Raw genomic sequence first — 55919 nt, 5'->3', positions numbered from 1 at the left:
TGGCCATTGGCGTAGGTCGGGTTGTTGTAGCTGTCGAGTACCTGCAACTCATAGAGTCCCTGCAGGAAGATCCCGCTGTTGCCCCGGTTCTGGCCGTCGAAGCCCTTCGTTTCGGTGGGCGTACGCCATTCGACATGCAGCTGGACATCGCAGAAGGGTTGCCGGGTACGGATGCCCTTGCTGCCCGGAACGACCGTCATGGCGCCTCCGGCAACCTTCCAGGGCACGCGGCCACCCCGCTCCGACTCCCACGCGGAGACATCCTTGCCATCGAACAGCACGATCGCATCGGACGGTGCCTTGCCGGGCGGCGTTGCCACGGTCGCGGGCACAGGGGCCCACACTTCGGTGTTCTTCGGGTCAAGCACAGCGTCGGCACTGTCCTGTGCGAACGCCGATGCAGCGGCCAGCAGGCCGGCGGTGATCAACGCAGGGCGGATCATCAGGGTGGTGTCCATCAGCTGGTCCCCCACGCGGGCGTACCGGGGACATAGGCGAGGTCACCGTCGTAGCGCCCCGGCACGGCGACGTACTGCAGCACCCCGGTCGCACCGACCCTGGAGGTGAAGAAGCCGAAGATGGCCAGCTGCTTGATCATCGTGAAGTAATGCGGCATGGCTTCGCCCTCTTCGGGCGTTCCGGTCTCGGTCACGTCCGCATTGCGCGCCTTGGCCTCGGCATCCAGTGTACGCAGCAACCCGGTGCGCGCCTCCGGCGTGAGCGACACGAAGCGGCCACCGGCGCGCTTGTCGATGTCCGCCAGCCCGGCGCGGAACACCGCCTGCTGCCTGGCGGTGTAGCAGTCGCTGACGAAGGTTGCCATGAACAGACCGGCGCCCGCGTCTTTCGCCCCGGGTGTCCGGGTCCGCGGCAGGATGGTCTCGGCGATCTCGTCCAGCGTGCCGATATCGGCATCGGAGAACGCGGCCATCGCCCCGGCCGCTGGCGCTTTGCCATGCACCAGCGCAGGCAGGCCGACCATGGCCGCACCGGTGGCGGCGACGATCATCTTCAGCAGTTCGCGGCGATCCATCACAGGTTCCCCGCTTTCAGTTCGCGTACCGCGTGGTCGGCCGCGCGCGCGGTCAGCGCCATGTAGGTCAGCGACGGATTCACGCAGGCGCTGGAGGTCATGCAGGCACCGTCGGTGACGTACACATTGGGGGCATCCCAGACCTGGTTGTGTGCGTTCAATACCGAGCTCTTCCGGTCACGTCCCATACGCGCAGTCCCCATCTCATGGATGCCCTTGCCCGGGGCGTAGTCGTTGTCGTGCATCTTCACGTCCTTGACCCCGGCCGCCTCCAGCATCTCGGCGGCGTCAGCAGCCATGTCCTTGCGCATCGCCAGTTCGTTGGCACGCATGGACACGTCCATCGCCAGCACCGGCAGCCCCCACTTGTCCTTGCGCGCCCGGTCCAGACGGATCGCGTTGTCGTGGTGCGGCAGCATTTCGCCGAACCCGGTCATGCCGATGCGCCAGTCACCCGGCACGGTCAGGGCCTCCTTCAGATCCGCACCGATGTTCAGCTCGGCGATCTCGCGCGACCAGCCGGTGCGGCTGGCACCGCCCTGGTAGCCGAACCCGCGCAGGTAGCCGCGCTTGTCGGCGGCCACGTTGCGGAACCGCGGAATGTAGAAGCCGCAGGGACGACGACCGAAGTAGTACTTGTCTTCGTAGCCCTCGACCCGGCCCGAAGCGCCCGCACCGAAATGGTGGTCCATCACGTTGTGCCCGAGCTCACCCGACGAAGAGCCCAGCCCCCCGTCCCAGACGTCGGTCGCCGAATTCATCAGCAGCCAGGTCGAGTTGAAGGACGATGCATTGAGGAAGATGACCTTGGCCGTGTACTGGTAGGTCTGGCCGGTTTCGGCGTCGATGACCTCCACGCCGCGCGCACGCTTGCGGTCCTTGTCGTAGAGCACTTCCTTGACGATCGAGAACGGCCGCAAGGTCAGGTTGCCGGTCTTCATCGCCGCCGGCAGCGTCGCCGACTGGGTCGAGAAGTAGGCACCGAAGGGACAGCCCAGAATGCACTTGTTGCGATACTGGCAGTTGACGCGCCCCTGCTCGGGCATCGGCTGGGTGATGTTGGCGGTGCGCGAGTGGATCATGTGGCGGGTGCCGCCAAAGGCCTTCTTGATCCGCGCGGCCACATCCTTCTCGACGATGTTCAACGGGATCGGCGGCAGGAACTCGCCGTCCGGCAACACGTCCAGTCCCTCGCGCGTGCCGGCGATGCCGGCGAACTTCTCCACGTGGTCGTACCACGGCGCGATGTCGGCGTAGCGGATCGGCCAGTCGGTGGCGATGCCGTCCTTGAGATTCGCCTCGAAGTCCAGGTCGGAGAAGCGATAGCTCTGCCGGCCCCACAACAACGAGCGGCCACCGACGTGGTAGCCGCGGAACCAGTCGAAACGCTTGGTTTCGATGTAGGGTGAGTCCTGCTCGTTGGCCCACATTCCTTCCAGGTTCTCGGCCAGGCCGTAGTCGCGCATCAGCACCGGAAAAGCGGCCTTCATCGCCTGCGTCGGACGGTTGCGATGCGGGAAGTCCCACGCTTCCTTCATCGCATTGACGTAGTCCTTGACGTGCTCGATGTTGCGCCCGCGTTCCAGCATCAGGACCTTCAGGCCCTTCTCGGTCAGCTCCTTCGCTGCCCAGCCGCCACTGATTCCCGAGCCAACAACAATGGCGTCGTAGTGATTATCTGCCATGGGTCTCTCACCTGGGTGGATATCGTTTCAGACGTCGCAGAGGCGGATCGCCTCGCGCAATGAAGCAACGGGATCGGGCGCGGCAGGCATGAACTCCTGCGCCAGATACCCCTTGAAACCGGTGTCGCGGATCGCGCGGCAGATGGCCGGATAGTTCAGCTCCTGCCGGTCTCCGATCTCGTTCCGGCCGGGCACGCCTGCGGTGTGGTAATGCTTGAAGCAGGCGTGGTGTTTGCCGATGGTGGCGATGATGTCGCCTTCCATGATCTGCATGTGGTAGATGTCGTAGAGCAGGCCGAAATTGTCCGAGCCCAGCCGCTGGCACAGCTCCACGCCCCAGGCCGAGTGGTCGCACAGGTAGTCGCGATGATCGACCCTGGAGTTGAGCAGCTCCATCACCAGCACCACGCCGCGCTTCTCGGCATGCCCGAGGATGCGCTTGAGGCCGGCTTCGGCATTGGCCAAGCCGTCGTGGGGGTCCATGCCATTGCGGTTGCCGGAGAAGCAGATGAGATTTCGGTAACCGGCATCGGCCACCAGATCGATGTGCCGCGTGTAGCGCTCTACCAGCTGGTCGTGGAACTCACGGCCGGCAAAGCCCTTGGTCAGGCCCAGCTCCGCGCCATTGCACATCGAGCTGTACACGCCATGGGCCTTCAGCGTGGGCCAGTCTTCCGGGCCGACCAGGTCGATGGCGGCGAAGCCGGTGTCCCTCACCGTCGTGCAGAGCTGGGCGACCGACAGCTGCGGGAAGGTCCAACGGGCGACGGAGTGCTTCAGGTTTCCTTTGAGTGGCGCAGCGGCGAATGCAGGCAACGCTCCCGCGGTCGTCACGGCCCCCAGGCCAATGCTGCCGGCAACTGCGAGGCGCAGCGCATCGCGCCGCGTGATCCCCGTCGCCGGGGCCGGTCTGATCGAATGGATGGACATCCATCTGCCGGCCTCCCAACCGGTATCAAACGCAACGATTCACAGCAATGCAATCGATTGCACCATAGGGGAGGAAATTGGATGCTTGCAAGTTGCGGTGCACGAAAATTGATGCTGCGGGGCACAACTCCGCAGGAATCGCGGACAAAGAAAAGCCCCGCATGTGCGGGGCTTTCTTTTCTGCTGCAGGCGAGCGTCCGATCAGAACGGAATATCGTCGTCAGCGAAGTCGTCCATCGGCGGCGCCTGCTGCGGCTGCGGGCGCTGGTTGCCGCCCTGGTTGCCGTAGCCGCCACCCTGGTTGCCGCCCTGGTTGCCATAGCCACCGCCCTGGCCACCACGCTGGCCGCCGCCACCGCCGCCGTACTCCTGGCGCGGTGCCTGCTGGCGCTGCGGACGATCGCCGCCGTAGTTGCCGCCACCACCGCCGCCGCCTTCACCGCGGCCGCCCAGCATCTGCATTTCATCGGCGATGATGTCCGTGGAGTACTTCTCCACGCCGTCCTGGCCGGTGTACTTGTCGTAGCGCAGGCTGCCTTCGACGTAGACCGAGCTGCCCTTGCGCAGGTACTCGCCGGCGATCTCGCCGAGCTTGCCGAAGAACACCACGCGGTGCCATTCGGTGCGCTCCTGCTGGTTGCCATCCTTGTCCTTGCGGACGCTGGTGGTGGCCAGGCTGATGCGGGTGATCGCCATGCCGCCCTGGGTGTACTTCACGTCCGGGTCGTTGCCGAGATTGCCGACCAGGATGACTTTATTGATGCCGCGCGCCATAGGTACCTTCGTCCGTTGTCCAGGGGCAGACCGCCAGTGATAGCACAGCCCCGGGCGGGGTGCAGTACGCTGGGCCGCCCCTGGTGAAATTTGGGGGAATGCGAGAACGACGCATCTTACCATTGCCGCCGCCATCCGCCCGGTCAGGAGACCCCGACCGCACCGAAGGATCAGGCTGATTTCCTTGTCCGGCAATGACTTACCTGCGCCCCGACCGACGTTCAGAGGGGCATTCGCGTCTGCGCATGGCATCATGCCCGGGCACCTTCCACCTGCCCGCTCCGCCCGCACATGACGATCAAAGGCAAAGCCACCTCCCTCGACATCGCCCACCTGGCCGGGGTCTCCCAGCCGACCGTGTCGCGGGCCCTGCGTGGCAGTCCGATGGTCAACGCCGAGACCCGCGAGCGCATCCTGCGCATCGCCCGCGAGCTGAACTACAAGGTCGACAAGAACGCCTCCAGCCTGCGCCTGCGCAATGCCGGCACGCTGGCCCTGCTGTTCTTCGAGGACCCGACCAACGACGATTCGCTGATCAACCCGTTCTTCCATTCGATGCTGGGCTCGATCACCCGCGCCTGCGCCCTGCACGGGCAGGACCTGCTGGTGTCGTTCCAGCAGCTGTCCACCGACTGGCAGGCGGATTACGAAGACAGCAACAAGGCCGATGGCATCATCCTGCTCGGTTATGGCGACTACCACGAATCGCGCGACCGCCTGCAGCGGCTGGTTGAACAGGGCACGCACTTCGTGCGCTGGGGCGCCGCCCTGCCCGGCCAGCCCGGTGTCTCGATCGGCAGCGACAACTTCCAGGGCGGGCATGACATCACCACCCATCTGCTGCAGCAGGGCTGCCGCCGCATCGCCTTCCTCGGCCATGCCTCCAGCCATTACCCCGAATTCCAGGAGCGCTACCGCGGCCATGTCGCGGCGCTGCACGACCACGGTCTGGCCGCCGAACCGGTGCTGCAGCACGATGCGATCACCACTGAGGCCTCCGGCCAGGAAGCCTGCCAGGCGCTGCTGGCGCGCGGTGAACCGATCGATGCGATCTGCGCCGCCAGCGACCTGATCGCCATCGGTGCGATGCGCGCCCTGCGCGAGGCCGGGCTGCGCGTACCGCAGGACGTGGCGGTCACCGGCTTCGACGACATCCCGCTGGCGGCTTCGGTGTCCCCGGCGCTGACCACCGTACAGCAGGACACCAAGCAGGCCGGGCAGCTGCTGGTGGAACGCCTGCTGGCGCTGATCGGCCGGCAGCCGGTGGACAGCCAGAGCATCCCGGTGAAGCTGGTGGTGCGGGAATCGTCGCTGCGCGGGTAGGCGGCGCTGGGCCAGCATCGCTCTTGGCCTCGCCCGTGTTGTTTGGCTTGGTCGTACCCTGGTGCCAGTGCCGAGCCGTACTCGGCAAACTACCGCGACAGCCGCGAAGGTTCAGCGTGCCCCGGCCTTCGGCCCCAGCAATGCCAACAGCACATAGACCACGATCGAAGCGACGGTACCGAGCGCCGCCGGCAACCCGAATGCCCACGCCGAGCGTCCCTGCTGGCGCGCCCACTGGGCCAGATGCCAAGCCGCGCCCAGGTTGATCAGCCAGGCAATGACGAATGCCGGCCACTGCACCATGCCCACCGCGCGCAGCAGGGGCACGGACACCAGCGCGGCAACGATGGCTGCGATCAGGAAGATCAGTGCGGAGCGGGAATGGCGTGATCGTGCCGGTGAGCCGGCAGGTAATTCCCTCAATTCCATGGCAGAGCCTCGATCCTGGTGTCATCCAAAGGGGATCACGTACGGCACCCGAAGGGAAGCGTTCTGTAGCTTCGAGCCGTGCTCGACCGATCCGGCATTGCGCGAACGGCAGCCGAGCATGGGCTCGGCTCTACAGGACAATCAGCCCTGCGCAAAGTCCTTCAGGATCTCGCCGACGCCGCTGGACGAGATCTCGAAGCCCAGCGCGGTGCCCGGATTGATCACCACGCCGTAGCCACCCGGCACGCGGCGCAGCACGTCCAGCATCCGCCAGCGGATCTGGTGTTCGGCCTGCTGGCTGTAGATACCCACGCGCGATGGATCGGTGAACACGGCCACGTGCAGGGTGCCCTGCTTGTCGAACAGCAGCGGGTCGAAGCCGCTGCCGTCGGGGGTCACCAGGCTGCCGGTCAGCAGGACCACGTCGGAGGCGACGAAGGCCTCCATGAAGGCGCGGATCGGCACCGCCCCGTCCATCGCCGCCTTCAGCAGGGTTTCGATCGGGGTATGCGGGGCGAGGTCGGTCATGGCGATACGGCGGGGCGTGAGGGGTGCCTATTGTGCCGGATGTGGTCCCCCCGGTAGTGCCGGCCGCTGGCCGGCACCTGAAGGGACCATGGATTCACGAGTTGCCGGCCAGCGGCCGGCACTACCGCCCCAGACGCACGTCCCGCGCCTTCTGGTCGGCCATCGCCTTGTCCAGTTCGGCCTGCAGTGCCGGCTGCTGCACGGGCGCATCCAGTACGTAGACCTTCACCCCATGCGCTGGCACGTCAGCCTTCAGCTGGCGCTTGACCTGCACCGTGCCGCCACCCAGCGCGTCACGCCAGGTGCCGGCTTGCAGGTAGCGATCCACCTCGAAGGTGCGCGCCACATCGCCCTTGTTCAGCAGCACCAGCACGGTCTGCGCCACGTCGCCCTGTTGCAGCACGCGGAAGAACACCGCCTCGTCGCCCTGCAGACGCTCGTTCACCTGCACGCCGCGCTGCAGCGCCGGGGTGGCTGCGCGCAGCCTGGCGATGCGCTGCAGCGGCGCGAAGATCGGGCTCTGCGGCGCAGCGTCCACACGCGGCTGGCCGAAGTAGGCACGATTGCCGGCATGCTCGGCGCGACCACGCATGAAGCCGGTTTCCGAGCCGTAGTAGACCACCGGAATGCCGCGCGCGGTGAACAGCCAGTTGTGCGCGTCGATGAAGCCGTTGTCGCTGGCCTGCAGACGCGGCATGTCGTGGTTGTCGTAGAAGCTCATCAGCTCGTACGGATTGGCATACGGGCCACCGCTCAGGTGCAGCGGCTCGGCCAGGGTCTCGAAGCCCTTGCCGGCGGTGCCGAAGGTCTGTTCCAGTGCACCGCGCAGCGGGAAATCGAGCACGCTGACATTGGCATTGGCCGGCCAGGTATGCTCGGCGATGGTCGCCGCGTTGTAGTCGAAGGCTTCGCCGAACATGAACATGTCCGGGTGCTCGGCGCGGATGCGCTTGACGAATTCATGCCACCACGGGTGCGGCAGCCAGCCGATGGTGTCGATGCGCAGCGCGTCCACGCCCTGCGCGGTCCACTGCAGGTAGGCGCCGACCAGGTAATCCATCACCGCCGGATTGTCCTGGTTGAAGTCGGACAGTTCGGCCAGGTTGCCGTCGAAGATCGAACCGTCCTTGCTGTCGACCGGACCGATGTTGTTGTAGAACGCGTGCAGCGGATTGTGCTTCGGATCCAGCTTCTGCGGCGGTAGGTTCTGGTGGTCGGCAATCAGCGTTCCGTCCTTGTCGAAGATCTGGCCGAACTGCGGCTGCCGCGTCGGCATGGTCCAGGCCGGCGAGCCGTGGTTGCCGACGATATCCAGCACCACCTTCAAGCCGGCGCCGTGCAGGCCCTTGGTCAGCCCGGCGAAGTCCAGGTCCCTGCTGGGCAGGTGCTCATCGAGCTTGTAGAAATTGATGCCCCAGTAGCCGTGGTAGCCGGTCTTGCCGCGATCGGTCAGCGTGCTGGTGCAGCTGATCGGCTTGCTGCCGGTAAAGGCCTGGTCCGGGTTGTCGACGATCGGCGTGATCCACACCGCGCCGAAACCCAGGTTGCGGATGTACTGCGCATTGTCGAGCACGCCGCGGAAGTCGCCGCCGAGGTAGCCGATGTTGCCGTCCACCCTGTCCGGGCACGGCACCGGAATATCGAAGGTGCGATGCGTGCCGCCCTGGTCGCGGTGATCGTTGGACGGATCGCCGTTGACGAAGCGGTCGGTGACCACGAAGTACACCGCATCGCTGGCGAATGGCTCGGTGGTGCCGACGTAGTCCGGGCGCGGCGTGGCCACGGCCTGGCCGGCGAACAGGGCAAGGGAAACAGCAACAGCCAGGACACCACGCATCACACCACCTCCGGACGGGACGGAACCCGCAGCACGCACAGGCCGGCGACGAACAGGCTGCAGCCGCCCAGCACCAGCACCTGCATCGGCTGGCCACCCAGCCATGCGCGCAGGGCAAAGCCGAGCGCACTGGCCGCCACCAGCTGCGGGATCACGATGAAGAAATTGAAGATGCCCATGTACACGCCCATCTTCGACGCCGGCACGCTGTCGGACAGCAGTGCATACGGCAGCGAGAGAATCGATGCCCAGGCGAAGCCGACGCCGACCATCGACAGCAGCAGCCAGTGCGGGTCGCGGATGAACATCAGCGAGACCAGGCCGGCAGCGCCCAGCCACAGGTTGACCAGGTGGCTCCAGCGCAGGCCGATCGCACGCACCATCGGCGGAATCAGCACCGCCGCCAGCGCAGCGAAGCCGTTGTAGGCGCCAAACAGCACGCCCACCCAGTTGGCACCTTCGTTGTAGGCCGCCGACTGTGGATCGGTCGAACCGAAGTGGGCACCGGCGACCGCAGCAGTGGTGTAGATCCACATGGCGAAAAGCGCGAACCACGAGAAGAACTGCACCCACGCCAGGCGGCGCATGGTCACCGGCATCGCGCGCAGGTCGCCGACGATGGCGGCCAGCATGTGCGTGGCCGGCAACGCGCGCGCGGCCGCCAGCAGCAGGCCGTAGCCGGCGCACAGGCCTGCCAGCACGTACAGCATCCTGTCGCCTTGTCGCCAAGTGATCAGCAGCGCCAACAGCACACCCAGCCCTAGCCACAGGGTGACCCGCGTCCATGGAGCCGGGCCGTTGATCACCGCTCCCGCATGATGCGCCGGCGGCTCGGCATCATCGAAGGCAGCCAGTTCTGCTGGTGAATATTCTCGGGTGCTGAGCACCGTCCAGGTGATCGCCGCCAGCAGCACCACCGCGCCGAAGTAGAACGCATAGCGCACGGTGTCCGGCACCTCACCTGCGGCGGCCGTATTGGCGACCCCGAAGTGGGCCAGGATGAACGGCAGGAAGCTGGCGACGATGGCGCCCACGCCGATGAAGAAGCTCTGCATCGCGTAGCCGGCCGGACGCTGGCGTGGCGCCAGCTGATCGCCGACAAAGGCACGGAAAGGCTCCATCGATACGTTGATCGAGGCATCGAGCACCCACAGCGTGCCGGCCGCGATCCACAGCGTCGGCGAATTCGGCATCACCAGCAGGGCCAGCGTGGTCAGCACCGCACCGATCATGAAGAACGGACGGCGCCGCCCCCAGCGCGTCCAGGTGCGATCGGACAGGTAACCGATCACCGGCTGCACCAGCAGGCCGGTCAGCGGCGCGGCGATCCACAGCCCCGGTACCGCGTCGATGTCCGCGCCCAGCGTCTCGAAAATGCGGCTGGCGTTGGCATTCTGCAGGGCGAAGCCGAACTGGATCCCGAGAAAACCGAAACACATGTTCCAGATCTGCCAGAACGACAGCTGGGGTTTGGCGGGGCGATTCATCGTGCGCCCTCTACGGCCACGGGCGCCACCGTCAGCGCCTGCACCTGCGCCTGGTTGAGCACGCCGTCGCGCCCGCCCTTGCCCCCGGTGTAGTGCGCGAAGTGCCGCAGCGCGCTCATGTTGAAGCCTTCCTCAAGCGCGACCGTGCATCGGCCCTTGGGCACCGTAAATGCCGCCGAGGTCGAGTGCTGCACGGTCACGCTGTGCGGCAGGGTGACCGCATGCCGCTGCAACGGCTGGCCCGGACACTGCAGCACCAGCTGCTTCACCGCGGCGGTCACGCCCGTGTTGATCGGCCCATTCGGGTTGCTGTACTGCAGGCGCAGGCGCACCTGCCCCGCCTTGGCCGAGGTGAACTGCCAGCGCTCGGCACCCTTCAGTCGCTGCTGCGGACCGACGCAGACCATCGGGCTGTGCAGCGATTCCAATGCACCATCGCGCCGGGTCAGGCTGAGGCAATGCTGCAGGCCGTCATCGACGATGCGTGCCACGCCCTGGGTGATCGCGGTCACCGCCCGGCCGTCCTGCCACAGCACCTGGCCTTCAGCCACCGGTACCGACCAACCTCTGCCGCTGCGTCGCGCCTGCGGCGCGGGCGGGGTTGCCGGCGCGCGCGCATTGGCATCGACCGTGCTGGCGGGCGACGTGCGCGACGGCGCGGCCACCAGCTGCACGGTGGTGGCGGTACCACGCGTCTTTACCTCGCCCGCCACCAGCAGGCCATCACCCACCTGCTTCGGCCGCTCCAGCACATAGCGCTTGCCATCGGCCTCCAGGGAGATGCGGTGCCGCTTGCCGAACAGTTCGGGGACCAGCGCCGCTGGCAGCTTGGGCTGCACGCGGCCATCATCCTGCAGGCCGAACACGCCCTCGACCACCATCGACAGATACCCAGCCACCGACCACAGCTGGCGCTCCGAATTGACCACCGGCCCGCTGAGCGCGCCTTCCTCGACATGCACGGCCTGGCTGACCAGCTCGTAGTTCTCCATGTTGGAGCCGGCCAGCGCGGCACCCTGCATCAGCGAGCGGATCTCGGCGGCAATGCGCGGCGCATCGTCCAGCTGCCGCGCCGCACGCAGCGAGTAGGCACTGACGAACGGCCAGATTGCCCGGTTGTGATAGATCGGCTGTTGTGCTTCCTGCGGCCAGGCCACCGGGCTGCCGGCCGGGCCCATCGGATACGCCGCCAGCGCACGCCGCGCGCGCTCGGGCGGCAGCACCTCGGCGAGGATGCCCAGCGAGAGGCCGAGCAGATCGACCTTGGCGTACGGCACCGGGTGCGCGGCTTCGCCGATGTAGCTCATGTACTGGCCGATATCCTCGCGCCAGAAGCGCGCATCGATCTGCTGCGCCAATGCATCGGCCCAGGCCTTGTAGTCGGTCGCGCGGGCATCGCCGTGCTGCCCGGCCAGGCGTTCGGCCAGGCGCAGTGCCTGGTAGTGCAGCACGTTGGTGGACAGTGCGTAGGAATCACCGATGAAACGCACATCCTCGCGGGTCCAGTCTGGATAGGTCTGCTCGCGCCAGTCCAGGAAGGAGGTCTCGCCGCGGTACAGGCCCATCTGCGCGTCGAACACCATCGCGCGGTCCTGCGCCAGCGTGCCCTGCAGCGCCTGCCAGACCTGGTCGGCAAACGCGCGATCCTCCAGCAGGTGACGTGCTGCCAGGAACCACACCACGCGGTCGCTGCTGATCGGCCAGCTGCCGCCGGAACCGGTGTCCTGCGCAACGAACAGGCCGGACGTATGGCCATCGCGGGCCGCCGACAGCTTGAACTGCAGCGACTGCCGGGTGCGCTGCGGATCCAGCCGCGCCAGCGCCAGATCGGCGGCGAAGCTGACATCGCGCGTCCACACGTAAGGCCAGCGCGCACCGGTCTGGAAGCACTCGCAGGGCACCGGCCGGCCTTCGTCGAAGGCGGGATCACGGATGGCATCCACGCGGTCCTGGTCCATTTCCTGCTGGGCCAGCGCGAACAGGGCGTCGAACATCACGCTGCCGGTCTGGCTGCGCATCGGCATCGGCGCGATGCGCACCTCACCTTTCGGCGCATGCAGCACGAAGCTGCCCTCGGCAGCGGCTTCGGCGCGCGCATGGCGGCCGTCGAATTGCAGGTCGGCCGCCTGCGCGGTCGTCCCCAGCGCTGCCCCCAGGGCAGCGGTCAGGCAAATGATCTTCAGCATCGAAGCGGCGGACCGGCTTGCGCCCGTCGACCTCCCTCCCTCTCTGCACGCGTTGTAGGTCCGCACCGTCGTTGCCGGCGGGCGGGCGCGGCCCCTCCCTCAAGGTGCCCTGGCCCCATGGTAGACGCGGGGCTGTCGGCTGCGTCCAGTTGCATACGTATTCATGGCATCGCGCGGTAGCGCACCCGCCGCGCTGGCTTATGGTCCGGGTCTGCCAACGGCGCCTTGGGAGGGGAATTGCCGATGTCACCCACTGCTGTACGCGCGCTATTCGCGCACATGCTCGGTCTGGCCCTGATCGGATGGGCCACGCTGGTACAGGCCGCGCCTCAGGTGGCCAGCGTCGAATCGCCGGGCAAGGTATTGAAGGTCAGTCTGCTGCTGGATGGCGGCACGGCCCGCTACCGGGTCGAGCGCCTGGGCGACACCGTGGTGGAGGATTCGAAGCTCGGCTTCGCCCTGCGCGACGGTCGCCTGGACCGCGATTTCACCCTGCTGGGCCAGCAGCGGCACAGCGTGGATGACACCTGGGAGCAGCCTTGGGGAGAGCGCCGGCTCACCCGCAACCACTTCAACGAGCTGACCGTGCAGCTGGCCGAAACCACCGGCAGCAAGCGGCGGCTGGATGTGGTGTTCCGCGTCTACGATGATGGCCTTGGCTTCCGCTATGTGTTCCCTGAACAACCGAACCTGCGCGAGGCCATCATCGATGACGAACTGACCGAGTTCGCCATCGCGCCCGAATCAACCGCCTGGTGGATTCCCGCCGGCGAGCCGATCCACTACGAATACCTGTACCAGCGCACGCCGCTGCGCGAAGTGCCGCTGGTGCATACGCCGATGACCCTGCGCAGCCGCGACGGCCTGCACGTGGCGATCCACGAAGCGGCGCTGGTGGACTATGCCGGCATGTGGCTGCGCCGGACCGAGGGACAACGCCTGCGCGCGCAGCTTTCGCCCTCGGCCGAAGGCTGGAAGGTACGCCGCACCCTGCCCTTCGCCACGCCCTGGCGCACGCTGCAGATTGCCGACCGCGCCGGTGGCCTGGTCGAATCGGACCTGATCCTCAATCTCAACGAACCCAATGCGCTGGGTGATGTGAGCTGGGTGAAGCCGGCCAAGTACCTGGGCGTGTGGTGGTCGATGCACCTGGACAACGAGAGCTGGGCGACCGGGCCGAAGCACGCGGCCACCACCGCCAAGACGAAAAAAGTCATCGACTTCGCCGCCGCGCACGGCTTCCGTGGCGTGCTGGTGGAAGGCTGGAACCCGGGCTGGGACGGCATGTGGGTGGGCAATGGCTACGACTTCGATTTCACCCGTGCCACGCCCGATTTCGACATTGAGGCGCTGTCCGCGTACGGCCTGAAAAAGGGCGTGCACCTGATCGGCCATCATGAAACCGGCTGCGCCATCGAGCACTACGAGGACCAGCTGGGTGCCGCGCTGGACCTGTATGCACGGCTGGGCGTGGACCAGTTCAAGACCGGCTATGTGTGCGACGACGGCCAGGTCGATCGTCGCAATCCGGCAGGGGGACCGCTGTGGCGCGAGTGGCACGACGGGCAGTTCATGGCACGCCACCATCTGAAGGTGGTGCAGGAGGCCGCGCGCCGGCACCTGTCGGTCAACCCGCATGAGCCGATCAAGGACACCGGCCTGCGCCGCACCTATCCCAACTGGATCTCGCGCGAAGGCGCACGCGGCATGGAGTACAACGCCTGGGGCCAGCCGCCGAACCCGCCGGAGCATGAGGTCAACCTGGTGTTCACCCGCATGCTGGCCGGGCCGATGGACTACACCCCCGGCATCCTCAGCCTGAAGGGCCGCCACGGCCAGGCCATCCCCAGCACGCTGGCGCGGCAGCTGGCGCTGTATGTGGTGCTCTACAGCCCGATCCAGATGGCCGCCGACCTGCCCGAGCACTACCTGCAGCATCGCGAGGCGTTCCGCTTCATCGAGGACGTGGCGGTGGACTGGGAGCAGAGCCGCGTGCTCGATGGCGAAGTGGGCGACTACGTGACGATCGTGCGCCGCGACCGCAACAGCCGCGACTGGTTCCTCGGCAGCATCACCGATGAACACGGACGTGTGCTGCCGGTCTCGCTGGGCTTCCTGGAGCCGGGCGTGCGCTATCGCGCCGAGATCTACCGTGATGGTGAAGGCGCTGATTTCCGCAGCAACCCGTTCGGGTTCGTTCGCGAAACCCGCGAAGTGACCAGCGCCGATGCACTGACGCTGGTGCTGGCACCAGGCGGTGGCCAGGCCATTCGCTTCACACCGCTTTGAACGCACGGGTAGTGCCGGCCGCTGGCCGGCAACCCGCAGATCGTGATGCCGGCCAGCGGCCGGCACTACCGCAAGCAGTACCTGAAAGCGATTACATCCCTGTAGACGCCATTGAATACGTATGCAGGGTGATTCCCGCGAAGAATGCGCTGCCTACCATAGCGGCGACGACAGCGGCCACCGCGTCGCACGTTCACGGCCCCGCCGGAACGCTCACAAATCGATCTGCAACATTGCCTGGGAGGGGAAAATGTTGAACCACAAGCGCAGCGCGCTGAGCATCGCGCTGGCCGTTGTCCTGGCGCCGACACTGGCGTCGGCACAGTCCACGCAGAACACCACCACACCGGCCGGCACCGCCGCCACCAACCTCGATACGGTGCAGGTCACCGGCATCCGCCGCGGCATCGAGAGCGCGATCGCGGTCAAGCAGGACGCCACCTCGGTGGTGGAAGCAATCTCCGCCGAAGACATCGGCAAGCTGCCCGACGTCAGCATCGCCGAGTCCATCTCGCGCCTGCCTGGCCTTGCCGCACAGCGCGTCGCCGGACGTGCGCAGGTGATCAGCGTGCGCGGCCTGTCGCCGGACTTCGCCACTACACTGCTCAATGGCCGCGAAGTGGTCAGCACCGGCGACAACCGCGGCGTCGAGTTCGACCAGTACCCGTCCGAGCTGGTCAACGGCGTGACCGTGTACAAGACCCCGGATGCGGCGCTGGTCGGCCAGGGCCTGTCGGGCACCATCGACATGCAGACCGCGCGCCCGCTCAGCTTCGGCGAGCGCGTGATCGCGGTCAGTGGCCGCTACCAGAAGAGCTCGCTGGGCCGCGCCGCCAACACCGATCCGTACGGCAACCGCTTCAGCGCCAGCTACATCGACCAGTTCCTGGACAAGACCCTGGGCATCGCCATCGGCTATGCGCACAGCGACATGCCGATCCAGGAGAACCAGGTCGGCCTGTACGAGCCGTGGACCACCGAGCACACCGACAAGGGCGACCGCCCGGGCGTGGGCGCCGGCACCTACTTCTCCGATGGCATCAAGGCGCTGCGCCGCACCGGCAACAACAAGCGCGACGGCGTGATGGCCACGATCCAGTTCCGGCCCAACAACAGCTGGACCAGCACCTTCGATGCGTTCCACACCGAAGCCGAGCAGATCGATACCGCCAACCAGTTCGAGCTGAACCTCAGCAACTACAACGGCAACTACACCCCGGGCCTGCTGGTCAGCAACCCGCAGGTCAACGCCAATGGCTCGTTCACCGGCGGCACCGCCAGCGGCGTGTATCCGCTGGTGCGCGGCATGTACAACAAGCGCAAGGACAAGATCGACGCGTTCGGCTGGAACAACGAGTTCAACTTCAGCGGCGTCAAGCTGGTCGCCGACCTGAACTACTCCAAGGCCACGCGCGATGAGCTGAACCTGGAAAACAACCTGCAGCTGACCCCGATGCCGCAGCTGGATACGGTCGGCGTGTCGATCCGCCAGGACGGCTTCTCGCAGATCAGCCCGGGGCTGAACTACTCCAACCCCGACGCTCTGTTCCTGACCAACACCATCTACGGTTCCGGCTACGGCAAGGTGCCGCAGGTGGAAGACCGCCTGAAGGGTGGCAAGCTGGCAGCCACCATCGCCCTGCCCGATGCCGTCGCGTCGTGGGCGCCGGACATCGACATCGGCGTGAACTATGCCGACCGCCGCAAGGTGAAGACCCAGTCCGAAGGCAACATCCTGCTGGGTGCGCAGGGCGACGCCAACATCGCCTCGGACCTGCAGTACCGCCCGGTCAACCTGGGCTTCGCCGGCCTCGGCACCATCCCGGCCTGGAACGTGCCCGCCGCGGTGGGGCGCTACATGACCTTCAACCCGGTCGACAACCTGGACTACCTGATCCCCAAGTCGTGGACGGTACAGGAGAAGATCACCACCGCCTGGGCGCGCCTGAACATCAACGCCGACATCGGTGAAGTCGGCGTGCGCGGCAACATCGGCGTGCAGATGCAGCACACCGACCAGAGCTCGGATTCGCGGTACTGGGACAGCTCGCAGTCGGCCGGCAACAACGTGCAGCCGTACTCCAATGGCCGCACCTACAATGACTGGCTGCCGAGCCTGAACCTGGCCTTCCTGTTCCCGCATCAGCAGACGCTGCGTTTTGCCGCCGCCAAGCAGGTTGCGCGGCCGCGCGTGGACCAGATGCGTGCCGGCCTGGAGTTCGGCGTGGACACCGGCACCGGGCGCCCCGGCGGCAGCGGCGGCAATCCGCTGCTGGACCCGTGGCGTGCCACCGCGCTGGACCTGTCCTACGAGAAGTACTTCGGCGAGAAGGCCTACGTGGCCGCCGCGATCTTCTACAAGGACCTGAAGAGCTACGTCTACACCCAGTCGGTCGACAACTACGACTTCACCGCGCTGCTGGGCAGCTACGTGCCGCCGCCGGGAATGACGGCACCGGTGCTGACCACCGGCACCTTCTCCGCCCCGCAGAACGGCAAGGGCGGCACGCTGAAGGGCCTGGAACTGACCGCCTCGTTCCCGCTGGAGATGCTGACCGACAGCCTGCGTGGCTTCGGCGTGCAGGCCAGCGCGACCTTCAACAAGAGCGACATCACCATCCTGGACCCGGAAAGCGCGTCCAGCGTGGGCAGCGACCCGATCAGCCTGCCCGGCCTGTCCAAGCGCGTGTACAACTTCACGGCCTATTACGAGCGCAGCGGCTTTGAAGCACGCGTCAGCCAGCGCCGGCGTTCGGACTTCATCGGCGAGATCGGCAACTTCAACGGCAACCGCAGCCTGCGCTACGTTGTCGGCGAGAACGTGACCGACGCGCAGATCAGCTACACCTTCAGCGACAGCAGCACCCTGCGCGGTCTCACCCTGCTGCTGCAGGGCAGCAACCTGACCAACGAGCCGTACCGCACCTACGCCGGCAGCAAGGACCGCCCGCTGGAGTACATCGAGTGGGGCCGCACCTACATGCTGGGCGTGAACTACAAGTTCTGAGGTAGCGCCGGGTCCTGCCCGGCAGCCCGGACCCGGTAGCGCCGGCCGCTGGCCGGCAACACAAAGGGAGCAGGACCGGAAACCCGCTGCGCAGGCAGCGGGTTTTCTTTTGCGCGGATGCCGGCACGTCCGTAGATCCGCGCCATGCGTGGATGCCGTTCTCTGGAATCCCGCCCACAAAAAAGGGACGGGGCGCTTCGGCCCCGTCCCCGCAAGTACCGCCACCGGAGAAAACGGTCAGCTGCGTCGGGCGCAATACACCGCGCGCGGCGGCAGCTGGAGTTCGTTGCCCTGCACCGTGCCCGCATCCGGGCCCGGTACCGCCACCTGCTGCCAGTTGCCCAGCGGCAGCGGATGGGTCACCGCCTCGGCCGACAGGTTGAAGGCCAGCAGGAGGGTTTCATCTGCAAGCATACGCTCGAACAGCAGCACAGGCTCGGCGCTTTCAAGGAATCTGATGCTGCCATGCAGAAGCGCCGGCTGGGTATGCCGCCAGGCCAGGAACGCGCGGAACGCCGCCAGCACCGAGTGCGGGTCGCGTTCCTGCACGGCCACCGCCGCCGCGCGGTGCTCGGCCGGGATCGGCAGCCAGGGCTGGCCGGTGGTGAAGCCGGCCAGCGGTGCATCGGTCCATGGCAGCGGCGTACGGCAGCCGTCGCGGCCCTTGAAGTTCGGCCAGAAGGTGATGCCATACGGATCCTGCAGGGCCTCGAACGGCACCTCGGCCTCGGCCAGGCCCAGCTCCTCGCCCTGGTACAGGCAGACCGAGCCGCGCAGCGAGCACAGCATCGCCACCAGCATCCGCGCCAGGCGCGGATCGGCCGGGTGACCGCCCCAGCGGCTGACCGCCCGCTCCACGTCGTGATTGGACACCGCCCAGCACGGCCAGCCTTCGGTCATCGCCGCTTCCAGCCGCGAGACCGTGTCGCGGATGTAGGCCGCGCTGTAGTCATCCACCAGCAGCTCGAAGCTGTAACCCATGTGCAGGCGGCCATCGCGGGTGTACTCGGCGGTGGTCGCCAGCGAATCCTCCGAAGAGATCTCGCCCAGGCTGACCGCCCCCGGATACTCATCCAGCAGCGCGCGCAGGCGCTCCAGGAACGGCAGGTTCTCTGGCTGGGTGTTGTTGTAGTAGTGGTACTGGTAAGCGTACGGGTTGTCCGGGCTGAAGCCGCGCCCCACCCGCTTCTCCGCCGGCTTGGGCGGGTTGTCGCGCAGCTGTGCGTCGTGGAAGCAGAAGTTGATCGCATCCAGGCGGAAGCCATCCACGCCGCGATCGAGCCAGAAGCGCACATTGTCCAGGGTGGCCTGCTGCACGTCCGGGTGATGGAAGTTCAGGTCCGGCTGGTCGACCAGGAAGTTGTGCAGGTAGTACTGCTCGCGGCGCGGCTCCCACTGCCAGGCACAGCCGCCGAACAGCGACAGCCAGTTGTTGGGCGGGGTGCCGTCCTCGCGCGGGTCGGCCCAGACGTACCAGTCCGCCTTCGGATTGCTGCGGTCCTGGCGGCTCTCACGGAACCAGGCGTGCTCGATCGAGGTATGGCTCAGCACCTGGTCGATCATCACCTTCAGGCCCAGGCCGTGGGCCTTGGCCAACAGGCGGTCGAAGTCGTCCAGGCTGCCGAACAGCGGGTCGACGTCGCGGTAGTCGGCGATGTCGTAGCCGAAGTCGGCCATGGGGGACTTGAAGAACGGCGAGATCCAGATCGCATCCACGCCCAGTGCAGCGATGTGGTCCAGGCGCTCGATGATGCCCGGCAGGTCGCCCACGCCATCGCCGTTGGCATCGAGGAAACTGCGCGGGTAGATCTGGTAGATGACGGCTCCGCGCCACCATGGATAGTGCGACATCGACAGCCCCCCTCCGGGCATGCGGGACCCGCCGGCAGCGGGCCGAAATCCTGTTCCGGCAAGCTTAGCGGTGGCCTCGCGGGCATGGCGCAACCTGCATACGTATTCACGCGAAGGGCCGCGCAGGCCGGGCCGGAATTGCCGCTCGGGCCCGTTTGCGCCCGAATTCACGGCCAGCGCCTATAATCGGTGGTGAGCCTGAAAGCCTGATCGCATGACCATCACCGAAGACACCCGTCCCGCCCTGGGCCTGCCCCAGATCCAGTCGCTTGCCGCGGCCGACATGGCCGCCGTCGACGCCCTGATCCGGCGCCGGCTGTCCTCGGACGTCGTGCTGATCAACCAGATCGCCGACCACATCATTTCCGCCGGCGGCAAGCGCCTGCGTCCGATGCTGGTGATGCTGGCCGGCCATGCGGTCGGCCAGGCCGGCCCGGAGCACCACCAGCTGGCGGCGATCATCGAGTTCATCCACACCTCTACCCTGCTGCACGACGACGTGGTGGACGAGTCCAGCCTGCGACGTGGCCGCAGCACCGCCAACGCGCTGTGGGGCAACGCGCCCAGCGTGCTGGTGGGCGACTTCCTGTACTCGCGCAGCTTCCAGCTGATGGTCGAGCTGGAGCGCATGCCGGTGATGCAGATCCTGGCCGATGCCACCAACCGCATCGCCGAGGGCGAAGTGCTGCAGCTGCTGCACGTGCACAATCCGGATACCGACGAAGCCGCCTACCTGCGCGTGATCGAGCGCAAGACTGCGGTGCTGTTCGCCGCCGGCACCCGCCTGGGCGCGCTGGCCAGCGGCGTGGATGAAGCGACCCAGCAGGCCCTGTTCGACTACGGCATGCACCTGGGCTACGCATTCCAGATCGCCGACGACGTGCTGGACTACTCGGCCAACGCCGAGGAGCTGGGCAAGAACCTGGGCGACGACCTCGCCGAGGGCAAGGCCACGCTGCCGCTGATCCACGCGATGGCCCACTCCGACGACGCGACCCGCGAACGCCTGCGCACCATCGTGCAGGACGGCGACGCCTCGGCGATGCCGGAAGTGCTGGCCGCGATCCGGGCTACCGGCGGCCTGGAGTACAGCCGCGCGCGTGCGGAAGAATATGCCGAAGCCGCCGAGCGCGCGCTCGATGGCCTGGGCGACAACGATGCCGTGGCCGCCCTGCGTGGTCTGGCGCGTTACGCGGTGCAGCGCTCGCATTGACCGGTAGTGCCGACCGTTGGTCGGCACTGAAACGGTCGCATTGACCGCATCTGGTAGTGCCGGCCGCTGGCCGGCATTGAAGCATCGGTAGGTGCCGACCGTTGGTCGGCACTGAAGCATCGGTAGTGCCGGCCGCTGTCCGGCATTCCCGATGACATCCGCAGCATCATGAGGTTGCCGGCCAGCGGCCGGCACTACCACTGCACGAATCAACGTTTCTCGAAGCGCTCCTCGAAGAACTCATCCAGTGCCTTCCACGCGCGCTTGGCCGCCCGCTCGTTGTACTGGCACCCCGGCGGGCTGCTGGCGTCGCGCTCGGCGAAGCAGTGCACTGCACCGCTGTAGTTGGTGAACTCCCAATCGACCTTGGCCGCATCCATTTCCTTCTGGAACGCGGCGATGTCCTCGGCGGTCACGCTCTTGTCATCGGCCCCGTTGAGCACCAGCACCGAAGGATGGCTGCCACCGGCCTGCGCCGGCAGCGGCGAACCCAACCCACCATGCAGGCTGACCACACCCGCCAACGGCGCGCCCGCACGGGCCAGTTCCAGCACCGTGGTACCACCGAAGCAGAAGCCCACCGCACCGATCCGGCCGGCATCCAGCGGCACCTTCCCGGCCTGCGCCTTGAGCACGTTCACCGCTTCCAGCGCACGTGCGCGCAGCAGCGGCCGGTCGTTGCGCAGCTTGGTCGCCACCGGCCCGGCCTCGGCATCGGTCTTCGGTCGCACACCCTTGCCGTAGACATCGGCCACCAGCACCACGTAGTCGTCGCCGGCCAGCTGCTTGGCCTTCTCGACCGCCGACTCGTTCACACCCTTCCAGTTCGGCACCATCACCAGGCCAGGTCGCTGGTCATGCTCGCCATCGTCATAGACCAGCACGCCACTGAAGGTCGTGCCCTGGTGTTTCCACTCCACCGGCTGCGTCTTCATCGCCGCCCACGCTGGCATCGCCGCCAGCCCCAGCATCATCGCCACACCGCATCGCCAACGATTCATGCGCCTGCTCCGCAAGAAAAAGGGGACGGAGGGGATTAAGCCGTATTCGCCCCTCCCGCGTCGCATTCTGCATTGGCGGCGTGACGCAGGTGTGGTTGGATACGACTTAATCCCCTCCGTCCCCTTTTTTCGCATGAATCTTGTTGATCGCTTTCTGTCTGGCCTGATCCCGCGTTTGCCTGCCGAGGATGCCCCGCAGTGGGTCCACGTGCAGGGCGCCAGCGCTGAAGACCTGCAGCGCCTGCGTGTGCAGTGGCCGCAGGTGCCGGACAGCCTGGTCGAACTCCTATCGCGCGTGGATGGCACCCACTACCGGGAGTACCCCGGCGGCAAGGTCTGCGTACTGATGCTCGGCTCGGACGTGGAGGGCGGTGGCTACCCGTACTACCTGCGATCGGTCGCGCAGATCTTCGAGGACCAGCAGCGGTGGGACGACAGCATCCGTTCCATCTACGAAGAGTGGCTGGATGAGGAACCGGAGATTCTCGGCGAGGGCATCGACGCGGATCTGCCGATGAACCGCCGGCTGTGTTTCTCGCACTGCATGAACAACGGTGGCACGTCGATGCTGTACCTGGATTTCGATCCCGCGCCAGGCGGCACCGTCGGCCAGGTGGTGCGCTACCTGCACGATCCGGACAGCTATGCGGTCATTGCGCGGAGCTTCGATGTGTATCTGCAGCAGCTGATCGATGGCGATTACGCGTTCATCGATGAAGACGGATGAAGGCAGCCGAGCGTGGGCGTGGCTCTACAGTAGAGCCACGCCATGCGTGGATGAATTTCTCCGCAGGTTGCCGGCCAGCGGCCGGCACTACCCGCGCTCGATCCAATGCAACGTGCCCGGCATGAGCGCCAGCAGGTCCGCTGGGGCCAGCTGATTCCGCGGCCAGTGGCGTTCCGGCGGTTTCGGCTGCCGGGCACCCACCGAACCGTCGTAGTCGCGCACCAGCAGGCCGATGCGCGCGGCTCCGGCCTGCAACAGCGCGTCGATACGCTGCAACCACTGGCCGGCATCGTCCAGCGCTTCATCGCGGCGTGCCTGCTGATCCTGTTCATGCCGCGCCTGCTGCTCGGCCAGCGCGCGGGCGATCTTGGCTTCGCTCCAACCCTTCTTCCGCCAGCGCCCGGCATCGCCCTTCCACTCCCGCTCGGCCCGCGACGAAGCCAGCGCGGTACCGCAATCGCAGTGCGCGGCGCTCAGCCACGGCTGCCAGCCGGGCCCGACGGCCGCCTGCAGGCTGGGCGAATCCTGCGCGAACAGGCTCCGGCCGCTGCGCTGCATGATCGCGGCGGCATCGACCTGCGCAAACGACGCAGGAAGGAACAAGGTGATGAAGGTGCACATGCGGCTATCCGGGTCCGTCCGGGGGATGCGCCCCATGGTAACTCGCCGGGATCAGAGCCCTTTCCTGAGGAAAGGGATCCGACCCCGATCCGGCGGATCAGGCGATGCCCAACCCCGGAATCGCGCTGATGCTGTCCGGATCGAATCCGGCCAGTTGGGCGAAATGGCGGCCACGCGCCACGTAATCGCGGTAGGCCCCGAAGCTTGGCGCACCCGGCGACAGCAGCACCACCCCGCCCTGCGCGCCCAGCGCCGTGCGCGCCAGTGCCATCGCCTCGGGCAGATCAGCGGCGGCGTGCAGGCCGAAGCGACCGGCGTCGGCCAGCGGCTGCAGCATCGTGTGGATGCGCGGGCCGTTGCTGCCCATGGTCACGATCTCCACCGGCGGCACATCGTGCGCCATGTGCTGCATGAAATCGCTCCAGTCCAGGCCACGGTCATGCCCGCCCACCAGCAGCGCGATGCGCTGCCCGGCGAAGCACTCCAGCGCTGCCAGGCTGGCGTGCGGCGTGGTGCTGATCGAATCGTTGATGTAGGTCAGGCCATCGGCCAGGCCAATCCGCTGCAGGCGGTTCGGCAGCGGGCGGAACTCCTGCACCGCCGGTGCCAGCGCCACGGCGTCAAGGCCCAGTGCTTCCAGTGCGGCCAGCACCGCGCACAGGTTGCCGCGGTTGTGGCGGCCCGGCAGCGGCGTGTTGCGGGTATCGAACACGGCCTGCTCACCGCGGTGCACGACATCGCCGCGCATGTGCCAGCCCTGCGGCTGGTTGAACCAGACCACCTCACTCTCGGGCAGCGACAGCGCGGCCAGGTGCGGATCGGCGGCATTGAGCACGGCAATGCGCGGCGCGGCTTCCGTCACCAGCCGCAGCTTGTCCTCGATGTAACGCTGTTCGCTGCCGTGCCAGTCCAGGTGTTCCGGGAACAGGTTCAGCACCACTGCCACCTGCGGGCGGGCGCCACTGCGCGCCACTTCACCGGTCTGGTAGCTGGACAGCTCGACGGCCCAGTACTCGGGCGCCGGCTGCGGGTCCAGCACTTCCAGCAGCGGCAGGCCGATGTTGCCGACCAGTCCGGTGCGATGCCCGGCGGCCCGCAGCAGGTGCGCGACCAGCGCGGTGGTGGTGCTCTTGCCCTTGGTGCCGGTCACGCACACGGTGTCGTGCACGATGCCATCGTCAGCCGCGTGCTCCGCAAACCACAGCGCGGTGCCGCCGATGAAGGTGGTGCCCTGCTCTGCCGCCGCCAGCGCGATCGGCTGGTAAGGGCTGATGCCGGGCGACTTGATCACCACATCGAACGCGGCCAGCGCTTCGGCCGAGGGTTCGCCAAGTACCTGCAGCGCGCCCTGCGTTTCCGCACGCGCGGCTTCGGCTTCAGCGGCCGGGCAGAACAGGCTCAGCGGCAGCGTGGGCAGGCGCTCACGCAGCACCGCAAACGCGGCGCGGCCCTCACGGCCCCAGCCCCACAGCGCGACGCGCTTTCCTTCAAGCTTCGAAATCTTCACGCACCCGTTCCCACAGCGCAGCCGGAACGCGGTGCTCGCCCTGCAGCTGCAGCAGCGGTGCCAGTTCCAGTTCGGCGGCATCCAGCTGCGGCTGGATCTCGTTGCAGAAGCGCTTCACCAACACGTCTTCCTTCCATTCCGGGCGCTGCGCCAGGGTCGCCATCGCCGCACGCGATTCGCGGCCTTCGCCCACGCACTCGAACGGCTTGTGGTCCTGGAATTCCAGCAGCGCGTCGAAGCCAGCAGCCTGTTCGGCATCGTCCAGCAGGTTGCGGCCGAAGATGCGCACAAGGCGCGTCTTGGGCATGAACGGGGCCAGCGCCAGGAACACGAAGTGGCATTTCGGGCAGACGCCGCACCAGCGGTTCACCGGGCGCTCGCCAAGAATGTGGAAATTGCGGTTGCAGCTGGAGAAGTGCGCGTCGTAGAAATCGGTCTTGGCGAACTGGCGGGCCACCGCCAGCTCGGACATCGGGCGCAGCAGCGAGTAGTACTGCAGGTCCGCCGCCACGTACTTCCGCACATGGCTGCCGAACGCCTGCTCGCAGGCCCAGCCCTTGGACCACTGGTGATTCACTTCGCCGGTGCCCGGAATCTGGCTGCCGTAGCTGGCCGAACGCTCGTTGGAGAACACGACCTGGTCCACGCCGTGCAGCAACGCGGCCAGCACCATGATCGCCGAGTTCACCACCGTCACCGGGATATGGCCGTTCCAGGCGCCCTGGCGGTTCAGCTCGAACAGTTCCGGTGCCAGCGTGCGGCCCAGGTTCAAGGTCGGCAGGCCGGTGCGCTCGGCGCACGCACGGATCAGCTGCGAGCCACCGATCCAGGTCACCGTCTCGTCCACGCCGGCACGGCGCAGCGCTTCGATGCTGACCAGCGAATCCTTGCCGCCGCCGATGGCCACCAGCGCGTGCGGCTGCAGGCCCAGCGCCGGCGCCTGCGCGGCTACGCCCTGCACCGGCAACCGGAAGCGGCCACGCAGGTTCAGGCCGTTGCGGTAGGCGAATTCGCCCAGGCCGTTGAGGTAAATGGTCTCCACCAGCGCGGCGGTATCGGCATCGATGCTGTAGCTGTCGATGCTGACCGTATCCGGTACGCCGGCCTTGTAGTAGCTGACGCCGGCGATCAGGTGCAGCAGCTGCAGCGCGCGCTGCACCGCTGCCGCACGCGCCGGGTCCAGCACGAACGGGGCACCGGGCACGGTGATGGTTTCCACCATCTCCGGGCCGTCGTCGAAGGCGTAGACCAGCCGGGCCACGCCGGTATCCGCTGCGAAGTCGCAGCGGACGAAGCGGAAGCGGGAAACCTGGTGTTTGTCGAAAGCAGTCATGGTGTATCCGGTCAGGCACGGGCCCGCGCGAGGGCGCGGGGCGTGTCGGTGGGCGGGTGCAGGGCGTGCGCGGTGGTCATTCGATCACGTCTTCGCGCGGCAGCATCCGCTGGTTGTAGGTGTTGGCCATCACATAGCCGTAGGCACCGGCATCTGCGATCAGCATCACGTCGTCCGGCGCGGTCGACACCGGCAGCTTGCGGCGCTTGCCGAACACATCGCTGGATTCGCAGATCGGGCCGACCACATCGAACGCCGCTTCGGCATAACCGCCCTGGCGGCTGAGGTTCTCGATGTCATGCCAGGCGTCGTACAGCGCCGGGCGCATCAGTGCGTTCATGCCGGCGTCCAGGCCGACACGGCGCACGCCGTCCTTTTCCACCACCTGGGTGGCATGGGTCAGCAGCACGCCCGATTCGGCCACCAGGTAGCGGCCCGGCTCGATCGCCAGGCGGAATGCCGGGTGCAGTGCCTTTACCTCGGCCAGGCCCTCGGCCCAGGCGTCCAGGTCGAAGGGTTCGTCTTCGTCGCTGTACGGAATCGGCAGGCCGCCACCGATATCGATGGTCTGCACGCTGCCGATGCGGCGGGCGAAACCGGCCAGCTCATCGCACATCAGGCGCCAGTGCTGCGCGGTTTCCACGCCGCTGCCCAGGTGCGCATGCAGTCCCACCACGCGGCTGCCCAGTTCGGTTGCCGCGCGCACGAACTCGTCGACGCGGGCGATCGGCAGGCCGAACTTGGACTCCTTGCCACCAGTACGGACCTTGGCGTGGTGGCCCTCACCCCGGCCCAGATCGACACGCAGCCACAGCTCGCGGTTGCGGAACAGGTCCGGCCAGCGCTGCAGCGCTTCCACGTTGTCGACGGTCACGGTCACGCCCAGCGCGAACGCCGCCTCGTACTCGCTGCGCGGACAGAAGCTGGGGGTGAACAGCACGCGCTTGGGCGACAGTTCCGGCAGGTGCTGGAACACATGCCTCAGCTCGCCATGCGACACGCACTCCAGGCCGAAGCCCTCCGCTTCCAGCAGCTGCAGGATGGCCGGGTGGCTGTTGGCCTTGATCGCGTAGTAGCGCTGGTCAATCGGCTTGATTGCGGCCAGTGCACGGGCGCGGGCGCGCACCGTCGGCAGGTGGTAGACGTAGCGCGGCGTACCGGCATCGGCCAGCTGCAGCAGGTGCGCACGCTGGCCGCGCCACCACGGCGTGCCGCGCGGGCGCACGGTGCCGGCAATCTCGCGCCAGCGCGGGCCGAACACTTCGGTCTCTTCCACCGGCATTGCGCCGCTGTCGATCAGCTCGGCGTGCAGGATCGGCAGCAGGCCATCGGCATCGGCCTCGTCGATGACGAAGGTCAGGTTCAGGTCGTTGGACGACTGCGAGATCATGTGCACGCGCTCGCGGCCGAAGGTGGCCCACACGTCCGACAGCTTGTGCAGCAGCGACCGCATGCCACGGCCCACCAGGGTGATCGCCGCGCACGGCACGATCACCTTCACCTTGCAGATCTGCGACAGGTCGGCCGACAGCGCGGCCAGCACATCGGTGTTGACCAGGTTCTCGGACGGGTCCAGCGACACCGTGACGTTGGTCTCGGCCGAACCGATCAGGTCCACCGACAGGCCGTGCTTCTTGAACAGGTTGAACACATCGGCCAGGAAGCCGACCTGCTGCCACATCCCGATGCCTTCCATCGACACCAGCACGATGCCATTGCGGCGGCTGATCGCCTTCACCCCCGGCACCGGTGCGGCGCTGCCATCGATGCTGGTGCCCGGCAGTTCCGGGCGCTCGGTATCGAGGATGGCCATCGGCACGCCGGCATCGCGGCACGGCTTGATCGAGCGCGGGTGAAGCACCTTGGCGCCGGTGGTGGCGATTTCCTGCGCTTCGTAATAGTCCAGGCGGGTCAGCAGGCGCGCGTCCGGCACGTCCTTCGGATTGGCGCTGAACATGCCCGGCACATCGGTCCAGATCTCCACCCGGCTGGCGCCGAGCAGCGCACCGAAGTACGCCGCCGAGGTATCCGAGCCACCACGGCCGAGGATGGCGGTACCGCCATCGGCATGCCGCGAAATGAAGCCCTGGGTGATCAGCAGGCGGGTCGGCTGCGCGCGGAAGCGCTGCATCCACTCCGCGTCGGCGCGCCACTGGCAGTTCACCGACAGCCGCTGCGACCAGTCGCTCTGGTTCGGCTGCGGCGGCATCGCGTCCAGCCACTGGCGGGCATCCATCCAGCCCATGTCCAAGCCCGAGGCGCGCAGATAGGCCGCACCCAACGTGGAGGACAACAGCTCGCCCTGGCCCAGCACTTCGGCCTGCCAATCCAGCGGACGAGTGGCCGCCCGCGCATCGTCGAGCAGGCCCTGCAGCGCCGCCAGCCGTTCGGCCAGCACCTCGCGGCCCAGGCCGAGTTCAGCCAGGAAGCCCTCATGGCGCTCGACAAGCGCTGCCACGCGATCACCGCTGTCCGGCGCGCCGTCGGCAATCGCGGTCAGTTCGTTGGTGACCCCGGACAGCGCCGATACCACCACCAGCACGCGCGATCCGGTCTCTTCCGCGCGTTTTTTCGCCAGCTTCCCGATCGTGTCCCAGCGGTGACGACGCGACACCGAGGTGCCGCCGAACTTCAGTACGATCCAACGATCGACAAGGGGGGAAGCTGACATGGATTGGCTATGTAGAATGTGGGGAGGCCGCCCTCGGGGGCGGAACCTTTGATTCTAAGCGCAATATCCCCGTAGATGGCCCTCCTTCGTTACCTGCAGCTCGATGTCTTCGCCCCCCGCCCCGGAACCGGCAATCCACTGGGCGCCATCCTGGACGCCGACGCGCTCTCCAGCAGCCAGATGCAGGCCCTGGCTGCCTGGCTGAACCTGTCCGAGACGGTGTTCTTCCTGCGCCCCACCGCGCCCGGCGCCGATTACCACATCCGCATCTTCACCCCGACCCGCGAGCTGGCGTTTGCCGGCCACCCCAGCGTCGGCGCCGCCTGGGCGGCGGTGACCTGCGGCCTGGCCCAACCGCGCGACGGCGCCCTGCTGCAGCAATGCGCGGCAGGGTTGCTGCCAGTACGGGTGAGCGGCCCGGCCGGGGCACTGGAGATCCAGCTGGCCAGCCCGCCGGCACGGCAACTGGACACGGAGGCAGGCGGAGCGCCCGCCGCGCTGTTGGCGCTCGCTGCCGACGGGCAGGTGCCGGAACTCTGGGACAACGGCGCACGCTGGTGGCTGCTGCCACTGCGCGATGCCGACGCCGTGCGCAGCCTGCTGCCGGACATGGCCGCGCTGGCCGACTGGAGCCTTGCCACCGATGCCACCGGCGTGGCGGTGTTCGCCGACGAAGCCGGCGCCGGCCATGCCCGCGTGGTGCGCGCGTTCTGCCCCGCCGATGCCCCCAGCGTGCCCGAGGACCCGGTCACCGGCAGCGCCAATGCGTTGATCGGCGCCTGGCTGACGCAGCACGGCGCCCTGTCCGGCGGCGGGGGCCGCTTTGTGGCCAGCCAGGGTCGCGAAGTCGGTCGCGATGGTCGCGTGCAGGTACAGGTCGATGCGCAGGGCACGGTGTGGATCGGCGGCCAGGTGCAGCCGGTCATCGACGGCCATATCCGTTGGCTGTAGAGCCGAGCCCACGCTCGGCTGCGGCCCACACGGCAGCCGAGCGTCGGCTCGGCGCTACAGCGGCGGGTTAAGCTGCGCGCCACCCGATCCTGGAGTTTCGCCCCGATGACCACCCGCCGCTTCCTGCAGCTGGATGTGTTCTCCCCGCGCGCCGGCGCTGGCAACCCGCTGGCCGTGGTACTCGATGCCGACGGCCTGGACGACGCCAGCATGCAGGCCATCGCACGCTGGACGCGCCTGCCCGAGACCACCTTCGTGTTCCCGCCCCAGGCCGCCGGTGCCAGCTACCGGCTGCGCATGTTCAGCCCGCAGAAGGAAGTGCCGTTCGCCGGCCACCCCAGCGTCGGCACGGCGCATGCGGTGCTGCAGGCAGGCCTGGCCACACCGATCGACGGCGTGCTGGTGCAGGACGGCATTGCCGGTGTCCTGCCGCTGCGCGTCAGCGGTGAGGGCGCGCAGCGGCGCATCGCCATCCGCACACCGCGCGCGCAGTTGGCGGAGACCGCTGAAGCCACCGATCCGCGCCTGCTGGCAGCACTGAAGGACTGGCCACTGGGCTCGCTGCCGCCGGCGCGCATGCAGGGCGGACGCAGCTGGTGGGTGGTACAGGTGGCCGATGAAGCAGCACTGCGCACCCTGCGCCCGGACTGGGACGCGGTGGCTGCGCTGGCCGAGTCCACCGACAGCATGGGCGTGTTCGCCTATGCCTTCAGCGATGGCAGTGAGGGATTCGATCTGGCCGTGCGCGCTTTCGTCGGCAATGGTCGGCGCTTCGAAGACGCCGCCTCGGGGGCCGCCAATGCAGTGCTGGCCGCGTGGCTGGACCTGCGCGATGCGCTGCCACGTGGCCGTGCACCGTTCGAAGTCAGCCAGGGCCGCGAAGTCGGCCACGATGCGCGCCTGACCCTGCGGGTCGACGAGGACGGCGAGGTCTGGTCGGGCGGCCAGGTGCAGACCGTCATCACCGGCACCCTTGATTGGTGATCGCGCTGGCGGGTGGTAGAGCCGAAGGCAGCGGCAGGAGCCGCTGCCAACGTCGGACGCGACGGCCCGGAGGGTGGCGGCCAGGAAGGCCGCCATAATGCTGGCCGGCTGCTGCATGGACCTCGGCATGCTGCATGGACCTCGGCATCATGCGGTTGCCGGCCAGCGGCCGGCACTACCTTGGCTCAGCCCAGCTCGGCTTCCAGGCTGATCGGCACCGCGCTCAGTGCCTTGGATACCGGGCAGTTCTGCTTGGCGTCATCGGCGATGGCGCGGAACTGCGCCGCGTCGATGCCGGGCACCACCGCCTTCACCTTCAGGCGGATCTGCGACAGCTGCGGACCGCCTTCCAGCGACAGGTCGACCTTGGCTTCGGTGTCCAGCGAGGTCGGGGTGAAGCCCGCTTCGCCGAGCTTGGCCGACAGCGCCATGGTGAAACAACCCGCGTGCGCGGCGGCAATCAGCTCTTCCGGATTGGTGCCCTTTTCGTCGCCGAAGCGGCTGTTGAAACCGTAGCGGGTCTTGTCCAGCAGCCCACTCTGCGGCGTGCTCAACTGCCCCTTGCCCGTCTTCAGATCGCCTTCCCAGTGCGCGGTGGCGTGTCGCGAGATTCCCATTGTGCTGCTCCTGCGTGGCGGTGATGAACGGCTACCCTCGCACGCCACGCGTTAGCCCTGCGTCGCTCCGCCGCACGCCGGACGTCGCCCCCCGAGCCCGGCGCGTGGACACTTCCTCGCCAGCCCGGAACGCATTTTCCTCTTGTTTTCAGTGGTTTCGCGCACCCCACCAATCGGCGGGCGCCGGCGATCGAACACGCTGGCGTGCCCCCATCCCCCATTGCCGACCATGTACTGAATCGGCCTGGATATGAAAAAACATGCACTTTCCGCGCTTCGGGCTATTGGCGGCGCCCAAGAGTTGCCCTACATTGCGCTTGCCGACGGGGTTCGGCGCCGACCAAACAACCAACCGTTCACGGAACAGGAAACCATGGCAAAGACCGCTAAGAAGGCTGCCCCGAAGAAGGCAGTGAAGAAAGTCGCGACGAAGGCAGCCGCCAAGCCGGCCGCTCCGAAGCCGATCAAGGAAGTGCTGACCAAGTCCGGCCTGGTTGCACACATCGCTGAAGCCTCCGGCGTCGTCGCCAAGGACGTCCGCGCTGTGCTGGCCTCGCTGGAAAGCGCCGTCGCCTCCTCGGTGCACAAGAAGGGCGCTGGCTCCTTCACCCTGCCGGGCCTGCTGAAGATCACCACCGTCAATGTGCCGGCCAAGCCGAAGCGCAAGGGCATCAACCCGTTCACCAAGGAAGAGCAGTGGTTCGCCGCCAAGCCGGCCACCACCAAGCTGAAGGTGCGTCCGCTGAAGAAGCTGAAGGACGCTGCGCTGTAAGCGCGCGCCCCAACGTGGATTCCGACGGGACGGCTCTGGCCGTCCCGTTTTTTTTGCGTGCCCGGCGGTAGATCCACGCCATGCGTGGATGCGTCGCGCTGCGGCAATCCGCAACACAGCGTTGCCGCCTCCCCGGGAATGCCCGTACAGGCCCGTCACCACGGGCCGAGCGCGGCCTGGGCAGGTGCTGGAACGTACCGGGTGGAACACTGCGTGCAGCGCCGGCCGTCGCCTCAGGCCGTGGCCTTGCCTATGGTGGGCACATCCTCCACAGCTACGGCGAGCACACCCTCATGGCCAGCCCCTCCACCCGCTACCGGATCTCGGTGACCCCCATCGAAAAGGACGGGCTGCAGTGCACAGGGCGCTGCACCATCGAACTGGAGCATCGCGCCAGCCGCGACCTGATGCGCCTGCTGGAGGCGGCCCCGCGTACCGCCGGTATCAGCGGCGACGAGCGTGCGACCCTGGTGATCGCCACCCAGCTGCTGCGCGATATCGTGCAGCGCCATGCCGAGACCGGCGGCCACGCACTGGCGGCCATCGCCGGCCAGGTCCTGCCAGCGCTGGACGCTCTGGATCAGCTGCCCTCCTCCCGCTGATCCCGGCGCAATCGCTACACTGCCGCCCTCCAGGTTGCCTCGGGGAGGAGGCAGACATGCGCAGGATCCTGTTGCTGATCGCACCCCTGGTGCTGCTGGGCTGTTCACGCCCGGCAGCACAGACGACCGGCGACATCGCGGCAGCGTCTGCTCCCGTCGCTGCCACCGCAGCGGCGGACACCCGCACCGGCCCCGATCCCGCAGCAGTGCAGGCAAGTGAAATGCCGGTGCTGTCTGCTGTCGCCGACGATGCCGAGCCGCCATCGACGATGCTCAACCGCTACGTAGCGGCGTTGCTCAACCGCGACCGCGCCGCCAGCGATGCCGCCTGGACGATCCCGCCCAGCGACCCGCGGCATGCGGACGACGCCGCGCTGCGGCAGCTGCAGGACCTGCGTACCCTGCGCCTACAAAGCGATCCCCCGGTCGCCCGCGACGATCGGCAGCCACCGCAGCTGCTTGAGGTGCCGGTGCAGATCCGCGCAGTCACCGCCAACGGTACGTTCCGCTTCGGTGGCTGGTACCGCGTGCAACCCAGCAGCGACGGCAGCGCCTGGCAGATCCAGTCGGCGCAACTGCGTCCAATGCTGGACTGAACCGTTACAACCGCATGCACGCGCGATTCAGCCTGCACGGCTACTCTTTGATCCATCCATTCCCTGCCATCGGTCACCGCCATGCGCCTGCGTTCCCTGATGACCCGCCTCGCTGCCTCCACCGTACTGATCGCCGCTGCGATCGGCGCGCAGGCGGCTCCCTCCATTTCCGGCCGCGAACTGTCGGTGGGTGCCAGCGACGTCCAGCAGTACCTCGATGGCAGCTTCCCGCGCACCCAGGACGCCCTTGGCGGCCTGATCTCCCTGACCATGAGCCATCCTCAGCTGAGCCTTCCGGCCGGCGAGCGCTTGAACCTGGGCATGGACGTGGCACTGGCCACCGCCGGCGGCAACCCGGCCAGACTGGGTACGGTGAAGCTCAGCAGCGGCCTGCGCTACGACGCGCAGACCCAGGGCTTTCACCTGCAGCAGCCCAGCGTGGACGACTTCACCCCGGCCAACCAGGGCGGCCGCCTCGACTCACGCACCCGTGGCCTGCTCAATGCCTGGCTGAGCGACTACGCCCAGCGCGAACCGATCTACAAGCTGGACCCGGCCGTGGCCGGGGTGCTCGGCGCGCTGCAGGTGCAGGCGGCACAGGTGAAGAACGGCAAGCTGGTGGTCACCTTCAACCAGAACCTGGGCAACCTGGTGCCGGCAGGCCTGCTGGGCAAATAAGGGAGTGCCGGCCGCTGGCCGGCACGCTTGTCACTTGTGTGCCGGCCAGCGGCCGGCACTACCGGCAAGGCATCACGCGGCAAGTGCCTTGACCACCGCCTCGCTGAAGGCGGGAATGTCATCCGGCTTGCGGCTGGTGATCACGTTGCCGTCGACCACGACCTCGGCATCGCGCCAGTTCGCACCTGCGTTGGCCAGGTCCTGCTGAAGGGAGGGCCAGGAGGTCAGCTGGCGGCCATCTGCCAGCCCGCTGTTGATCAGCAGCCATGGGCCATGGCAGATCGCCGCGACGGGCTTGCCGGCTTCATCCACTGAGCGGATGAAGCTGAGTACCGCGTCGTCGGTGCGCAGTGTGTCCGGATTGATGACGCCTCCGGGCAGCACCAGGGCATCAAAGCCCGCCGGATCCGCCTCGTCCAGCGGAATGTCGACCGCGACGGCGTCGCCCCAGTTCTTCTCCTTCCAGCCCTTGATGGTCGCTTCCTTTGCGGGCGACACCACGCTGACGCGCGCGCCTTCCGCTTCCAGCAGCCGTTTGGGCTCGGTCAATTCGGACTGTTCAAAGCCGTGGGTCGCGAGGATTGCGATCTGCTTGCCCTTCAATCGCTCTGCCATGGGTGCACTCCAGTTGGGGAGTGCACAGCGTGGACGAACGGCCCTTGCACGGCGGTGACCCTGCCGTGCACGGCAGGTGGAGAGGACCCCTGCCGGCCAGCGGCCGGCACTACCGGAAGGATCAGCGCTTGGGCTGCAGCATGGTGCCGGTGCACTTGGGCGAGCCGCAGCGGCATTCCCAAATCTTCTTCAACTTGGCGGTGTGACGCTCGGCCAGGGTGATGCCGTAGTTGTAGGTCAGCTCCTCGCCAGCCTTGATATCGCGCAGCGCCTCGATGAACACCTTGTCGCCGCGGCTGTCGCCGTCCTCATCTTCCTCGATCACCGCCTCGCAGTTCGGGTCGCAGCTGTGGTTGATCCAGCGCGCGTCGTTGCCCTTGTAGTTGGCATCGATCACCCAGTCGTCATTGAGGGTGAACAGGAAGGTATGGCCGCTTTCGACATCGCCGCTGTCATCGGCATCAACGTCGCCGTGGCTGCGCAGCAGGCCCTTGTACTGGATCACGCGCTCGCCCTGCTTGATCGGGGCGACGGCGAACACGCCATTGCCATGGATGGCGGACTTGCGGGCTTGGATCTTCTTCGGCATCGGCACGGGCTGTTTGCAGCGAATGGAACAGGGATTCTCGCCCATTCCGGGTGATTGCGAAAATCACCCGGTTGGCGCAGCATGGCGCCCCGGCAGCGCCCGCCGGCAGAGCCTGCCAGCCCGGCCCCAGCGCCGGCTGAATGCCCGGGTTGGATGGTGGCGAATAAAAGCGTACAATTTCAGTCCGCTTTAAGAACCACTCGCATCCCCATGTTGCGCGTCACCAAGCTCACCGATTACGCCACTGTCGTGCTGACCGTGCTCGCCGCCCGTCCGGGCGAGGTGCTCAGTGCCACCGAACTGGCCGAATTCACCGGCCTGGAGCCGCCCACCGTCAGCAAGGTACTCAAGCCGCTGGCCCAGGCCGGCCTGGTCGAAGGCCTGCGCGGCGTCCGTGGCGGCTACCGGCTGACCCGCCCGGCCATCGAGATCTCGCTGTTCGAAGTGGTCGAAGCGATGGAAGGGCCGCTGGCCCTGACCGAATGCAGCCACGACCACCACCAGTGCGGCATGGCCCCCAAGTGCGGCGCGCGCAGCAGCTGGCGGTTGATCAACGACGTGGTCTCCGAGGCCCTGCGCGACGTCAGTCTTGCGCAGATCCTGCCCCCCCTTCCCCTTGCCGATGACGAACAGCGCCGCACCATCGCTGTCGACGTCGTCTCCTGATCCACAGGCAGCCCCCCATGGCCACCGAAACCATCGAAAACGTCGCCCACGACGACACCCCCAACCGCGAGATCCACGAGCAGCTCGGCCGCAAGTATTCGGCTGGCTTCATCACCGAGATCGAGTCGGACTCCCTGCCGCCGGGCCTGGACGAAGACACCATCCGTGCCCTGTCGGCCAAGAAGGACGAGCCGGAGTGGATGACGCAGTGGCGCCTGGACGCCTACCGCCACTTCCTGACCATGCCGATGCCGGACTGGGCCAAGCTGGAGATCGCCCCGATCGACCTGCAGGCGCTCAGCTACTACTCCGCGCCGAAGGGCCCGAAGTACGCCTCGCTGGACGACGTGCCGAAGGAACTGCTCGACACCTACGACAAGCTGGGCGTGCCATTGCACGAGCGCGCCAAGCTGGCTGGCGTGGCGGTGGACGCGGTGTTCGACTCGGTCTCCGTCGGTACCACCTTCCGCAAGGAACTGGCCGAGAAGGGCATCATCTTCTGCTCGATGTCCGAGGCCATCAAGGAACACCCGGAGCTGGTGCGCCAGTACCTGGGCACCGTGGTGCCGGTGGGTGACAACTACTTCGCCGCGCTCAACTCGGCGGTGTTCTCCGATGGCAGCTTCGTGTTCATTCCCAGGGGCGTGCGCTGCCCGATGGAACTGAGCACCTACTTCCGCATCAACGCCGGCCACACCGGCCAGTTCGAGCGCACCCTGATCGTGTGCGAGGACAAGGCCTACGTCTCCTACCTGGAAGGCTGCACCGCGCCGATGCGCGATGAGAACCAGCTGCACGCTGCGGTGGTCGAACTGGTGGCACTGGAAGACGCGGAGATCAAGTACTCCACGGTGCAGAACTGGTACCCGGGCGACGAGAACGGCGTCGGCGGCATCTACAACTTCGTCACCAAGCGTGCCGAATGCCGCGGCGCGCGCAGCAAGGTCACCTGGACCCAGGTCGAGACCGGCTCGGCGATCACCTGGAAGTACCCCTCGTGCGTGCTGCTGGGCGACGATTCGGTCGGTGAGTTCCACTCGGTCGCGCTGACCCATCACCGCCAGCAGGCCGACACCGGCACCAAGATGATCCACGTCGGCAAGCGCACCAAGAGCAAGATCGTCAGCAAGGGCATCAGCGCCGGCCGCGGCCAGAACACCTATCGCGGCCTGGTGCGTGTGGACCGCAACGCCGACGGCGCGCGCAACTACACCCAGTGCGATTCGCTGCTGATCGGCAAGCAGTGCGGCGCCCACACCTTCCCCTACATCGAGGTGAAGAACCCGGGCGCCACCGTCGAGCACGAGGCCACCACCTCGAAGATTTCCGACGACCAGCTGTTCTACTGCCGCGCCCGTGGCATCAGCCAGGAAGACGCGGTGTCGATGATCGTCGACGGCTTCTGCAAGCAGGTGTTCCGCGAACTGCCGATGGAGTTCGCAGTGGAAGCCAAGAAGCTGCTGGAAGTCTCGCTGGAAGGTTCGGTGGGCTGACCGCCCGCCCCTGCCCCTCGCAAACGCATTCTCTTTACCGGCGGGCCCTGGCCCGCCCCACGGAAACCCCCACCATGCTGAAGATCGACAATCTCCACGCCCGCATCGGCGACAAGGAAATCCTCAAGGGCCTCTCGCTGGACGTGAAGCCCGGCCAGGTGCACGCCATCATGGGCCCCAACGGCGCCGGCAAGTCCACCCTGGGCAATGTCCTGGCCGGCCGCGACGGCTACGAAGTGACCGAAGGCAGCGTGCAGTTCGACGGCGTCGACCTGCTGGAGCAGGACCCGGAAGCACGTGCCGCCGCCGGCCTGTTCCTGGCGTTCCAGTACCCGGTGGAGATCCCGGGCGTGAACAACACCTACTTCCTGCGCGCGGCACTGAACGCCCAGCGCAAGGCGCGCGGCGAGGACGAACTCGACTCCATGCAGTTCCTCAAGCTGGTGCGCCAGAAGCTGGCCGTGCTGCACCTGAAGGACGAACTGCTGCATCGTGGCGTCAACGAAGGCTTCTCCGGTGGCGAGAAGAAGCGCAACGAGATCTTCCAGCTGGCCGTGCTGGAACCGAAGCTGGCGATCCTCGACGAGACCGATTCGGGCCTGGACATCGACGCGCTGAAGAGCGTGGCCGACGGTGTCAATGCGCTGCGCGCCGCCGACCGTTCGTTCCTGGTCATCACCCATTACCAGCGCCTGCTGGACTACATCAAGCCGGACGTGGTGCACGTGCTGGCCGATGGCCGCATCGTCAAGAGCGGCGGCCCCGAACTGGCGCTGGAACTGGAAGCGCACGGCTATGATTTCCTGAAGGACCGGGTCGTGCCCGAGGCGGCGGTCTGATGAGCGCCCTGCTCGACTCGATGGCCCAGGCCTTCTGCGGCAGCGATGCGCGCCGCGAAGTGCTGGATGCGGCCCTGCGCGACGGCCTGCCGGCCGCCCGCAATGAAGCCTGGAAGTACACCTCGCTGCGCCAGCTGGAACGCCGTGCGTTTGCTGCGGCACCGCTGCAGGGCCCGGCGCTGGACGCCGCGCTGCTGGACGACATCCCGGCACCGCGCCTGGTGTTCGTCAACGGCCGCCTGGATGCCGCGCTGAGCGACGTGCAGGCCCTGCCGGCCGGCGTGCAGCTGCAGCCGCTGTCGGCCGCACTGGCCTCCGGCGAAGACGCGGTGCGTTTCCTTGGCCGCCGCTACGAGCGCAGCGAGGAGATCTTCGCCCGCCTCAACGCCGCGCTGGCCGATGAAGGCGTGGTGCTGCACGTGGATGAAGGCGCGCAGGTCGAAGCGCCGCTGCAGCTGGTGTTCGCCAGTGTGGCCGGCGAGACCGACCTGGCCTGGCATCACCGCCACCTGATCGAACTGCGTGCCGGCGCCAGCCTCGGCGTGGTCGAGCACCGCTTCAGCGTCGGTGATTCCACCCACCTGGACAACACCGTGCTGCATGCCCACGTCGCCCGCGATGCCGTGCTCAAGCACGCCCGCGTGCAGGCCGGCAGCGCGCGCCAGACCAGCTTCCTGCGCACCGACGCCGTGCTGGCCCGCGACGCGCAGTACCACCGCGTCGACCTGGAACTGGGCGCCGCGCTCAGCCGCCATGAACTGAACGTGCGACTGGAAGGCGACAACGCCCAGCTGACCGCCAACGGCGTGCTGCTCGGCAATGGCCGCCGCCACGTCGAAACCCGCCTCGGCATCGACCACATCGCCCGCGATACCGCCTGCGAACTGCTGTGGCGCGGCGTTGCCGCCAACCGCAGCCGCGTGGTGTTCCATGGTGGCATCCAGATCCGCGAAGGTGCCGATGGCACCGACGCGAACCTGTCCAACAAGAACCTGCTGCTGTCGGCCGACGCCGAGATCGACACCCAGCCGACGCTGGTGATCGACGCCGATGAAGTGAAGGCGGCGCACGGCGCGACCGTTGGCCAGCTCGATGCCAATGCGCTGTTCTACCTGCGCTCGCGCGGCCTGCCGCAGGCCCAGGCGCAGGCGCTGCTGAGCGCTGCGTTCTGCCATGAACCGCTGAAGATCCTGCCGGACGCGCTGCGTGCGCAGCTGGCACGCCGCCTGGACAAGGCCTTGGCCGAGGCGGGTGTGGCATGAACCTGTCCACGCCGCGCCCGATCGAAGAACGCACCGGCGCCCCCGACTGGGACCGCGTCCGCCTCGACTTCCCGCTGCTGATGCGCGAAGTACACGGCAAGCCGCTGGTCTATTTCGACAATGCCAACACCGGCCAGAAGCCGGTGCAGGTGATCGGCGCGGTGGACGAGTTCTACCGCCGTTACAACGCCAACGTCAGCCGCGCGGTGCATGCACTGGGCAGCGAAGCCACCGATGCCTACGAAGGTGCGCGCAACACACTGGCGCGCTTCCTCAACGTGCGCCCCAGCGACCTGGTGCTGTGCAGCGGCACCACCTTCGCCATCAACCTGGTGGCGTATTCGTGGGCGCTGCCGCGGCTGAAGGCCGGCGACGTGATCCTGGTGTCACGCATGGAGCACCACGCCAACATCGTGCCGTGGCAGCTGGTCGCGCAGCGTACCGGTGCCACCATCCGCGTGGCCGAGATCACGCCTGACGGCGCGCTGGACCTGGATGCGCTGCGCGCGGCGATGACCCCCGAGGTCAAGCTGCTGGCGGTCACCCACGTTTCCAATGTGCTCGGCACGGTCAACCCGGTGCGCGAGATCTGCCGTGAAGCGCGCAAGCGCGGCATCATCACCGTGGTCGATGGCTCGCAGGCGGTGCCGCACCGCAAGGTCGACGTGGCCGCGATCGGCTGCGACTTCTACGCCATCACCGGCCACAAGATGTGTGGCCCGACCGGTACCGGCGCGCTGTGGGCCCGTCGCGAGCACCTGGACGCGATGCCACCGTTCCTCGGCGGCGGCGAGATGATCAAGGAAGTCAGCTTCGACGGCACCGTGTTCAACGACGCCCCGCACAAGTTCGAAGCCGGCACCCCGAACATCGCCGGTTTCATCGGCCTGGGCGTGGCCGCCGACTACCTGCAGCAGCTTGGCCAGGACAACGTGGAAGCGCGCGAAGCCGAACTGCTGGCGCACTTCACCGAAGAGCTGCGCCGCGTCGATGGCCTGCGCATCATCGGCCAGGCACCGGAGAAGGCCGCCGTGGTCTCGTTCCTGATCGATGGCGCGCATGCCCACGACCTGGCCACCCTGCTCGACCTGGAAGGCGTGGCCGTGCGATCGGGCCAGCACTGCGCACACCCGCTGCTGCAGTACTTCGGCGTCGCCGCCACCTGCCGTGCCTCGCTGGCGTTCTACAACACGCATGCCGAGATCGAGCGCTTCATGGCCGCGCTTACCAAGGTGCGCAAACTGTTGGGGTAACCCCGGAAGACCGGGGTCAGATCCCTTTCGCGATGCGAAAGGGCTCTGACCCCAACTACCCGATCACTCCTGCAGCCGCCGCACCGACGACACACATAGTTCGGCAGGCCACTGGCCAAGATGCCCCTTGCCGCTCACCGCATCCGGTCGCGCCGCCGACACGATCCCGGTCATTTCAAAAGCCTGCTCCGTCGGCAACGTCACCGGCGCGATTCCCTCCACCCAGATGCCGTCTGCCGCCCACGGGCCACGTACCGGGGGTCCCGGATGCAGCGCCGACATTTCCCAGCCTTCGACGTAGGCACCCCGCACCCTGACCAGGCGGCCCTGGTAGCGGACAGGGTGCGCACGCAGTTCCTCCAGGGCGACAGGAAGCGCACGTGCCGGGTTGAACCCGGGGCAGGCAAAACTGTTGAAGGAAACGTTCCTGCCCACGACGGAGGCATCCGTGCACGCGAGCAGGATCGACATCACCACGATCATGCCGAGCGTAGCGACCTTCATGGCGCCCCCGTCTCCGCCTTGCCAATCCATTCCTGCCTCCTGCGGGAAAGCGATGAACGCCGAGCATAGCCGGTGCTCCGGGGCAGAACTCCTCCGCGTTGCGAAAGGGATCTGCCTCCTCCCCCCATTTGCGCCCGCCCACACCCCACCTAGAATGGGCCCATGAGCACCCTGACCTTCCGCGCCGCCACGCCGGCCGACATCCCCGCCCTGATCGCCCTCGTCACCTCGGCCTACCGGGGCGACGCCAGCCGCGTGGGCTGGACCACCGAAGCCGACCTGCTGGATGGCGCCCGCATCGACGCCGAAGGCATCCAGTCCGACCTGGACCGCCCGCGCTCCACCATCCTGCTGGCCGAGCGCGATGGCCTTCTTGTCGCCTGCGCCCACGTTGCCGATGTCGACGGCAAGGGCTACTTCGGCATGTTCTCGGTCGATCCGGCGCAGCAGGGCGGCGGCGTCGGCAAGCAGCTGATGGACGCCGCCGAAGCCCACGCCGCACGCGAATGGAACGTGCCGGTGATGCAGATGACGGTGATCGACGTACGCGACGAACTGATCGCCTTCTACGAGCGTCGTGGCTACCAGCGGACCGGCATCAAGAAACCCTTCCCGTATGGCGACGAACGCTTCGGCATCCCCAAGCGCGACGACCTGCGCTTCGAGATCCTGGAAAAACCGCTGGCCGGAGCGGCCGCGTGAGCGATACCTGGACCTTCGTGTGCGCCAGCAACGAGCTGCTGCCCGGTGAAATGAAGAGCGTGTTCGACGAGGTGACCGGCACCCCGATCGTGGTGTTCAACCTCGACGGCGAGCTGTACGCGCTGGAAGACCAGTGCACGCACGAGGAATTCGAGCTGTCCTCTGGCGAATTCAACACCGCCGAAGGCAGCGTGGAGTGCGTACTGCACGGTGCGCGCTTCGACGTGCGCGATGGCCGCGCCCTGTGCGCCCCGGCCTACACGCCGGTACCCAGGTTCCCGGTGAAGCGCGAACACGACGCCGTCTGGACGCGCGACGACCGCGATTGAGGCCGCGCCCCGACCTGGGGTATCCACCCATGGGCTGGATCTGCAGGAGGCCCGCAAGGGCCTTCCGAGGGCGTTCCCCGGCCGCCCCGACGTCCCGCAACATCCCGTACATGCGAATCATTATCGTTGATGTTATTCTACGTAACATCTTCGTAACGACTCCGCCCTCGCGCCATGGCTTCGCCCGCGCCCACTGCCACGTTGTGCCAGCTCGCCCGCCAGGGGTGGCCGCTGGCCGTGGCCGTGCTGCTGACGCTGCTGCTGGGCTGGTCGGCGCTGCACGAAGGACGCAGCAACGACCCGACTGCCCAAGGTTGGCAGGCACATGCCGAAGGGTTGCGTCAGGTCATGCCATTGCCGGCGCCGTCGGCAGACGAATGTCCGCAACATGCTGCACCTGCACCGGAGCCGCCGCTTGAGGGTGAGGGCAACACGCCCTGCACCGGACTGGCACCCCTGCGCGCGCCCCTGGTCGCACATGTTCCGCTATGGCGCTCCGACGCCCTGCGCCGGCAACTGCACGATCCCGCACTGCGATTGAACCCCGGCCACGCGCCGCCCGCACCGCACGCCGGCTGAGGCGCCCTGCGGCCGTTGCCGTGCGCCTGAAGTCGTTCACCGCATCGCCGGGCATCGGCCCGGTTCTACAGAAAAGCTCTCTACGTGTCGTCGCGCTGTCTGCGCTTCGGCCTTCGCCGTTTCCCGATCCACGCCACTACCCATAGCCATGACCCACATCACGTCCCGCAAACACGCCCCGCGCGTATCCCTGCTCGCCACCGCCACCCTGGCCGCTGGCTTCGCGCCGCTGGCCGCGCAGGCTGCCGACAGCGCCGATGCCGCATCCAGCAAGGCCACCGACCTGGACAAGGTGCAGGTGCGCGGCAGCTGGTTCAATCCGTCCTCGCCGAAGTTCACCGCCGAACTGCTGGACACCCCCAAGTCGGTGTCGATCGTCTCGGAGAAGCTGATCGCCGAAACCGGTGCGACCAACCTGCAGGATGCGCTGCGCATGGTGCCGGGCATCACCTTCGGTGCCGGCGAAGGCGGCAACCCGACCGGCGACCGCCCCTTCATCCGTGGCTTCGATTCGCAGAGCAACGTCTTCGTCGACGGCCTGCGCGACGTCGGCTCGCAGACCCGCGAAATCTTCGACCTGGAGCAGGTGGAAGTGGTCAAGGGCCCGAGCTCGGCCTACGGTGGCCGTGATTCCGGTGGTGGCAGCCTGAACCTGGTGAGCAAGACGCCGAAGCTGAAGAACGAGACCAGCGCCAGCATGGGCATCGGTACCGACAGCTACGCACGCGGCACCGTGGACGCCAACTACGTGCTGGGCGATGGCATCGCCGCGCGCCTGAACCTGATGAAGCACGAATCGGACATCGCTGGCCGCGACGCCGCCAATGTCAGCCGCTGGGGCGTCGCACCGTCGATCGCATTCGGCCTGAACGGCCCGGCGCAGCTGATCGCCAGCCACTACCACATGCAGAGCGATGACCTGCCGGACGCCGGCGGCTTCCCCTATGGCAACCCGAACGGTGCGCCGGCCTCGAAGTGGGTCGATGGCCGCCCGATGGTGCCGGACCGCAACAACTACTACGGCCTGGTCGACCGTGACTTCCAGCGCACCCGCGCCGACATCAGCACCCTCGATGCCAGCTACGATTTCGGCGGTCACAAGCTGCGCAACATCGCGCGCCTGGGCAACACCAGCAACGATTACCTGTGGACCCAGCCGGACGACAGCCAGGGCAACCCGAACAACTACGGCACCCTGTGGCGCCGTACCAACAGTCGTGCCGTCGACGTCAAGAGCTTCGCCGACCAGCTGGGCCTGACCGGCGCCTTCCAGACCGGCGCGCTCAAGCACAGCTACAGCGCTGGCGTGGAATACAGCGACGAGAAGATGACCCGCGGCAGCTACCTGATGACGCCGGGCACCAGCAACCCGCTCACCGGCAACAGCAAGTGCCCGACCACCGGCGCGGCCACCGGTTACAACTGCACCGATTTCGCCCATCCGGATCCGCGCGATCCGTGGGCGGCCACGCATTCGGTGTACCGCAGCGACAAGGCACTGGACGTCGAGCAGCGCACCAGGACCACCTCGGCCTACGTGTTCGACACCATCGAGCTCAATGAGCAGTGGATGATCAACCTCGGCCTGCGCTACGACGACTTCCGCACCACCCTGACTACTCCGGTGGCGGGCAAGGCACCGACCCGCGTGCGCAACAGCAACGACTTCCTGAACTACCAGGCCGGTGTGGTGTTCAAGCCGGCCGCCAACGGCAGCATCTACCTGTCGTGGGGCACCTCCTCGACCCCGCCCGGCATGGACGGTGGTGACGGTTCGGACGGCCTGAGCGCCGCCGTGGCCGACCTCAAGCCGCAGGACACGAAGAACCTCGAACTGGGCACCAAGTGGGACCTTTTCGACCAGCGCCTGAACCTGACCGCAGCGATCTTCCACACCGTGATGAACAACGCACGCGTGACGGTCGACAACGGCACCAGCCAGAACGCCGGCAAGAAGGAAATCAACGGCTTCGAACTGGGCTTCACCGGCCAGCTGACCGACGCCTGGAGCCTGTACGGCGGCTACACCTACCTGGACTCGGAACTGAAGGACAACGGCTTCGTCTGTGGCGCACCGGTGGGCCGCACCTGCCCGTCCAACGTGTACGTGCCGTCGCCTTACAACGGCAACGTGTTCCCGAACACTGCCAAGCACAGCGCCAACCTGTGGACCACCTACCGCTTCCCGATCGGCCTGACCCTCGGCGCCGGCGCGTTCTACTCGGACAAGCAGTACGGTGATGTCGCCAACACCAAGTGGATCCCGAGCTACACCCGCTTCGACGCGATGGCCAGCTACGCGATCCAGGACAACATCAGCCTGCAGCTCAACGTGCAGAACCTGACCGACAAGACCTACTTCACCAAGGCCTATGCCTCGCACTACGCGAGCATCGCCCCGGGTCGCTCGGCCACCCTGGCACTGAACGTGAAGTTCTGATGTAGCTTCGCTCCACCACGGCGGCAGGCGCTCCTGCCGCCGTTTTTGTTTCCGGCGATACTCACCCCATGGTTACCCGCACTCCCATCGACAGCGACGCCCTGGCCGAGCTGCTGCAGCACGATCCGCAGGCCGCGTTCGCACGCGTGCGCGACGCCGCGCAGGCCGGACAGGTCGAGGCACAACTGCTGCTCGCGCAGATGCTCATGGAAGGCAAAGGCACCGCACAGGACGCCTCGGCCGCGCTGCTCTGGTACGAAACCGCCGCCAACAACGGCGCGCCGATGGCGATGAACATGCTCGGCCGCTGCCATGAGCTGGGCCAGGGCACCACGGCCAACCCGGCACTGGCGGCGGTGTGGTACCGGCGTGCGGCCGACACCGGGCTGGACTGGGGCCTGTACAACCTGGCCAACCTGCTGGCTACCGGCCGCGGCGTGACCCAGGACCGCGCGCAGGCACTGGCCCTGTACACCCGTGCCGCGCACCTGGGCCATGCCAAATCGATGAACCTGCTGGCCCGCCACCTCGAGGACGGGCTGGATACCGCACCCGATCCGCAGGCGGCGCTGGCCTGGTACCAGCGCTCGGCCGAGGCCGGTGATTTCCGCGGCCAGGCCAACTATGCCTCGATCCTGCTGCAGGCCGGCCAGGTCGAGCAGGCCGTGCACTGGCTGCAGCTTGCACTGGCGCACGGCAGCCCGGCGTTCATGGCGCACATCGTGCCGGAGCTGGCCGCATCGCCGCATCCACAGGTGCGCGCCCTGGTCGCGCCACCGTCGCTCTGAGGAGTTCCGCATGCTGCTGCACATCCCCGATGTTCTCAGCGCCGACCAGGTGGCCGACTTCCGCCGCCGCCTCGATGCTGCCGACTGGACCGATGGCCGCGAAACCGTCGGCCATCTGGGCGCGCAGGCCAAGCACAACCAGCAGCTGCCCGAGGCGTCGCCGCTGCGCCGCGAGCTGGGCGAGATCATCCTCGTCGCGCTGGCCCGGCATCCGCTGTTCTTCAGCGCCGCGCTGCCACTGAAGTACCTGCCACCGCGCTTCAACCGCTACAGCGGCGGCGGCACCTACGGCTTCCATGTCGATGGCGCCGTGATGAACCTGGCCAACGGCGAACAGCTGCGTTCGGACATCTCCTGCACCCTGTTCCTGTCCGCGCCCGAGGAGTACGAGGGCGGCGAGCTGATCATCAGCGACACCTACGGCGAGCACGAAGTGAAGCTGCCGGCTGGCGACCTGATCGTCTACCCGTCCAGCAGCCTGCATCAAGTGCGCCCCGTCACCCGCGGCGCGCGCGTGGCGTCGTTCTTCTGGGTGCAGAGCATGGTCCGCGACGATGTGCAGCGCCGCCTGCTGTGGGAAATGGATGGCTCGATCGAGCGCCTGCGGCAGACCGGCGGCGACGCCGAGGCGATCCTGCAGCTGACCGGCGTGTACCACAACCTGCTGCGGCGCTGGAGCGAAGTCTGAGCCCCATTCGGCAAGCCTGAGTCGGTTTGGCAATCATTCTCATTTGCAACAGCTAAAAGCTCTCATTACAATCACGCCCCGTTGATGCCGGCCGCTGCCGGCAGACCTCTGGGGACCTCTGCTTGCTGCGCCCGTTTCGCCCTCGCCCACTCATCCATCGCAAGATGGGCGCCGCCATGCGCGGCCAGCGTCCTGCGCTGGCCAGCCTGCTGGCGTGGGTGGCGATGCTGGCCTTGCTGCTGGGCACCCTGCCACTGCTGCCACACGGGCAGGCCGGAATGGCCGTGCAGATGCCGCTGGAAGAGCGCGGTGGCGAAGCCCCCCTGCAAGAAGAGGCGCCGGCCAAGCTGCGCCGCGGTGCCTCCACTCCGGTGAAAGCGACTGAGAACGCACACCCGCCGCTGCTGCTGGCCAGCCAATGGCTGCGCACTGAACTCGACCTCGTACCCGCCACGCCGGCCATGACCGGCGTGCGCCCGGACTGGCCGCTGGCCACTCCAGACACGCCCTGGGCCGATGCGCCCGGGCGTCGCCAGCAACGCGGCCAGGCGCCGCCGCTCGCCTGATCCACGGCCCGACGTGACCGCCTGCGTGGTCACGCCTGTACGCCGCTGCCTGCTTCATCCCTGCCGCCCCTGACCGGGCCTTCCGCGCCTGCCGCGCCCTTCGCGCACGGCATCGCGCCACCCTGCATCCTTCGAGGTAACTGCCATGGCCCAGCGCCATCGTGTCCGTTCGTCCCTGTCCCGTACCCTGCTGACCAGCGCCGTGCTGGCCGCCATGACCGCCCCTGCCTTCGCCCACGGTGACGCTTCCGGCGCGCCACAGACGCTGGACAAGGTGGTGGTCACCGCCTCCGGCTTCGAGCAGAAGGTGGTCGATGCACCGGCCAGCATCAGCGTGGTCAGCCGCGAGGAACTCAGCAAGCGCCCCTACACCAACCTGGTCGACGCGCTGCGCGACGTCGAAGGCATCGACGTCGGCCTGGAGGCCACCGACAAGAACGGTCGCGCCACCATCTCCATGCGCGGCCTGCCGTCCGAATACACCCTGGTACTGATCGATGGCCGTCGCCAGAGCAATGTCGGCCAGCTGTACCCGAACAACTTCGGTGGCGGCCAGTTCGCCTACCTGCCGCCGCTGGATGCAATCGAACGCATCGAAGTCGTGCGCGGCCCGATGTCCACCCTGTACGGCTCGGATGCAATGGGCGGCGTCATCAACATCATCACCCGCCGCAACCAGGACCGCTGGCAGGGTGCGCTCACCCAGGGCTTCAGCGTGCAGCAGGACGATCAGTTCGGCGATGCACGCACCACCGACCTGTACCTCAGCGGCCCGCTGCTGAAGGACCGCCTCAGCCTGGCGGTGCGCGGCAGCTACTACGATGCCAAGGCATCGAACCCGGAGTGGGACGCACTGACCCTGCCCGACGGCAGCCTGTGGGAGCGCAGCATCGGCTTCGGCGGTGGTGGCAAGTCGGTGGCCAATACCAACTGGAACACCGGCGTACGCCTGGACTTCCGCGTCAACGACGATCACGAACTGTGGCTGGACTACGACGTGTCGCGGCAGAAGTACGACAACCGCGAAGGCCAGACCGGCACGCTGGACAGCCTGGCCAGCCTCTGGCGCGTCGGCAATGCGGTCATCCCCAACCCGAACGGCAGCGGCATCGTCACCCGCCGCGTGGTGCAGCCGCGCGTGGGCTACACCGCCTACCAGCGCTATGAGCGCGACCAGCTGTCGCTGACCCACCAGGGCCGCTACAGCTTCGGCACCTGGCAGACCTCGCTGACCCACAGCAAGAGCAGCAACCTGGGCCGTTCGCTGCCGCTGACCCTGGAAGAGCGCGCCAACCTGCAGACGCTGTGGAATGACGTCTGCCGCCGCACCGGTGCTGCCAACCATTGTGCGGCCGGCCGAGGCAACGCCCTGGCCGCCCTCAACCCGAGCGAGATCGCACGCCTGCAGACGTTCCTGCCGCGCCCGCTGCGCACCATGGAACTGGAAGGCTACGTGCTGGACACGATGCTCGACCTGGACTTCGGCGCGCACACGCTGAACGTGGGTGGCCAGTACAACGACACCGACATGATCGACGGCGTGTTCGGCATGGATGGCGCCGGTTATCGCAGCAACACCAAGCAGAAACACCGCATGTGGGCCCTGTTCGCCGAAGACAACTGGGCGCTGACTGACACCCTCACCGCCACCTTCGGCCTGCGCTACGACGACCACAACGTGTTCGGCAGCCACGTCAGCCCGCGTGGCTACCTGGTGTGGAACGCCAGCGATGCCTGGACCTTCAAGGGCGGCGTCAGCACCGGCTACAAGACCCCGCGACCGGACCAGCTGTTCCCGGGCATCACCGGCTTCGGTGGTCAGGGCGTGCTGCCACTGGTCGGTTCGCCGAATCTCAAGCCTGAAACCAGCACCAACTACGAGCTGGCCGCCTACTACGAAGGCCAACGCTGGGGCTTCAACGTCACCGGCTTCTTCAATAAGTTCGAAGACAAGATCGCCAGCGGTGGCACCTTCCCGAACTGCGAAGTGGCCCGCGCCGGCAGCGGCTACTGCGTGGACATCGGCCCGGGCTGGGCCGCACTGGGCTACAGCACCTTCACCCAGAGCGTGAACATCGACAAGGCTGAAACGCGGGGTGCCGAACTGGCCGCCCACGTCGACCTGCTCGATACCCTGCAGCTGCGCGGCAACTACACCTGGACCAGGAGCGAGCAGACCAGTGGCGCACAGAAGGGGCTGCCGATCAGCGGCACCATGCCGGCAAAACACATGGCCAACGCCAGCCTCAACTGGCAGGTCAACGAAGCGGTCAGCCTGTCGCTGATCGGCGAGGGCCGCTACGACCGCTACCGCGACACGCTGCTGGACGCCAACGGCGCCAGCCACACCCGCTACTACGAGGACTACACGATCTTCCATCTCGGTGGCAGCTGGAAGGCCACGCCCTGGCTGACGGTGAACGCACGGGTCAACAACCTGTTCGACAAGGATTTCGTCTCGCAGTCGTGCCTGTTGATCAGCCAGAGCGAGTTCAACTGCGTGGACGACTATGCGACCAAGGACCAGCGCCGCAGCTACTGGATTTCGCTGAACGCGAAGTTCTGACCGCCGCGTCCTGCTCCTGCTTCACGCATGGCGTGGATCCACCGATCGGTAGTGCCGGCCGCTGGCCGGCAACCCGAAACAACTCCGGGATACAGAACGACACGCAATTGCGAGCTATTCTCATCAATGATGTAATGGGCAGTCCCCGTCCGCCTCGAACCGTGCCGTGAGCCGTCCTGCCTCTTCCACCGTGGCGCAGCAACAGAACCGTGGCTTCTGGCTGCGGACGCTGCACCAGTGGCACTGGATCAGCTCGGCGGTGTGCCTGATCGGCATGCTGCTGTTCGCGGTGACCGGCCTGACTCTCAACCATGCCGCGAAGATCGAGGCCAAACCCCAGGTGCAGAACCAGCATCTGGAACTGCCGGCCGATCTGCTTGGACAGCTCGGCACGCGCGAAGACGGCAACGCGCCGATCCCGCGCCCGGCCCGGCAATGGCTGGACACGCAGCTGGGCATCGCCATCGGTGGACGTCCGGCCGAGTGGTCGGCCGAGGAGATCTACCTGTCGCTGCCACGCCCCGGTGGCGACGCCTGGCTGAGCATCGACCGCGAGACCGGCGCGGTGGAGTACGAATCGACTTCGCGCGGCGTGGTCTCCTACCTCAACGACCTGCACAAGGGCCGCAACGCAGGCCCGGCATGGGGCTGGTTCCTGGACCTGTTCGCCGTGGCCTGCCTGGTGTTCTGCATCACCGGCCTGTTCCTGCTGCACCTGCATGCGCGGCAGCGGCGCATGACCTGGCCGCTGGTCGGCCTCGGCCTGATGATCCCGCTGTTGATCGCCCTGCTGCTGATCCACTGACTTCCACCGTGAATTCCATCCGTTCCTCCGGAGCCGCCCCATGCGCGTCACCCTGACCATCGCCCTCAGCGGCCTGCTGGCCACCTCGCCGGCCTATGCCGCCACCCTCGACATCAACGTCGAAGTGCCCAAGCTCAACGTGGCCGAATACCACCGCCCGTATGTGGCGGTGTGGCTGGAAGGCGCCGACCAGAAGGTCGCGGCCAACCTGTCGGTCTGGTACCAGCAGACCAGCAACAGCGAAGGCCACGGCACCAAGTGGCTGCCCGACCTGCGCCAGTGGTGGCGCAAGAGCGGCCGCACCCTGCAGGTGCCGGTGGACGGCGTGACCGGCCCGACCCGCCCGGCCGGCAAGCACGCGCTGTCGTTCAACGACAGGCAGCCGGCACTGAAGCAGCTGGCCCCCGGCAACTACACCCTGGTGGTCGAAGCAGTGCGCGAAGTCGGCGGCCGTGAACTGCTGAAGATCCCCTTTACCTGGCCGGCCACCGCCGCGCAGAACGGCAAGGCGCAGGGCGCCACCGAACTGGGCCAGGTCACCCTGTCCGTCAAACCCTGAAAAGGGGACGGAGGGGATTAAGTCGTAATCCCCTTCTCCTTGCCGCATCACCCCGCATCCACTGGAGTCCTCCGCATGAAGCGCACGCTCGTCCTCGCCGCCGCCCTGGCCGCTGCCCTTCCCTTCTCCGCCCTGGCCCACAAGGCCTGGCTGCTGCCCTCGCAGACCGTGATCGCCGGCAATGCACCGTGGATCACCGTCGACGGTGCGGTCTCCAACGACCTGTTCTACTTCAACCACGTGCCGCTGCGGCTGGAATCGCTGGTGATCACCGCGCCGGACGGCAGCACCGTGCAGCCGCAGAACGCAGCGACCGGCAAGTACCGCAGCGTGTTCGACATCGAACTGAAGCAGCCCGGCACCTACCGCATCGCGTCGGTCAATGACGGCCTGTTCGCCACCTACGAGCAGAACGGCGAGCGCAAGCGCTGGCGTGGCAGCGTGGCAACCCTCGGCGAACTGCCCAAGGACGCGAAGAAGCTGGAACTGAGCCAGTCGGTGGGCCGCGTGGAGACCTTCGTCACCAACGGTGCGCCGAACGACACCGCGCTGAAGCCGACCAACCGCGGCATCGAGCTGATCGCCGTCGGCCACCCGAACGACCTGTTCGCCGGCGAGGAATCGACCTTCCGCGTGCTGGTCGATGGCAAGCCGACCGCCGGCCTGGAGTTCGAGATCGTGCGTGGCGCCACCCGCTACCGCAACGCACAGGACGAGCTGAAGGTCACCAGCGATGCCAAGGGCGAGATCAAGGTGACCTGGCCGGAAGCCGGCATGTACTGGCTGGAAACCGGCACCGAAGACAACAGGACCTCGGTGAAGCAGGCCGCCAAGCGCCGCCTGAGCTACGTCGCCACGCTGGAAGTGCTGCCGCAGTAATAGACGTGGACCGCGATGCCGGGCACGTCCCGGCATCGCGCCCGCAACACCCGCCATGACCGATTCCCTGTACGACATCGCCCGCCTCGGTGGCACCACCATGGGCACCACCTGGAGCGTGTCGCTGGTTGCGCCGCGCCAGCGCGACCTGCATCTGCTGCATGCCGGCATCCAGGCGCGCCTGGACGAGGTGGTCGCGCAGATGAGTACCTGGGAGCGCGGTTCGGATCTGAGCCGCTACAACCGCGCCGACACTGGCCAATGGTGTGTACTGCCCGCCGAAACGCGCCACGTTCTGGCCTGCGCACAGGCCATCGCTGCCGCCAGTGACGGCGCCTTCGATCCCACCCTCGGTCCGCTGGTTGCGCTGTGGGGCTTCGGTGCACACGCCGGCGAGCGCCGCCAGCCCGGTGCCACCACCGTACAGGCCACGCGCGAGCGCTGCGGTTGGCAGCGCTTGCAGTGGCAGGGCGATGCGCTGCTGCAACCGGGTGGGCTGGAACTGGATCTCTCTGCGATCGCCAAGGGCTTCGGCGTCGATCACGTCGCCGCGTGGCTGCGCGGACAAGGCATCGCTGCCGCGCTGATCGAGGTCGGTGGCGAACTGGCCGGCTATGGCCGGAAACCGGATGGCCAGCCGTGGCGCGTGCTGGTGGAATCGGCGCCGGAAGAGGATGCGCAGACCGATACTCCGCCACGGGTGCTGGTACTGGAGGGCAAGGCGGTGGCCACCTCCGGCGATCGCTGGCACCAGTACTGGGTCGATGGCGAGGCCTACAGCCACAGTCTCGATCCGCGTACCGGCAGGCCGGTGCGCCAGGTCGCTGCCGCAGTCACGGTGGTGGCCGGCGATGCGATGCACGCCGATGCCTGGGCCACCGCGCTGACCGTCCTCGGTCGCGAACAGGGCATGGCACTGGCCGAGCGCGAAGGCCTGGCTGCACGCTACCTGCACCGTGCAGCAGATGGCGCGCGGGAGTTCCTCAGCAGCGCCTTCCAGCGCCTGCTCGACGAGCAGGATGCATGAGCACCCGGCCGTCACGCGCATGGCTCGGCAACGGCCTGGTCCTGCTTCTGCTGGCGCTGATCGGTTGGGCGTTGCTGCGCCTGCATCTCGGCGAAGCGTGGTGGCACGGCGCGCCGCCGGCACGGCAATCGCAGATCGCCATCATCGCCACCGCGCTGTACGCGCTGGCCTGCGCAGCCCTGTGGTGGCGCACTCGTCCGCGCGATGATGCGGCGTCCGCCGATACCGCACCGCTCCTGCTGGTCTGGTCCAGCCAGACCGGCTTTGCCCGCGAACTGGCCGAACGCAGTGCCGAGGCCCTGCGTGGTGCCGGCGTGCCGGTGCGTGTGCGCGGACTGCACGAGGTAGATGCAGCGTTGCTGGCCGACAGCCAGCGCGCGCTGTTCATTGCCAGCACCACCGGCGAAGGCGATCCGCCCGACCACGCCCTACCGTTCCTGCGCGGGGTGATGGCCACGCCGCCTCCGTTGCAGCACCTGCACTACGGCGTGCTCGCACTGGGCGACCGCAGCTACGGCCACTTCTGCGGATTCGGCCACCAGCTTGACCAATGGCTGCGCCAGCACGGCGCGCATCCGCTGTTCGATGCGATCGAGGTCGACAACGCCGATCCGGCAGCGCTTCGTCATTGGCAACAGCTGCTGGGACAACTCGGCGGCGGCGCCAGTGAACTGCCCGACTGGAGCCCGGCCGCGTACCAGCCGTGGACGCTGCTGCAGCGCGAACATCTGAACCCGGGCAGCCCCGGCGGTCCGGTGTACTGGTTGCGCCTGCAGCCACCGGCCGACGCAGAGGCGCAGTGGCAGGCCGGCGACATCGCCGAGATCGGCCCGCAGCATGCGTCGCACACCGTGCGTGCCTGGCTGGACGCACAGCGCTTCGATGCGGACAGGGTGCTGGACGACGGGCAGACGTTGCTGGCACGCGTCGCGCGCTCGCACCTGCCTTCATTGGTTCCCCCGGGTGATCTGCCCGCGCTGCTGGCGACCCTGCAGCCGCTGCCGCATCGCGAGTACTCCATCGCCTCAGTGATGGCCGACGGCGCGGTGGAGCTGCTGCTGCGTCGCCAGCTTCGCGCCGATGGAACACCCGGCATCGGCAGCGGCTGGCTGTGCGACCACGCCGCACTTGGCGAACCGGTGCAGCTGCGCCTGCGCCGCAACGACAATTTCCACGGCGTCGCCGCCGAGGTACCGCTGCTGCTGATCGGCAACGGCACCGGCATCGCCGGCCTGCGCGCACACCTGCACGAACGTGCCCAGCAGGGCGCGCGCCGCACCTGGCTGCTGTTCGGTGAGCGCACCGCCGCACACGACTTCCATTTCGGCGACGAGCTGCAGGCAATGCTGGCCAGCGGAACGTTGGCGCGGCTGGATGCAGTGTTCAGCCGCGATGGCGGTGCGCATCGCTACGTGCAGGACCGGCTGCTGGCCGAAGCAACAACGCTGCGGCAGTGGGTGGATGACGGCGCGACGATCCTGGTCTGCGGCAGCCTGCAGGGCATGGCCCCGGCGGTGGATGCGGTGATCGAGCAGGTGCTGGGGACTGCGGACAAGGAAGCGCTACTGCTGGCCGGTCGTTACCGGCGCGATGTGTATTGAGGTCGCCGCATCCACGCGTTGCGTGGATGGCGCCCACCGGCGCCGAGGCATCATCCCGCCGCCGCACTGACCCGTATCACCAACAACTCGCCCCCGCCCTGCAAAGCGTGCCGCTGCCGTTCACCCGCTGACAACCACGCGGTATCGCCGGCCTGCAGCGGCGGCAGGCCACTGTCGGCACCGAACGCCGCCTGACCGGCCAACAGATGCAACGCCCAGGCCACGCCCGGCTCGCAGAAGAAGAACATCGAGCCCACCAGCGGCCGATGCAGCAGTTCGGCCTGCAGCAGATCGCGCTTCCACATCAGGTTGAAATCGTGGGTGGTGCCATCCACCAGTTCGCCGTGCAGCCTTTCCTCACCCGCAAAGCGCACCCGCCCATGCGGTGGCAACACTTCCGCCACGCGGCCATCCTCGAAACGCAGGCGCACGCCATTGCCCTGCAGCAGCACCAGCTCGCGTTCCACGCCGGGGAACGCGGAAAACGCGGCGTCCTGTTCGATCTCGGCCACCGACAGGCGCAATGCCCAGTCATCGCCTTGTGCCGGCAGGCGCAGGATCTCACGCGTCCAGCCCAGGCCGTTGCGCCAGCGTTCGCGGCGGTAGTCCAGGCAGGAGATGACCTGGCTCGGAGTGTGCAGCAGGGAGTCGACGTTCATCGGCGCATTGCATCACGCCGCGCGCCATCGTGCATCACCGCGTGGCCAGCGTACCCTGGCCGCCGCACCCGCCGGCCAGCAGCTGCGAGTGTTTCAACCAGTCCTGGTCGGGGTAATAGGCGAACACCATCGTGCCGCCACGCAACGCATCGATCAGTGGCTTGGCCACCGACAGGCGCACCGCCGGACAGCCCAGGCTGCGGCCCAGCCGCCCCTGCAGCTGCGCGGTGGCCGGGTTCACATACGGCGCGCCGTGGATGACGATCGCGCGTTCGCGCGCGCGGTCATTGAAGCCCGGTTCCAGCCCGGCCAGGCGCAGCGAATACCCGTTGCCGCCCATGTAGGTCTCCTGTGCGGTGAACGCGCCGAGGCTGGACATGAAACTGCCATCGCGGTTGGAGAAGTGCTCGGTGCGGTTCTCGCCGCTGTTGCGGCCATGCGCCACCCATTCCTCGAACAGCAGGCGCTGGTGGGCCAGGTCGAACACCCACAGGCGCGGCTCGGTGGACGGCCGCGAGTAGTCGATCACGCTGAGGCGATCACCGTTGACGCCCAGCTCCGGACGCTGCAACGCACAGCGCATGGCGTGCGCCGCCAGCTGCAACACGTGGCGGTCGGCCTTGGGCGCACTGCGCGACAGCAGGGCAGCCAGATCATCGGCGCTGGTGGCAAGGGCGGGCGTCTGTGCCAGCGCCGGGGCGCTGGCCGAGGTCGCCAGCAGGCCGAACGCGGCCAGCCGGCACAGGCGGGATGCAGTCATGGGCACAACGAGGGGACTCAGTTGCCCTTGAGGGTGGACCCTGGCGGCTCGGATTCCAAGACCGGCTGCATTCCGGATTCAGCCGGGCTTGGGCGGACCGCCGGCAGCGAGGTCACCA

The 55919-nt window shown here is 67.4% G+C and carries 52 protein-coding genes (2 of these 52 running past the window's edge); 29 read left to right on the top strand and 23 right to left on the bottom strand.

The window, feature by feature from the left end; genetic code table 11:
* The 5 genes from AC5P66_RS00825 to AC5P66_RS00805 all read right to left on the bottom strand — a co-directional run.
* Positions 1–458, bottom strand: the 5' portion of a protein-coding gene (locus AC5P66_RS00825; RefSeq protein WP_099495268.1) for a 3-keto-disaccharide hydrolase. Its footprint begins 301 nt before the window's first position; 458 of the gene's 759 nt are visible here — the first part of the coding sequence; the start codon lies at positions 456–458; the stop codon falls past the left edge of the window.
* Positions 458–1033: a gluconate 2-dehydrogenase subunit 3 family protein gene (locus AC5P66_RS00820; protein WP_049416500.1), complete on the bottom strand. Its 576-nt coding sequence runs from the start codon at positions 1031–1033 to the stop codon at positions 458–460. Before AC5P66_RS00820 ends, AC5P66_RS00825 begins: the two co-directional genes overlap by 1 nt.
* Positions 1033–2718 (bottom strand): GMC oxidoreductase, encoded by a 1686-nt coding sequence (locus AC5P66_RS00815; protein ID WP_099495230.1) that lies wholly within the window; start codon positions 2716–2718, stop codon positions 1033–1035. The genes AC5P66_RS00820 and AC5P66_RS00815 overlap by 1 nt, the downstream gene beginning before the upstream one ends.
* A gap of 27 nt (positions 2719–2745) precedes the next feature.
* Positions 2746–3648 (bottom strand): hydroxypyruvate isomerase family protein, encoded by a 903-nt coding sequence (locus AC5P66_RS00810; RefSeq protein WP_099495229.1) that lies wholly within the window; start codon positions 3646–3648, stop codon positions 2746–2748.
* 201 nt (positions 3649–3849) lie between these two features.
* A complete protein-coding gene (locus AC5P66_RS00805) occupies positions 3850–4422 on the bottom strand; it encodes a single-stranded DNA-binding protein (protein ID WP_043034165.1) in 573 nt (190 codons plus the stop codon).
* A 291-nt stretch (positions 4423–4713) separates the two neighbouring features.
* Between AC5P66_RS00805 and AC5P66_RS00800 the strand changes: the two genes are divergently transcribed.
* Positions 4714–5745, top strand: coding sequence for a LacI family DNA-binding transcriptional regulator (locus tag AC5P66_RS00800; protein WP_099495228.1), 1032 nt, complete (start codon positions 4714–4716; stop codon positions 5743–5745).
* Positions 5746–5856: 111 nt separating this feature from the next.
* Here the strand turns inward: AC5P66_RS00800 and AC5P66_RS00795 are convergent, their stop codons facing one another.
* The 5 genes from AC5P66_RS00795 to AC5P66_RS00775 all read right to left on the bottom strand — a co-directional run bounded on the left by AC5P66_RS00795 (position 5857) and on the right by AC5P66_RS00775 (position 12212).
* The gene (locus AC5P66_RS00795; RefSeq protein WP_099495227.1) at positions 5857–6174 is read right to left on the bottom strand and encodes a hypothetical protein; all 318 of its coding nucleotides are present in this window, start codon (positions 6172–6174) and stop codon (positions 5857–5859) included.
* A 141-nt stretch (positions 6175–6315) separates the two neighbouring features.
* Positions 6316–6702, bottom strand: coding sequence for an SseB family protein (locus AC5P66_RS00790; RefSeq protein WP_099495226.1), 387 nt, complete (start codon positions 6700–6702; stop codon positions 6316–6318).
* 121 nt (positions 6703–6823) lie between these two features.
* Entirely contained in the window at positions 6824–8539 is a 1716-nt protein-coding gene (locus AC5P66_RS00785) for an alpha-amylase family glycosyl hydrolase (RefSeq protein WP_099495225.1), read from the bottom strand.
* Complete coding sequence (locus AC5P66_RS00780) at positions 8539–10026, bottom strand: MFS transporter (protein ID WP_049440221.1); 1488 nt, start codon at positions 10024–10026, stop codon at positions 8539–8541. The genes AC5P66_RS00785 and AC5P66_RS00780 overlap by 1 nt, the downstream gene beginning before the upstream one ends.
* Positions 10023–12212: a glucosidase family protein gene (locus AC5P66_RS00775; protein WP_495216038.1), complete on the bottom strand. Its 2190-nt coding sequence runs from the start codon at positions 12210–12212 to the stop codon at positions 10023–10025. The genes AC5P66_RS00780 and AC5P66_RS00775 overlap by 4 nt, the downstream gene beginning before the upstream one ends.
* 237 nt (positions 12213–12449) lie before the next feature.
* Here AC5P66_RS00775 and AC5P66_RS00770 point away from each other — a divergent pair, with 237 nt between their 5' ends.
* Positions 12450–14501 carry a glycoside hydrolase family 97 protein gene (locus tag AC5P66_RS00770; RefSeq protein ID WP_049411632.1) on the top strand — a complete coding sequence of 684 codons (2052 nt, stop codon included), beginning with the start codon at positions 12450–12452 and terminating at the stop codon, positions 14499–14501.
* A gap of 250 nt (positions 14502–14751) precedes the next feature.
* Complete coding sequence (locus AC5P66_RS00765) at positions 14752–17508, top strand: TonB-dependent receptor (protein WP_049411634.1); 2757 nt, start codon at positions 14752–14754, stop codon at positions 17506–17508.
* Between the two features lie 237 nt (positions 17509–17745).
* Here AC5P66_RS00765 and AC5P66_RS00760 read toward each other — a convergent pair whose 3' ends face one another.
* Positions 17746–19359, bottom strand: coding sequence for an alpha-glucosidase family protein (locus AC5P66_RS00760; RefSeq protein ID WP_099495223.1), 1614 nt, complete (start codon positions 19357–19359; stop codon positions 17746–17748).
* A 214-nt stretch (positions 19360–19573) separates the two neighbouring features.
* On the opposite strand from AC5P66_RS00760, the gene AC5P66_RS00755 reads away from it, so the two are divergent.
* Positions 19574–20572, top strand: a complete 999-nt coding sequence (locus AC5P66_RS00755; protein ID WP_005408451.1) for a polyprenyl synthetase family protein — start codon at positions 19574–19576, stop codon at positions 20570–20572.
* Positions 20573–20781: 209 nt separating this feature from the next.
* Here the strand turns inward: AC5P66_RS00755 and AC5P66_RS00750 are convergent, their stop codons facing one another.
* A complete protein-coding gene (locus tag AC5P66_RS00750; RefSeq protein ID WP_099495222.1) occupies positions 20782–21573 on the bottom strand; it encodes a dienelactone hydrolase family protein in 792 nt (263 codons plus the stop codon).
* 133 nt (positions 21574–21706) lie between these two features.
* Here AC5P66_RS00750 and AC5P66_RS00745 point away from each other — a divergent pair, with 133 nt between their 5' ends.
* The gene (locus AC5P66_RS00745; protein ID WP_099495221.1) at positions 21707–22300 is read left to right on the top strand and encodes an SMI1/KNR4 family protein; all 594 of its coding nucleotides are present in this window, start codon (positions 21707–21709) and stop codon (positions 22298–22300) included.
* An 87-nt stretch (positions 22301–22387) separates the two neighbouring features.
* On the opposite strand, the gene AC5P66_RS00740 is transcribed toward AC5P66_RS00745, so the two are convergent.
* From AC5P66_RS00740 to AC5P66_RS00725, 4 genes are all read right to left on the bottom strand, one after another.
* A complete protein-coding gene (locus AC5P66_RS00740) occupies positions 22388–22921 on the bottom strand; it encodes a hypothetical protein (RefSeq protein WP_099495220.1) in 534 nt (177 codons plus the stop codon).
* Positions 22922–23018: 97 nt separating this feature from the next.
* Positions 23019–24428, bottom strand: a complete 1410-nt coding sequence (murD, locus tag AC5P66_RS00735) for a UDP-N-acetylmuramoyl-L-alanine--D-glutamate ligase (RefSeq protein ID WP_099495219.1) — start codon at positions 24426–24428, stop codon at positions 23019–23021.
* A complete protein-coding gene (gene murL, locus AC5P66_RS00730) occupies positions 24409–25761 on the bottom strand; it encodes a UDP-N-acetyl-alpha-D-muramoyl-L-alanyl-L-glutamate epimerase (RefSeq protein WP_495216037.1) in 1353 nt (450 codons plus the stop codon). The genes murD and murL overlap by 20 nt, the downstream gene beginning before the upstream one ends.
* Before the next feature lie 76 nt (positions 25762–25837).
* The gene (locus AC5P66_RS00725) at positions 25838–28432 is read right to left on the bottom strand and encodes a bifunctional aspartate kinase/diaminopimelate decarboxylase (protein ID WP_049440238.1); all 2595 of its coding nucleotides are present in this window, start codon (positions 28430–28432) and stop codon (positions 25838–25840) included.
* A 75-nt stretch (positions 28433–28507) separates the two neighbouring features.
* On the opposite strand from AC5P66_RS00725, the gene AC5P66_RS00720 reads away from it, so the two are divergent.
* Entirely contained in the window at positions 28508–29383 is an 876-nt protein-coding gene (locus AC5P66_RS00720) for a PhzF family phenazine biosynthesis protein (RefSeq protein WP_099495217.1), read from the top strand.
* 105 nt (positions 29384–29488) lie between these two features.
* Positions 29489–30367: a PhzF family phenazine biosynthesis protein gene (locus AC5P66_RS00715; protein WP_049440242.1), complete on the top strand. Its 879-nt coding sequence runs from the start codon at positions 29489–29491 to the stop codon at positions 30365–30367.
* A 185-nt stretch (positions 30368–30552) separates the two neighbouring features.
* Here AC5P66_RS00715 and AC5P66_RS00710 read toward each other — a convergent pair whose 3' ends face one another.
* Positions 30553–30984, bottom strand: coding sequence for an OsmC family protein (locus AC5P66_RS00710; RefSeq protein ID WP_049414152.1), 432 nt, complete (start codon positions 30982–30984; stop codon positions 30553–30555).
* Positions 30985–31357: 373 nt separating this feature from the next.
* Here AC5P66_RS00710 and AC5P66_RS00705 point away from each other — a divergent pair, with 373 nt between their 5' ends.
* From AC5P66_RS00705 to AC5P66_RS00690, 4 genes are all read left to right on the top strand, one after another.
* Entirely contained in the window at positions 31358–31756 is a 399-nt protein-coding gene (locus AC5P66_RS00705) for an HU family DNA-binding protein (protein ID WP_005408442.1), read from the top strand.
* A 293-nt stretch (positions 31757–32049) separates the two neighbouring features.
* Positions 32050–32358: a DUF3861 family protein gene (locus AC5P66_RS00700; RefSeq protein ID WP_005415605.1), complete on the top strand. Its 309-nt coding sequence runs from the start codon at positions 32050–32052 to the stop codon at positions 32356–32358.
* A 56-nt stretch (positions 32359–32414) separates the two neighbouring features.
* The gene (locus AC5P66_RS00695; protein ID WP_099495216.1) at positions 32415–32954 is read left to right on the top strand and encodes a hypothetical protein; all 540 of its coding nucleotides are present in this window, start codon (positions 32415–32417) and stop codon (positions 32952–32954) included.
* A gap of 81 nt (positions 32955–33035) precedes the next feature.
* The gene (locus AC5P66_RS00690) at positions 33036–33632 is read left to right on the top strand and encodes a YceB family lipoprotein (protein ID WP_049414158.1); all 597 of its coding nucleotides are present in this window, start codon (positions 33036–33038) and stop codon (positions 33630–33632) included.
* A gap of 72 nt (positions 33633–33704) precedes the next feature.
* Here AC5P66_RS00690 and AC5P66_RS00685 read toward each other — a convergent pair whose 3' ends face one another.
* Both AC5P66_RS00685 and AC5P66_RS00680 read right to left on the bottom strand, forming a co-directional pair.
* A complete protein-coding gene (locus tag AC5P66_RS00685) occupies positions 33705–34247 on the bottom strand; it encodes a type 1 glutamine amidotransferase domain-containing protein (protein ID WP_099495215.1) in 543 nt (180 codons plus the stop codon).
* A 121-nt stretch (positions 34248–34368) separates the two neighbouring features.
* The gene (locus AC5P66_RS00680; protein ID WP_012479369.1) at positions 34369–34836 is read right to left on the bottom strand and encodes an SET domain-containing protein; all 468 of its coding nucleotides are present in this window, start codon (positions 34834–34836) and stop codon (positions 34369–34371) included.
* Between the two features lie 210 nt (positions 34837–35046).
* Between AC5P66_RS00680 and AC5P66_RS00675 the strand changes: the two genes are divergently transcribed.
* From AC5P66_RS00675 to AC5P66_RS00655, 5 genes are all read left to right on the top strand, one after another.
* The gene (locus AC5P66_RS00675; protein WP_049414161.1) at positions 35047–35502 is read left to right on the top strand and encodes an SUF system Fe-S cluster assembly regulator; all 456 of its coding nucleotides are present in this window, start codon (positions 35047–35049) and stop codon (positions 35500–35502) included.
* 17 nt (positions 35503–35519) lie between these two features.
* Positions 35520–36995, top strand: a complete 1476-nt coding sequence (gene sufB, locus AC5P66_RS00670; RefSeq protein WP_049414162.1) for a Fe-S cluster assembly protein SufB — start codon at positions 35520–35522, stop codon at positions 36993–36995.
* A gap of 74 nt (positions 36996–37069) precedes the next feature.
* Positions 37070–37834, top strand: coding sequence for a Fe-S cluster assembly ATPase SufC (gene sufC / locus AC5P66_RS00665; RefSeq protein WP_049414163.1), 765 nt, complete (start codon positions 37070–37072; stop codon positions 37832–37834).
* On the top strand, positions 37834–39096 hold the full coding sequence (gene sufD / locus AC5P66_RS00660; protein WP_099495214.1) for a Fe-S cluster assembly protein SufD: 1263 nt from the start codon (positions 37834–37836) through the stop codon (positions 39094–39096). The genes sufC and sufD overlap by 1 nt, the downstream gene beginning before the upstream one ends.
* Positions 39093–40349, top strand: coding sequence for a cysteine desulfurase (locus AC5P66_RS00655; RefSeq protein WP_049414166.1), 1257 nt, complete (start codon positions 39093–39095; stop codon positions 40347–40349). The genes sufD and AC5P66_RS00655 overlap by 4 nt, the downstream gene beginning before the upstream one ends.
* Before the next feature lie 63 nt (positions 40350–40412).
* On the opposite strand, the gene AC5P66_RS00650 is transcribed toward AC5P66_RS00655, so the two are convergent.
* Positions 40413–40853 carry a hypothetical protein gene (locus AC5P66_RS00650; RefSeq protein ID WP_143566445.1) on the bottom strand — a complete coding sequence of 147 codons (441 nt, stop codon included), beginning with the start codon at positions 40851–40853 and terminating at the stop codon, positions 40413–40415.
* A 162-nt stretch (positions 40854–41015) separates the two neighbouring features.
* Between AC5P66_RS00650 and AC5P66_RS00645 the strand changes: the two genes are divergently transcribed.
* The 13 genes from AC5P66_RS00645 to AC5P66_RS00585 all read left to right on the top strand — a co-directional run bounded on the left by AC5P66_RS00645 (position 41016) and on the right by AC5P66_RS00585 (position 54382).
* Positions 41016–41555, top strand: coding sequence for a GNAT family N-acetyltransferase (locus AC5P66_RS00645; RefSeq protein WP_049413172.1), 540 nt, complete (start codon positions 41016–41018; stop codon positions 41553–41555).
* Entirely contained in the window at positions 41552–41884 is a 333-nt protein-coding gene (locus AC5P66_RS00640) for a non-heme iron oxygenase ferredoxin subunit (protein WP_049413175.1), read from the top strand. The genes AC5P66_RS00645 and AC5P66_RS00640 overlap by 4 nt, the downstream gene beginning before the upstream one ends.
* Positions 41885–42058: 174 nt before the next feature.
* Entirely contained in the window at positions 42059–42463 is a 405-nt protein-coding gene (locus tag AC5P66_RS00635; RefSeq protein ID WP_049413176.1) for a hypothetical protein, read from the top strand.
* A 148-nt stretch (positions 42464–42611) separates the two neighbouring features.
* Entirely contained in the window at positions 42612–44903 is a 2292-nt protein-coding gene (locus AC5P66_RS00630; RefSeq protein WP_049440252.1) for a TonB-dependent receptor, read from the top strand.
* Positions 44904–44971: 68 nt separating this feature from the next.
* A complete protein-coding gene (locus tag AC5P66_RS00625; protein WP_099495212.1) occupies positions 44972–45691 on the top strand; it encodes a tetratricopeptide repeat protein in 720 nt (239 codons plus the stop codon).
* Between the two features lie 10 nt (positions 45692–45701).
* Positions 45702–46379, top strand: coding sequence for a Fe2+-dependent dioxygenase (locus AC5P66_RS00620; RefSeq protein ID WP_099495211.1), 678 nt, complete (start codon positions 45702–45704; stop codon positions 46377–46379).
* A 164-nt stretch (positions 46380–46543) separates the two neighbouring features.
* Positions 46544–46945: a hypothetical protein gene (locus AC5P66_RS00615; protein WP_099495210.1), complete on the top strand. Its 402-nt coding sequence runs from the start codon at positions 46544–46546 to the stop codon at positions 46943–46945.
* A 145-nt stretch (positions 46946–47090) separates the two neighbouring features.
* Positions 47091–49511 carry a TonB-dependent receptor domain-containing protein gene (locus AC5P66_RS00610; RefSeq protein ID WP_099495209.1) on the top strand — a complete coding sequence of 807 codons (2421 nt, stop codon included), beginning with the start codon at positions 47091–47093 and terminating at the stop codon, positions 49509–49511.
* A gap of 166 nt (positions 49512–49677) precedes the next feature.
* On the top strand, positions 49678–50316 hold the full coding sequence (locus AC5P66_RS00605; RefSeq protein ID WP_099495208.1) for a PepSY-associated TM helix domain-containing protein: 639 nt from the start codon (positions 49678–49680) through the stop codon (positions 50314–50316).
* A 40-nt stretch (positions 50317–50356) separates the two neighbouring features.
* On the top strand, positions 50357–50875 hold the full coding sequence (locus AC5P66_RS00600) for a DUF2271 domain-containing protein (RefSeq protein ID WP_049413191.1): 519 nt from the start codon (positions 50357–50359) through the stop codon (positions 50873–50875).
* A gap of 75 nt (positions 50876–50950) precedes the next feature.
* Positions 50951–51754 (top strand): DUF4198 domain-containing protein, encoded by an 804-nt coding sequence (locus tag AC5P66_RS00595; protein WP_099486860.1) that lies wholly within the window; start codon positions 50951–50953, stop codon positions 51752–51754.
* A 55-nt stretch (positions 51755–51809) separates the two neighbouring features.
* Positions 51810–52781, top strand: coding sequence for an FAD:protein FMN transferase (locus AC5P66_RS00590; protein ID WP_099495207.1), 972 nt, complete (start codon positions 51810–51812; stop codon positions 52779–52781).
* Complete coding sequence (locus AC5P66_RS00585) at positions 52778–54382, top strand: sulfite reductase subunit alpha (protein ID WP_099495206.1); 1605 nt, start codon at positions 52778–52780, stop codon at positions 54380–54382. Before AC5P66_RS00590 ends, AC5P66_RS00585 begins: the two co-directional genes overlap by 4 nt.
* A 50-nt stretch (positions 54383–54432) precedes the next feature.
* Here AC5P66_RS00585 and AC5P66_RS00580 read toward each other — a convergent pair whose 3' ends face one another.
* The 3 genes in view from AC5P66_RS00580 to AC5P66_RS00570 are tightly spaced (at most 34 nt apart) and all read right to left on the bottom strand, a layout consistent with a single transcriptional unit that may run on beyond the window.
* Positions 54433–55041 (bottom strand): HutD/Ves family protein, encoded by a 609-nt coding sequence (locus AC5P66_RS00580; RefSeq protein ID WP_099495205.1) that lies wholly within the window; start codon positions 55039–55041, stop codon positions 54433–54435.
* A 34-nt stretch (positions 55042–55075) separates the two neighbouring features.
* Positions 55076–55801 (bottom strand): murein L,D-transpeptidase catalytic domain family protein, encoded by a 726-nt coding sequence (locus AC5P66_RS00575; RefSeq protein ID WP_099495204.1) that lies wholly within the window; start codon positions 55799–55801, stop codon positions 55076–55078.
* 17 nt (positions 55802–55818) lie between these two features.
* Positions 55819–55919 carry the 3' end of a L,D-transpeptidase gene (locus AC5P66_RS00570; RefSeq protein ID WP_049413199.1) on the bottom strand. Its footprint extends 985 nt past the window's final position, so only the last 101 of its 1086 coding nucleotides appear in the window; the start codon falls outside the window, past its right edge; its stop codon occupies positions 55819–55821.

Source organism: Stenotrophomonas sp. YJH_SMC_122, from assembly GCF_059369535.1.
This window is presented reverse-complemented; position numbering and strand designations above follow the sequence as displayed.

What these genes read in the sequence shown, in the direction of transcription:
- AC5P66_RS00795 (WP_099495227.1), bottom strand. Translation starts at nt 6,174, where the DNA reads ATGGAATTGAGGGAATTACCTGCCGGCTCACCGGCACGATCACGCCAT.
- AC5P66_RS00630 (WP_049440252.1), top strand. Translation starts at nt 42,612, where the DNA reads ATGACCCACATCACGTCCCGCAAACACGCCCCGCGCGTATCCCTGCTC.
- AC5P66_RS00620 (WP_099495211.1), top strand. Translation starts at nt 45,702, where the DNA reads ATGCTGCTGCACATCCCCGATGTTCTCAGCGCCGACCAGGTGGCCGAC.
- AC5P66_RS00765 (WP_049411634.1), top strand. Translation starts at nt 14,752, where the DNA reads ATGTTGAACCACAAGCGCAGCGCGCTGAGCATCGCGCTGGCCGTTGTC.
- AC5P66_RS00740 (WP_099495220.1), bottom strand. Translation starts at nt 22,921, where the DNA reads ATGTGCACCTTCATCACCTTGTTCCTTCCTGCGTCGTTTGCGCAGGTC.
- AC5P66_RS00775 (WP_495216038.1), bottom strand. Translation starts at nt 12,212, where the DNA reads ATGCTGAAGATCATTTGCCTGACCGCTGCCCTGGGGGCAGCGCTGGGG.
- sufB (WP_049414162.1), top strand. Translation starts at nt 35,520, where the DNA reads ATGGCCACCGAAACCATCGAAAACGTCGCCCACGACGACACCCCCAAC.
- AC5P66_RS00585 (WP_099495206.1), top strand. Translation starts at nt 52,778, where the DNA reads ATGAGCACCCGGCCGTCACGCGCATGGCTCGGCAACGGCCTGGTCCTG.
- AC5P66_RS00720 (WP_099495217.1), top strand. Translation starts at nt 28,508, where the DNA reads ATGGCCCTCCTTCGTTACCTGCAGCTCGATGTCTTCGCCCCCCGCCCC.
- AC5P66_RS00785 (WP_099495225.1), bottom strand. Translation starts at nt 8,539, where the DNA reads ATGCGTGGTGTCCTGGCTGTTGCTGTTTCCCTTGCCCTGTTCGCCGGC.
- AC5P66_RS00675 (WP_049414161.1), top strand. Translation starts at nt 35,047, where the DNA reads ATGTTGCGCGTCACCAAGCTCACCGATTACGCCACTGTCGTGCTGACC.
- AC5P66_RS00715 (WP_049440242.1), top strand. Translation starts at nt 29,489, where the DNA reads ATGACCACCCGCCGCTTCCTGCAGCTGGATGTGTTCTCCCCGCGCGCC.
- AC5P66_RS00755 (WP_005408451.1), top strand. Translation starts at nt 19,574, where the DNA reads ATGACCATCACCGAAGACACCCGTCCCGCCCTGGGCCTGCCCCAGATC.
- AC5P66_RS00600 (WP_049413191.1), top strand. Translation starts at nt 50,357, where the DNA reads ATGCGCGTCACCCTGACCATCGCCCTCAGCGGCCTGCTGGCCACCTCG.
- AC5P66_RS00700 (WP_005415605.1), top strand. Translation starts at nt 32,050, where the DNA reads ATGGCCAGCCCCTCCACCCGCTACCGGATCTCGGTGACCCCCATCGAA.
- AC5P66_RS00800 (WP_099495228.1), top strand. Translation starts at nt 4,714, where the DNA reads ATGACGATCAAAGGCAAAGCCACCTCCCTCGACATCGCCCACCTGGCC.
- AC5P66_RS00625 (WP_099495212.1), top strand. Translation starts at nt 44,972, where the DNA reads ATGGTTACCCGCACTCCCATCGACAGCGACGCCCTGGCCGAGCTGCTG.
- AC5P66_RS00615 (WP_099495210.1), top strand. Translation starts at nt 46,544, where the DNA reads ATGGGCGCCGCCATGCGCGGCCAGCGTCCTGCGCTGGCCAGCCTGCTG.
- AC5P66_RS00645 (WP_049413172.1), top strand. Translation starts at nt 41,016, where the DNA reads ATGAGCACCCTGACCTTCCGCGCCGCCACGCCGGCCGACATCCCCGCC.
- AC5P66_RS00705 (WP_005408442.1), top strand. Translation starts at nt 31,358, where the DNA reads ATGGCAAAGACCGCTAAGAAGGCTGCCCCGAAGAAGGCAGTGAAGAAA.
- AC5P66_RS00655 (WP_049414166.1), top strand. Translation starts at nt 39,093, where the DNA reads ATGAACCTGTCCACGCCGCGCCCGATCGAAGAACGCACCGGCGCCCCC.
- AC5P66_RS00595 (WP_099486860.1), top strand. Translation starts at nt 50,951, where the DNA reads ATGAAGCGCACGCTCGTCCTCGCCGCCGCCCTGGCCGCTGCCCTTCCC.
- AC5P66_RS00685 (WP_099495215.1), bottom strand. Translation starts at nt 34,247, where the DNA reads ATGGCAGAGCGATTGAAGGGCAAGCAGATCGCAATCCTCGCGACCCAC.
- AC5P66_RS00810 (WP_099495229.1), bottom strand. Translation starts at nt 3,648, where the DNA reads ATGTCCATCCATTCGATCAGACCGGCCCCGGCGACGGGGATCACGCGG.
- AC5P66_RS00635 (WP_049413176.1), top strand. Translation starts at nt 42,059, where the DNA reads ATGGCTTCGCCCGCGCCCACTGCCACGTTGTGCCAGCTCGCCCGCCAG.
- AC5P66_RS00710 (WP_049414152.1), bottom strand. Translation starts at nt 30,984, where the DNA reads ATGGGAATCTCGCGACACGCCACCGCGCACTGGGAAGGCGATCTGAAG.
- AC5P66_RS00580 (WP_099495205.1), bottom strand. Translation starts at nt 55,041, where the DNA reads ATGAACGTCGACTCCCTGCTGCACACTCCGAGCCAGGTCATCTCCTGC.
- AC5P66_RS00820 (WP_049416500.1), bottom strand. Translation starts at nt 1,033, where the DNA reads ATGGATCGCCGCGAACTGCTGAAGATGATCGTCGCCGCCACCGGTGCG.
- AC5P66_RS00750 (WP_099495222.1), bottom strand. Translation starts at nt 21,573, where the DNA reads ATGAATCGTTGGCGATGCGGTGTGGCGATGATGCTGGGGCTGGCGGCG.
- sufC (WP_049414163.1), top strand. Translation starts at nt 37,070, where the DNA reads ATGCTGAAGATCGACAATCTCCACGCCCGCATCGGCGACAAGGAAATC.
- AC5P66_RS00575 (WP_099495204.1), bottom strand. Translation starts at nt 55,801, where the DNA reads ATGACTGCATCCCGCCTGTGCCGGCTGGCCGCGTTCGGCCTGCTGGCG.
- AC5P66_RS00780 (WP_049440221.1), bottom strand. Translation starts at nt 10,026, where the DNA reads ATGAATCGCCCCGCCAAACCCCAGCTGTCGTTCTGGCAGATCTGGAAC.
- AC5P66_RS00695 (WP_099495216.1), top strand. Translation starts at nt 32,415, where the DNA reads ATGCGCAGGATCCTGTTGCTGATCGCACCCCTGGTGCTGCTGGGCTGT.
- AC5P66_RS00610 (WP_099495209.1), top strand. Translation starts at nt 47,091, where the DNA reads ATGGCCCAGCGCCATCGTGTCCGTTCGTCCCTGTCCCGTACCCTGCTG.
- AC5P66_RS00805 (WP_043034165.1), bottom strand. Translation starts at nt 4,422, where the DNA reads ATGGCGCGCGGCATCAATAAAGTCATCCTGGTCGGCAATCTCGGCAAC.
- AC5P66_RS00680 (WP_012479369.1), bottom strand. Translation starts at nt 34,836, where the DNA reads ATGCCGAAGAAGATCCAAGCCCGCAAGTCCGCCATCCATGGCAATGGC.
- AC5P66_RS00590 (WP_099495207.1), top strand. Translation starts at nt 51,810, where the DNA reads ATGACCGATTCCCTGTACGACATCGCCCGCCTCGGTGGCACCACCATG.
- murL (WP_495216037.1), bottom strand. Translation starts at nt 25,761, where the DNA reads ATGACTGCTTTCGACAAACACCAGGTTTCCCGCTTCCGCTTCGTCCGC.
- sufD (WP_099495214.1), top strand. Translation starts at nt 37,834, where the DNA reads ATGAGCGCCCTGCTCGACTCGATGGCCCAGGCCTTCTGCGGCAGCGAT.
- AC5P66_RS00760 (WP_099495223.1), bottom strand. Translation starts at nt 19,359, where the DNA reads ATGTCGCACTATCCATGGTGGCGCGGAGCCGTCATCTACCAGATCTAC.
- AC5P66_RS00650 (WP_143566445.1), bottom strand. Translation starts at nt 40,853, where the DNA reads ATGAAGGTCGCTACGCTCGGCATGATCGTGGTGATGTCGATCCTGCTC.
- AC5P66_RS00745 (WP_099495221.1), top strand. Translation starts at nt 21,707, where the DNA reads ATGAATCTTGTTGATCGCTTTCTGTCTGGCCTGATCCCGCGTTTGCCT.
- AC5P66_RS00725 (WP_049440238.1), bottom strand. Translation starts at nt 28,432, where the DNA reads ATGTCAGCTTCCCCCCTTGTCGATCGTTGGATCGTACTGAAGTTCGGC.
- AC5P66_RS00790 (WP_099495226.1), bottom strand. Translation starts at nt 6,702, where the DNA reads ATGACCGACCTCGCCCCGCATACCCCGATCGAAACCCTGCTGAAGGCG.
- AC5P66_RS00815 (WP_099495230.1), bottom strand. Translation starts at nt 2,718, where the DNA reads ATGGCAGATAATCACTACGACGCCATTGTTGTTGGCTCGGGAATCAGT.
- AC5P66_RS00690 (WP_049414158.1), top strand. Translation starts at nt 33,036, where the DNA reads ATGCGCCTGCGTTCCCTGATGACCCGCCTCGCTGCCTCCACCGTACTG.